This window comes from Caballeronia sp. BCC1704 (assembly GCF_902833455.1).
Taxonomy (GTDB): domain Bacteria; phylum Pseudomonadota; class Gammaproteobacteria; order Burkholderiales; family Burkholderiaceae; genus Caballeronia.
The window spans coordinates 168,463-226,133 of record NZ_CADFFT010000002.1; the positions used below are offsets into that span (position 1 = coordinate 168,463).

Annotated in this window: 49 protein-coding genes (2 of these 49 only partly in view); 35 read left to right on the forward strand and 14 right to left on the reverse strand. The window is 64.0% G+C overall.

What is annotated here, in order from left to right:
• Positions 1-909, forward strand: the 3' portion of a protein-coding gene (locus HWX53_RS10610) for a replication initiation protein (RefSeq protein ID WP_175940815.1). 456 nt of this gene lie to the left of the window's left edge; 909 of the gene's 1,365 nt are visible here — the last part of the coding sequence; its start codon lies beyond the left edge, outside the window; the stop codon is at positions 907-909.
• A gap of 31 nt (positions 910-940) precedes the next feature.
• Here the strand turns inward: HWX53_RS10610 and HWX53_RS10615 are convergent, their stop codons facing one another.
• Both HWX53_RS10615 and parA read right to left on the reverse strand, forming a co-directional pair.
• Positions 941-2,005 (reverse strand): ParB/RepB/Spo0J family partition protein, encoded by a 1,065-nt coding sequence (locus HWX53_RS10615; RefSeq protein ID WP_175940816.1) that lies wholly within the window; start codon positions 2,003-2,005, stop codon positions 941-943.
• Positions 2,006-2,029: 24 nt separating this feature from the next.
• Positions 2,030-2,692, reverse strand: a complete 663-nt coding sequence (gene parA, locus HWX53_RS10620; protein WP_175940817.1) for a ParA family partition ATPase — start codon at positions 2,690-2,692, stop codon at positions 2,030-2,032.
• A 241-nt stretch (positions 2,693-2,933) separates the two neighbouring features.
• Between parA and HWX53_RS10625 the strand changes: the two genes are divergently transcribed.
• A complete protein-coding gene (locus HWX53_RS10625) occupies positions 2,934-5,360 on the forward strand; it encodes a GNAT family N-acetyltransferase (RefSeq protein ID WP_175940818.1) in 2,427 nt (808 codons plus the stop codon).
• Here HWX53_RS10625 and HWX53_RS10630 read toward each other — a convergent pair.
• Together HWX53_RS10630 and HWX53_RS10635 are read right to left on the reverse strand one after the other, a co-directional pair.
• Complete coding sequence (locus tag HWX53_RS10630) at positions 5,357-5,902, reverse strand: hypothetical protein (protein ID WP_175940819.1); 546 nt, start codon at positions 5,900-5,902, stop codon at positions 5,357-5,359. The genes HWX53_RS10625 and HWX53_RS10630 overlap by 4 nt on opposite strands.
• Positions 5,903-5,969: 67 nt before the next feature.
• A complete protein-coding gene (locus HWX53_RS10635; RefSeq protein WP_244140067.1) occupies positions 5,970-6,791 on the reverse strand; it encodes an IclR family transcriptional regulator in 822 nt (273 codons plus the stop codon).
• Positions 6,792-6,985: 194 nt separating this feature from the next.
• Here HWX53_RS10635 and HWX53_RS10640 point away from each other — a divergent pair, with 194 nt between their 5' ends.
• Genes HWX53_RS10640 through HWX53_RS10655 form a run of 4 tightly spaced genes read left to right on the forward strand, consistent with a single transcriptional unit; the run spans position 6,986 to position 10,567 of the window.
• Positions 6,986-8,032 carry an aldo/keto reductase gene (locus HWX53_RS10640; RefSeq protein WP_175940820.1) on the forward strand — a complete coding sequence of 349 codons (1,047 nt, stop codon included), beginning with the start codon at positions 6,986-6,988 and terminating at the stop codon, positions 8,030-8,032.
• Positions 8,029-8,877 (forward strand): amidohydrolase family protein, encoded by an 849-nt coding sequence (locus HWX53_RS10645; protein ID WP_175940821.1) that lies wholly within the window; start codon positions 8,029-8,031, stop codon positions 8,875-8,877. Before HWX53_RS10640 ends, HWX53_RS10645 begins: the two co-directional genes overlap by 4 nt.
• Before the next feature lie 52 nt (positions 8,878-8,929).
• Positions 8,930-9,673, forward strand: a complete 744-nt coding sequence (locus HWX53_RS10650; protein WP_175940822.1) for an SDR family oxidoreductase — start codon at positions 8,930-8,932, stop codon at positions 9,671-9,673.
• Positions 9,674-9,718: 45 nt separating this feature from the next.
• Entirely contained in the window at positions 9,719-10,567 is an 849-nt protein-coding gene (locus HWX53_RS10655; RefSeq protein WP_175940823.1) for an ureidoglycolate lyase, read from the forward strand.
• A gap of 67 nt (positions 10,568-10,634) precedes the next feature.
• Here HWX53_RS10655 and HWX53_RS10660 read toward each other — a convergent pair whose 3' ends face one another.
• Positions 10,635-11,072, reverse strand: a complete 438-nt coding sequence (locus HWX53_RS10660) for a PaaI family thioesterase (RefSeq protein WP_175940824.1) — start codon at positions 11,070-11,072, stop codon at positions 10,635-10,637.
• Positions 11,073-11,319: 247 nt separating this feature from the next.
• Here HWX53_RS10660 and HWX53_RS10665 point away from each other — a divergent pair, with 247 nt between their 5' ends.
• Positions 11,320-12,861: a methyl-accepting chemotaxis protein gene (locus HWX53_RS10665; protein ID WP_175940825.1), complete on the forward strand. Its 1,542-nt coding sequence runs from the start codon at positions 11,320-11,322 to the stop codon at positions 12,859-12,861.
• Here HWX53_RS10665 and HWX53_RS10670 read toward each other — a convergent pair.
• On the reverse strand, positions 12,858-13,970 hold the full coding sequence (locus HWX53_RS10670; RefSeq protein ID WP_175940826.1) for an AGE family epimerase/isomerase: 1,113 nt from the start codon (positions 13,968-13,970) through the stop codon (positions 12,858-12,860). The two genes, HWX53_RS10665 and HWX53_RS10670, sit on opposite strands and share 4 nt — an antisense overlap.
• A gap of 105 nt (positions 13,971-14,075) precedes the next feature.
• Between HWX53_RS10670 and HWX53_RS10675 the strand changes: the two genes are divergently transcribed.
• From HWX53_RS10675 to HWX53_RS10705, 7 genes are all read left to right on the forward strand, one after another.
• Positions 14,076-14,759 carry an MgtC/SapB family protein gene (locus HWX53_RS10675; RefSeq protein ID WP_175940827.1) on the forward strand — a complete coding sequence of 228 codons (684 nt, stop codon included), beginning with the start codon at positions 14,076-14,078 and terminating at the stop codon, positions 14,757-14,759.
• Positions 14,760-14,879: 120 nt separating this feature from the next.
• Entirely contained in the window at positions 14,880-15,506 is a 627-nt protein-coding gene (locus tag HWX53_RS27595; RefSeq protein ID WP_244140068.1) for a hypothetical protein, read from the forward strand.
• A 214-nt stretch (positions 15,507-15,720) separates the two neighbouring features.
• Complete coding sequence (locus HWX53_RS10685) at positions 15,721-15,873, forward strand: hypothetical protein (protein WP_175940828.1); 153 nt, start codon at positions 15,721-15,723, stop codon at positions 15,871-15,873.
• A 234-nt stretch (positions 15,874-16,107) separates the two neighbouring features.
• Entirely contained in the window at positions 16,108-16,725 is a 618-nt protein-coding gene (locus tag HWX53_RS10690; RefSeq protein ID WP_175940829.1) for a flavin reductase family protein, read from the forward strand.
• A gap of 255 nt (positions 16,726-16,980) precedes the next feature.
• Complete coding sequence (locus tag HWX53_RS10695; RefSeq protein WP_175940830.1) at positions 16,981-18,159, forward strand: glycine betaine/L-proline ABC transporter ATP-binding protein; 1,179 nt, start codon at positions 16,981-16,983, stop codon at positions 18,157-18,159.
• Positions 18,152-19,054, forward strand: coding sequence for a choline ABC transporter permease subunit (gene choW, locus HWX53_RS10700; protein ID WP_175940831.1), 903 nt, complete (start codon positions 18,152-18,154; stop codon positions 19,052-19,054). Before HWX53_RS10695 ends, choW begins: the two co-directional genes overlap by 8 nt.
• A 7-nt stretch (positions 19,055-19,061) precedes the next feature.
• Positions 19,062-20,054: a GlxA family transcriptional regulator gene (locus tag HWX53_RS10705; RefSeq protein ID WP_175940832.1), complete on the forward strand. Its 993-nt coding sequence runs from the start codon at positions 19,062-19,064 to the stop codon at positions 20,052-20,054.
• A gap of 39 nt (positions 20,055-20,093) precedes the next feature.
• Here the strand turns inward: HWX53_RS10705 and HWX53_RS10710 are convergent, their stop codons facing one another.
• The 3 genes from HWX53_RS10710 to HWX53_RS10720 all read right to left on the reverse strand — a co-directional run bounded on the left by HWX53_RS10710 (position 20,094) and on the right by HWX53_RS10720 (position 22,401).
• Positions 20,094-20,858, reverse strand: a complete 765-nt coding sequence (locus HWX53_RS10710) for a class II aldolase/adducin family protein (RefSeq protein ID WP_175940833.1) — start codon at positions 20,856-20,858, stop codon at positions 20,094-20,096.
• 24 nt (positions 20,859-20,882) lie between these two features.
• Complete coding sequence (locus HWX53_RS10715; RefSeq protein ID WP_175940834.1) at positions 20,883-21,968, reverse strand: GlxA family transcriptional regulator; 1,086 nt, start codon at positions 21,966-21,968, stop codon at positions 20,883-20,885.
• 118 nt (positions 21,969-22,086) lie between these two features.
• The gene (locus HWX53_RS10720; protein WP_175940835.1) at positions 22,087-22,401 is read right to left on the reverse strand and encodes a hypothetical protein; all 315 of its coding nucleotides are present in this window, start codon (positions 22,399-22,401) and stop codon (positions 22,087-22,089) included.
• A gap of 308 nt (positions 22,402-22,709) precedes the next feature.
• Between HWX53_RS10720 and HWX53_RS10725 the strand changes: the two genes are divergently transcribed.
• The 11 genes from HWX53_RS10725 to fdhA all read left to right on the forward strand — a co-directional run bounded on the left by HWX53_RS10725 (position 22,710) and on the right by fdhA (position 34,993).
• Positions 22,710-24,104, forward strand: a complete 1,395-nt coding sequence (locus HWX53_RS10725; RefSeq protein WP_175940836.1) for an L-serine ammonia-lyase — start codon at positions 22,710-22,712, stop codon at positions 24,102-24,104.
• Between the two features lie 25 nt (positions 24,105-24,129).
• On the forward strand, positions 24,130-25,374 hold the full coding sequence (locus tag HWX53_RS10730; RefSeq protein ID WP_175940837.1) for a sarcosine oxidase subunit beta family protein: 1,245 nt from the start codon (positions 24,130-24,132) through the stop codon (positions 25,372-25,374).
• Positions 25,375-25,387: 13 nt separating this feature from the next.
• The gene (locus tag HWX53_RS10735; RefSeq protein ID WP_175940838.1) at positions 25,388-25,687 is read left to right on the forward strand and encodes a sarcosine oxidase subunit delta; all 300 of its coding nucleotides are present in this window, start codon (positions 25,388-25,390) and stop codon (positions 25,685-25,687) included.
• Entirely contained in the window at positions 25,684-28,686 is a 3,003-nt protein-coding gene (locus tag HWX53_RS10740; protein ID WP_175940839.1) for a sarcosine oxidase subunit alpha family protein, read from the forward strand. The genes HWX53_RS10735 and HWX53_RS10740 overlap by 4 nt, the downstream gene beginning before the upstream one ends.
• The gene (locus tag HWX53_RS10745; protein ID WP_175940840.1) at positions 28,676-29,341 is read left to right on the forward strand and encodes a sarcosine oxidase subunit gamma; all 666 of its coding nucleotides are present in this window, start codon (positions 28,676-28,678) and stop codon (positions 29,339-29,341) included. The genes HWX53_RS10740 and HWX53_RS10745 overlap by 11 nt, the downstream gene beginning before the upstream one ends.
• Entirely contained in the window at positions 29,338-29,766 is a 429-nt protein-coding gene (locus tag HWX53_RS10750; RefSeq protein WP_175940841.1) for a dihydroneopterin aldolase, read from the forward strand. The genes HWX53_RS10745 and HWX53_RS10750 overlap by 4 nt, the downstream gene beginning before the upstream one ends.
• The gene (locus HWX53_RS10755) at positions 29,763-30,026 is read left to right on the forward strand and encodes a hypothetical protein (protein WP_175940842.1); all 264 of its coding nucleotides are present in this window, start codon (positions 29,763-29,765) and stop codon (positions 30,024-30,026) included. The genes HWX53_RS10750 and HWX53_RS10755 overlap by 4 nt, the downstream gene beginning before the upstream one ends.
• Positions 30,027-30,044: 18 nt before the next feature.
• Positions 30,045-30,632 (forward strand): type I-E CRISPR-associated protein Cas6/Cse3/CasE, encoded by a 588-nt coding sequence (cas6e, locus tag HWX53_RS10760; protein WP_175940843.1) that lies wholly within the window; start codon positions 30,045-30,047, stop codon positions 30,630-30,632.
• A 15-nt stretch (positions 30,633-30,647) separates the two neighbouring features.
• Complete coding sequence (locus tag HWX53_RS10765; RefSeq protein ID WP_244140069.1) at positions 30,648-31,133, forward strand: CRISPR-associated endonuclease Cas1; 486 nt, start codon at positions 30,648-30,650, stop codon at positions 31,131-31,133.
• 1,103 nt (positions 31,134-32,236) lie between these two features.
• On the forward strand, positions 32,237-33,655 hold the full coding sequence (locus tag HWX53_RS10770; RefSeq protein ID WP_175940844.1) for an MFS transporter: 1,419 nt from the start codon (positions 32,237-32,239) through the stop codon (positions 33,653-33,655).
• 141 nt (positions 33,656-33,796) lie between these two features.
• Complete coding sequence (gene fdhA / locus HWX53_RS10775) at positions 33,797-34,993, forward strand: formaldehyde dehydrogenase, glutathione-independent (RefSeq protein ID WP_175940845.1); 1,197 nt, start codon at positions 33,797-33,799, stop codon at positions 34,991-34,993.
• Between the two features lie 57 nt (positions 34,994-35,050).
• Here fdhA and HWX53_RS10780 read toward each other — a convergent pair whose 3' ends face one another.
• Positions 35,051-36,046 carry a GlxA family transcriptional regulator gene (locus HWX53_RS10780; RefSeq protein ID WP_175940846.1) on the reverse strand — a complete coding sequence of 332 codons (996 nt, stop codon included), beginning with the start codon at positions 36,044-36,046 and terminating at the stop codon, positions 35,051-35,053.
• A gap of 450 nt (positions 36,047-36,496) precedes the next feature.
• Here HWX53_RS10780 and HWX53_RS10785 point away from each other — a divergent pair, with 450 nt between their 5' ends.
• From HWX53_RS10785 to HWX53_RS10830, 10 genes are all read left to right on the forward strand, one after another.
• Entirely contained in the window at positions 36,497-37,771 is a 1,275-nt protein-coding gene (locus HWX53_RS10785; protein WP_175940847.1) for a serine hydroxymethyltransferase, read from the forward strand.
• Positions 37,772-37,792: 21 nt separating this feature from the next.
• On the forward strand, positions 37,793-38,764 hold the full coding sequence (locus HWX53_RS10790) for a dipeptidase (protein ID WP_175940848.1): 972 nt from the start codon (positions 37,793-37,795) through the stop codon (positions 38,762-38,764).
• A gap of 29 nt (positions 38,765-38,793) precedes the next feature.
• Complete coding sequence (locus tag HWX53_RS10795; RefSeq protein ID WP_175940849.1) at positions 38,794-39,336, forward strand: DUF5943 domain-containing protein; 543 nt, start codon at positions 38,794-38,796, stop codon at positions 39,334-39,336.
• A 22-nt stretch (positions 39,337-39,358) separates the two neighbouring features.
• A complete protein-coding gene (locus HWX53_RS10800) occupies positions 39,359-41,422 on the forward strand; it encodes an NADH:flavin oxidoreductase (protein WP_175940850.1) in 2,064 nt (687 codons plus the stop codon).
• Between the two features lie 15 nt (positions 41,423-41,437).
• A complete protein-coding gene (locus HWX53_RS10805; protein WP_175940851.1) occupies positions 41,438-43,351 on the forward strand; it encodes a (Fe-S)-binding protein in 1,914 nt (637 codons plus the stop codon).
• A gap of 3 nt (positions 43,352-43,354) precedes the next feature.
• A complete protein-coding gene (locus HWX53_RS10810) occupies positions 43,355-44,521 on the forward strand; it encodes an electron transfer flavoprotein subunit alpha/FixB family protein (RefSeq protein WP_175940852.1) in 1,167 nt (388 codons plus the stop codon).
• Positions 44,518-45,276 (forward strand): electron transfer flavoprotein subunit beta/FixA family protein, encoded by a 759-nt coding sequence (locus HWX53_RS10815; protein WP_175940853.1) that lies wholly within the window; start codon positions 44,518-44,520, stop codon positions 45,274-45,276. Before HWX53_RS10810 ends, HWX53_RS10815 begins: the two co-directional genes overlap by 4 nt.
• Before the next feature lie 62 nt (positions 45,277-45,338).
• Positions 45,339-46,634, forward strand: coding sequence for an aromatic ring-hydroxylating dioxygenase subunit alpha (locus HWX53_RS10820; protein ID WP_175940854.1), 1,296 nt, complete (start codon positions 45,339-45,341; stop codon positions 46,632-46,634).
• Positions 46,635-46,657: 23 nt separating this feature from the next.
• Positions 46,658-47,848 (forward strand): hybrid-cluster NAD(P)-dependent oxidoreductase, encoded by a 1,191-nt coding sequence (locus tag HWX53_RS10825; protein ID WP_175942329.1) that lies wholly within the window; start codon positions 46,658-46,660, stop codon positions 47,846-47,848.
• A gap of 100 nt (positions 47,849-47,948) precedes the next feature.
• Entirely contained in the window at positions 47,949-48,803 is an 855-nt protein-coding gene (locus tag HWX53_RS10830; RefSeq protein WP_175940855.1) for a glycine betaine ABC transporter substrate-binding protein, read from the forward strand.
• Between the two features lie 75 nt (positions 48,804-48,878).
• Here HWX53_RS10830 and purU read toward each other — a convergent pair whose 3' ends face one another.
• The 4 genes from purU to HWX53_RS10850 all read right to left on the reverse strand — a co-directional run.
• On the reverse strand, positions 48,879-49,754 hold the full coding sequence (gene purU, locus HWX53_RS10835; RefSeq protein ID WP_175940856.1) for a formyltetrahydrofolate deformylase: 876 nt from the start codon (positions 49,752-49,754) through the stop codon (positions 48,879-48,881).
• Between the two features lie 117 nt (positions 49,755-49,871).
• Positions 49,872-51,191, reverse strand: coding sequence for a hypothetical protein (locus HWX53_RS10840; RefSeq protein ID WP_175940857.1), 1,320 nt, complete (start codon positions 51,189-51,191; stop codon positions 49,872-49,874).
• Positions 51,192-51,389: 198 nt separating this feature from the next.
• Positions 51,390-54,458: an acetoacetate--CoA ligase gene (locus tag HWX53_RS10845; protein ID WP_175940858.1), complete on the reverse strand. Its 3,069-nt coding sequence runs from the start codon at positions 54,456-54,458 to the stop codon at positions 51,390-51,392.
• A 1,229-nt stretch (positions 54,459-55,687) separates the two neighbouring features.
• Positions 55,688-57,671: the 3' portion of a heavy metal translocating P-type ATPase gene (locus tag HWX53_RS10850; protein WP_244140071.1), read on the reverse strand. Its footprint extends 311 nt past the window's final position; 1,984 of the gene's 2,295 nt are visible here — the last part of the coding sequence; its start codon lies beyond the right edge, outside the window; the stop codon is at positions 55,688-55,690.

Sequence of the window (57,671 nt, forward strand, 5' to 3'; positions counted from 1 at the left end):
CTCCAGTTCCAAAGCCAATTGCGCAGCAGCGCTGGCCTTGCGCTCTACGAGATCTGCGTCCGATATCTGACGAATCCCAGCCATCTGACCATGCGCGAAACGTGGGAATGGTGGCGGCCGATCCTGTCCGGCACGCCCGATACGGAAGCCGGCGATGAGGCAAAACGCGAGTACAAGTACTTCAAGCGTGACTACCTGCGCCCCGCGATTGCCGAAGTCAACGCTGTCACGAATATCTTTGTCGAACTGGTGGAGCATCGCGAGGGGCGTCGTGTCGCCGAGATTCAATTTCGCGTGACCGAGCGCAAGCAGCCGATGCTGGCGCTGGACGAGCATCCGAATGTTTTCGACAGCACGCTCGTCGACCGCATGGTGAAGATTGGCATCCCGCTGAAGGAGGCGCAGACACTCTACGCCGATAGCGAGGAGAATCGCATCCGCGCCGCTTTGCTGATGACGGAGCAGCGCATGCGCAGCACGACCCTACCGCCGGTTCGCAGCGCAGCCGCTTTGTTCAAAGATGCTCTAAAGAAGGGCTATGCGCCGCCGGTCGAAGCCTTGCCGTCCGCTGCGAACGGTGCATCACCGCGGGCCGGTGCGCCGAGCGCCTCGGCGGCGGACGATCTGAAAGCGCGGTTGTTAGGGGAATTCTCGGCCTTCCGACGAAAAGAAGCCCGCGCGATGTATGAAGAGCAAGGTGAGGAAGAACGGGAGCTGGCACGTCAGAGTTTCGAGCAAGAACTGTTGCCGGAGCTTGGAGCGCATATGCGCGACGATTGGCGAAAGCGCGGATTGGATTCCAAGCTCGCGGAAACATCGTTCTTTGACTGGCTCGCCCGGCGGACGTGGGGCGAGCCGACCGATGGCGACTTGCTCGCTTTTACGCTGAGCCAGTCGCGAGCGAGCTGACGAGGCGGCGCGCCCCGTCAGCTGCGCACCGTTAATTCTGCGTGTTGGCCCGTTCCAACATCGTCTCGATCTGATGCAGCAACTCGTCGCGTTTCTCCCGCGACAAGCCCCGCAGTCTCAATTCCAGCCGGTCTTCTCCATAAGATTTCAGATCCCCGACTGCAACGCCGTCCAGCTTAACCTCTAGGCGTTGCGCGTACCGTTGGCGACCGAGCGGCTTCGGTGCCTCTTGCGCACTCGCGCGCCCCTTCACGATATCGGCGACCTGGCGAGTGCTTAGGTCGTCCGAGGTAATCTTATTGATGAGCCTAAGCGTCGCGTCGCTACCACGCGCAGCGTGGTAGCGCGAGATCTGGTACGCCATATTCGAACCGAACCGGTCCGGCCGGGCCACCATCTCCTGCATCACGTTTTCGGGGAGCTTCGCGATAGACAGCGCGACCGCGATTGTCGATTCGTCGAGGCCGAGATGTTCGGCCAATTCGCGCTGGCTCTGGAAGTGTTGCTCGTCGAGGAACCGACGCCACACGACCGCGTTGTCGAAGACGGTCTGCGAATCGCGCTGCACGTTGAGGTCGTAGCCGAGCTTGTAACTCTCGATGCCGATCGGCAAGTCCACGACGACTGCCTTGACCGTGTCCTTGTTGGCCTCCTTGAGCGCCCGCACGCGCCGGCCGCCGTCGCTCACGAAGAACATGCCAGGTTCATCGTAGTCAGGAATGACGTGGATGGCTTGCTGTTGACCCTGTTTCGCCAGGTTCACTGCGAGTTCGGCGATCGAGGCCTTCAGATAGAAGTGCCGTGGGTTGAACGGGCTAGGCTTGATTGCCTTAAGCGGCAAATCAATGACCTGCCCTGCCGTGTATCGATTCGCTCGTCGCCAAGCTCGATACGGCTCGGATTCGTGTACTGCATCATTGTCGGATCGCTCCTCGGAGGCGAATGCGCTCGACCGGCCATTGGCTGCGGCTTGCGACACCTGCTGCAGGTCGACGATGCCGTCGATCGCGTTGAGTCGATCGAGCGCGGTTCTCTTCTCGCTGCTCGTGGTATCGGGACGGGCTTTGAAGCCCTTTGCGAACTGCGACGGTTTCATTCAGGGTCCTTTATGCGCATAAAGTCAGGCGACGATGGCCAGGATCTCGTCGGCACACGCGCGGATCTCGGCCGCTGCGAGCCGTGAGCCGCGATCTGTCATTTGCAGCACAGTCTGACCGAGCGCCATGGCTTGTTTGTAGCACTCACGCGTCGGGATCTGCGTCTTCAGCAGCGGAAAGCCGAGTTCCTCAAGCGCGACTTTTAATTCTCGCGTCAGCATGCGTTTTTCTTCGGTCTTGTTGAGCAGGAACACCGCGCGTAGGTCTTCGTTCATGACCTGCGCCTGCTGCACCAGCTTGACGAGTCCGATGCTCGACCAGTAATCAGCGGGCGAGGACGACGTCGGAATGACTGCGATGCTTGCGGCTAGGAGCACCACGCCCGACACCTTTTCCGTGATCGACGGCGGACAGTCCACGACGATGATGTCGTAGTCGTTGATGAACTTCCTGATCTCGCGGTGGATTTGGCCGCCCGCCTCGGAAAGATTCACTACCGGAAACGGAATGCCGGACGCGTCTTCCGAGGCGGCGCTTGACCAATGAATAAGCGTGTTCTGGCCATCAGCGTCGACGACGAGCACGCGCTTGTTCTTTTCATGGAAGGCCGCGCCTAGGTGCATCGCTATTGTGCTTTTGCCGACACCGCCCTTCTGTTGCGTGATCGCTATGATTTCCGCCGCCACGGTTCGCTCCGAGAATGTACGCTTGGAATTCTACATAGCGATAGAGTTTTTTCCAGCGATATTGGACGTAATACTACGCGTTAGCTAAACGGATAAGGCTTTATGCGCATAAAGCCCCTTTCGGCGCAGCGGCAGTGTGCTTTATGCGCATAAAGTCTTGCGCGCCCAATCATCCGCCTGGCGTTGGGCAGTATCGGAAAATCGCCTATGCTTACCGCTCACGTACTTGGCGAGGGTCGCCATGACAGTCCGTAACCTCGACACTCTTTTCGCCCCGCAGTCAATTGCGGTCATAGGCGCCTCCTCACGCGCGGGCAGCATCGGTGAGATGGTATGGAAACGGGCAACTTCGTCTGGATTCGCCGGCCCTGTCTGGCCCGTGAATCCGCGTTACACATTACTGGAGGGACAACGCGTCTTTCCAGACGTCTACAGTCTTCCTGATGCGCCGAGCGTCGCGGTATTGTGTACACGGCCCGAGACTTGGCCCTCGCTGATTGAAGCTCTCGGTCGGCGAGGAACGAAGGCGGCGGTCATCATCGGCGAGGCGCACGAGAGCCGCTCCGCTGCGTCGAATGAGCCATCGGTCGATTCATCGCAGCTCGACTGGACAACTCGCACGCTGGCTGCCGCCCGCCCGCATTTGCTCCGCGTCGTTGGGCCGGCGAGCCTTTGCGTCATGACGCCTTCAATCGGCGCCTGTCTCGGTGCGCCGGTGTGCGACGTGAAGTCGGGCGGAGTCGCATGGGTGTCTGCATCCAACGCGCTGACGAATGGGGTCTTGGGATGGGCCCGCGCTCGCGGCCTCGGCTTCTCGAGAATCGTGGCCCTTGGGGACGAAGCCGATGTTGACGCCGGGGACGTCGTCGACTTCCTGGCGAGCGACGCGTCCACGCGCGCAATTCTTCTCGCCATCGAAACGATAAGCGCAGCGCGAAAGTTCATGTCCGCTGCGCGTGCGGCCGCGCGGAACAAGCCCGTGCTCGTGCTGCGCACCGGTCACGACGACCCGTTCGATCGCCTGTACGGCGCTGCATTCAGGCGCGCGGGGCTCGTGCGCGTCGACTCACTCGACGACCTTCTCGACGAAATCGAGACCCTCGGCGTAGGCCGCGTCGCCGCTAGCGACGTGGCGACCGTCGTCACGAGTGATCGCGGCGTGGCGGCGCTCGCGAAAGACGCGTTCGGCGCGGCGGGAGGGGGGCTCGCCCCCTTTCCTGCGGCTGCCCGGGACGCCGTTGCGATCGCATTACCGAAAGCGGAAGGGAGCAATCCACTGCTGCTCGGCGACGACGCGGCAGCGAACGACTTCGGTGAAGCCCTCCGGGCGCTCATGCCGTATCGCGAGACCGGGACGGTGTTCGTCGTGCATGCGCCGACGCACAGCGCACCGGTCGCGGACGTTGCGCGCACGCTGATCGCGGAGCGTCAGCATAGCTATCGCGGTCTGCTTGCGTGCTTCTTCGGATGCATCGATGCGGCGACGCGCGATGATCTTCACGCAGCGGGGATTCCCGTGCATACGACGCCGCATCGACTAGCGCGCGGCTTCGCGCGACTGGTCGATTTCCGGCACGGCCGTGAACTGCTCATGCAGACGCCGGACGGCGTACCCGCAGACGTGCCGAAAGACATCGACGATGCGCAGCAGGAAGTCCGCGAGGCGCTGGCGAACGGCACGACCGAGTTGAGTGGGGCGCGCGCATCGCGCATTCTCGTTCGCTTTGGCATCGCCGTGACGCCGGGCCCTTGCGGTGCACAGTCCAGCGACGGAGTCGAAATACAAACGCGCCTTCTCAATCATCGCGTCTTTGGCCCTGTGTTCGAGTTCCGGGCAGAGGGCGCGCTCGGGCTCGCGGATGCGCTTCATGAATTCTCGCTGCCGCCGCTGAATCCGGTACTCGCTCGCGATCTGATCGCACGCTCGCAGCGCTCACGGGAGTTGCCGGGCGACATGCTGCTTCACGCGCTCACCGCGTTGTCGCAACTGGTCTGTTATGTCGAGGAAATCGTCGCACTCCGGCTGACGTTGAAGGTGACGCGCGACTCAGTTGCCGTGCACGAGCCGCAACTCACGTTGGGCGCGCACCGCAAGCCGCTTGCGATTGTCCCGTATCCGCGCGCGATGGAAGAGACGCTCGACTGGCGCGGCATGCGCATCACCGTGCGCCCCATTCGACCGGAAGACGAAGACGCGCATCGGGCATTCGTTGCTGCGAACACGGCGGAAGACTTGCGACTGCGCTTCTTCGGCGCAGTGCGCAGCTTCGATCATTCGCAACTCGCGCGAATGACGCAGATTGACTACGACCGCGAGATGGCGCTCATCGTGACCCGAACGAATGCAGACGGCGCGTCCGAGACGCTTGCTGTCGCGCGCGCCATCGCCGACCCGGACAATGAGACGGCCGAGTTCGCGCTCGCCGCGCGCTCCGACATGAAAGGGCAGGGCCTAGGCTCGCTGCTGCTCACGCGAATCATCGATTATGAGAGAAAGCGCGGCACGCGATGGATGATCGGCGAAGCCCTGCGGGAGAACGCGGGCATGATCGGGCTGGCGCGCAAGCTCGGTTTCGAACTGACGCGCACCGACGACCCGGGCGTCGTCGGTTTCAGGATGCGGCTCGGCGAGACACCGGCACAACCGCCGTCCGTCGCGCGCAGTTAGGCGCCGATCTTCGAGAGCGCGTCGTCAATTTGTTCGCGCGATAGCGACAGTTCGTTCAGCAATGCTTCGGCATACGAAGCGCCGGTTTCGCGCTCGAGCCGCGCGATAGTGAGTGCGCAGCGCGCGGCGTCCTTCGGCGTCGCGATGAACGCCTTCACGGAATGTCCCGCCGTGAACGCTTCGAAGAGCGGCGTGCGAATCTCGTCGGGCAACGCGCGCGACGTCCACTGGTACGGCTTGCCGTTGTACGTCAGTTGCGGCGGCAGCGTGCGCTCTTTCTTCGCAGCGGGGATCAGGCCGTAGGTGCGCGCCGCTTCGCCGATCTGCTCGGGCGAGAAGAGTTCGTCCGGGCTAATGTCGAACTGCGCGATGTGCGCTTCGATGGCCTGCATGGCGGCGGCGCGATCGTCGCGTTTTTTCTGCGCGCGGGCGACGATGTCACGCAGTTCATCGGCCTCGTCGGTCGTGATGGTGAAGCTCGCTTGTTTTTGTTGAAGCTCGGAAAAGCGCAGGAACTCGGAATCGGAGAGAAGTTTCGCCATGGATGATGCGTCGAGATAGGCACGGCGGCTCGCAATGGGCAGCCGCTAATTTGAGAGGGCCGCCATTCTAACGTGATCCGCGCGGGGTTCTGACGCGTGACATCGAAAGCGCGGCTGCGGCATCTCTCAGCAGCGAGGTGACTTCCTCGATGGACGGCGCCACGTACTCGTCGATCCGCCGCATATACGGACACGTTAGCGCCGCGATCGCTTGCCCGGACGGACCGAGCAGCGGGAACGTCACGTCCGTGATGCCGAAGGTTTGCTGACTCTCCTTCTTCGAGAAGCCTGCTTCCCGAATTCGTCGGTAATCGGCGTCGAGCACGCCGCGGTCAATCGGCAATTCCCCTTTGACTTTCGTATGCTCGGCCAACATGTGGTCGCGCTGTTCGTCGGTCTGAAAAGCCAATATCACGCGGCCCGACCCCGTGTCGATCAGTCCGACGCGCGAGCCGAGACGCACGGAAATGCCCCAGGCGCCCGGACCGTCCACCTGCGCGATGACGAGCAAGTTGCCGCGGTCATAGACGGCGAGATGCACCGATTGCTCCGCGGCGTCGGCGAAACGCTGCATGACGGGCAACGCCTCGGCGATCAGCCGGTTCATCGGCGGATGACGGTGCGCGAGCGCGTACAGCTTGAGGCTCAACGAGTAGCGGTCGCCTTCGGGCGAGCGCACGACGTACTGGCGCGCAACCAGCCGCTCGAGCATGCGATACATCTCGCTCGCGTTGCGCCCGAGCAGCTTCGTAATTTCCGCACGCGTGAGCCCCGACTTCTGCTCGGCCAGCAATTCGAGAATGTCCAGTCCCTTGTCGAGGGCAGGCGCGCGATATCGGTCGGCATCGTTGTCTTCCGCGTCCACGGAGGCTGGCGTCTGTCGGTTCATGTTTCGGCGTACGTCAGGGCGTCCGGCCACGGTGCTTAGGGAATACACCGACCGCTTGTTGCCGCACCATCCTTGACTTGGTTTTGTGCGTCTATGAATAATACGTTCATTAATGAATGTTTCGCCACCCCGAGCGCTAGATCCGCCAACCGCTCGATCCGCAGTCCATCGCATCAACTCTCCGAGGCTTGCAGATGACCGCTGAAACGCAGGACGTTTTGCCCCGACGCCGAATCGGATCGACTTCGCTTGAAGTGACGGCGCTGTCGCTCGGCACTGCGCCGCTCGGCGGCCTCTATCACGAACTGACGGAAGACGAAGCGCGCGCCACTGTGGATGCCGCGTGGCAAGCGGGCCTCCGCTTCTTCGACACCGCGCCGCACTACGGTCATACGAAGGCGGAGCATCGTTTGGGCGATGCGCTGCGCCGGTATCGGCGGCAAGACTTTGTTCTTTCCACGAAGGTCGGCCGCCGTTTCGTGCCGCGAACGACGCCCGATGACGGAAGCGAAGGCTGGGCGAATCCGCTGCTGTTTCAGGCGATCTACGACTACACCTACGACGGCATCCTCCGCTCGTTCGAAGACAGTCAACATCGGCTCGGCATGATCGATATCGACATCGTGCTCATTCACGATATCGGCCGATACACGCACGGCGACAAGAACGCGCACTATTGGCGGCAGTTGACGGACGAGGGCGGTTTTCGCGCGCTCGATGAGTTGAAGCAATCGCGCGGCGTCAAAGCCGTCGGGCTCGGCGTCAACGAAGGCGCAGCCGTCATGGAAGCGATGGCCGAATACGACATTGACTGCGCGCTTCTCGCCGGACGTTACACGCTACTCGAACAGAACACGCTCGACGATTTGCTGCCCGAATGCGAGAAGCGCGGCGTCAGCATCCTGCTGGGCGGAGCGTTCAACTCGGGCATCCTCGCACGTGGCCTGGATACGAACGCGCACGGCGATCTCAAGTTCAACTACGGCGACGCGCCCAAAGAAATCGTCGAACGCGTCGGCAAACTAGAGCGAGTCTGCCGCGACTTCGGCGTCGCGCTCTCCACCGCGGCGCTCCAGTTTCCTTATGCGCATAAAGTTGTAGCCACCGTGCTGATGGGCGCGCGCACGCCCGACGAAGTGCGCCAAAACGCCGCCTCGTTCGCGACGCCGATTCCGCCCGCGCTTTGGGATGCGCTGCGCGCCGAAGGATTGCTTCACCCGAACGCGCCGGTGCCGCGATGATGGCGGACGACTCGATCGACGCGCATCAGCATTATTGGGACCCTGCGCGCGGCGACTATGGCTGGCTCACGCCCGAGCTGGAGCCGCTCTATCGCGTGTTCGGACCGCCCGATCTCGCGCCGCTGCGCGAGGCGACGGGCGTCGCTCGCACCGTCGTCGTTCAGGCTGCGCCGACCGTCGATGAAACCCGCTATCTGCTTGCGCTGGCCCGCGACGATCAATCGGTGGCGGGCGTCGTCGGCTGGATTCCGCTCGATTCCGACGACGCGCTCGAGATCATCGACGAATTCGCACGCGATCCGAAGTTCAAAGGCGTGCGCCCGATGCTTCAGGACTTGCCCGACGATACGTGGATCGCTCACGCGCCCCGCGAAGCCGCGATACAGCGTCTCATCGAACTCGATCTCGCCTTCGACGCGCTCATCTTCGCGCGGCACGTGCCGTCGCTGATCGAGTTCGCGCGGCGGTATCCGTTGCTGCGCATCGTCGTCGATCATGGCGCGAAGCCGCCGATTCGCGACGGCATCGACGCGGGCTGGCAACCCTGGGCCGATGGCATCGCGCAACTGGCGGCGCTGCCGCAGCGGCTCTACTGCAAGCTGTCCGGCCTCGCCACCGAAGCCGCGCCGAATTGGACGGAGGCGACGCTGCAACCCTACGTCGTGCATCTGATCGAGCAATTCGGCGCAGAACGTCTGATGTGGGGCAGCGATTGGCCGGTGCTGAATCTCAACGGCGGCTACACTGAGTGGCACGCTGCCGCCACGCGCCTCACCGCGCATCTCGGAAAAGCCGGGCAAGCCGCGATTTTCGGCGCAAACGCCCGCGCGTTCTACCGTCTCTGAGACCTGCCATATACCCGGCATGTCTCATAATTAACCTGGACTGGAGCAGTGGATGGTACAAAGACTGGCAGGCAAGACCGCGCTGATCACGGCGGCCGGACAAGGCATCGGGCTCGCGACGGCCGAAATGTTCGCGGCTGAAGGCGCGCGCGTGATCGCGACGGATATCCGCATCGAATCGCTCGAAGGCAAGCCGTTCGAGGCGCGCAAGCTCGACGTCCTCGACGCGCAGTCGATCAGCGATCTCGCGAACGAGATCGGCGCAATCGACGTGCTATTCAACTGCGCGGGCTACGTTCACGCCGGCTCGATCCTGGAAGCGACCGAAGCCGACTGGGACTTCGCCTTCGACCTGAACGCGAAAGCCATGTACCGGACGATCCGCGCGTTCCTGCCCGCCATGCTGGAGAAGGGCGGCGGCTCGATCATCAACATGTCGTCGGCGGCGTCGAGCGTGAAGGGCGTGCCCAACCGCTTCGTGTATGGCGCGTCGAAGGCGGCGGTCATCGGCTTGACGAAGTCGGTCGCCGCGGATTTCGTCACGCGCGGCATCCGCTGCAACGCCATTTGCCCGGGCACCGTGGAGTCGCCGTCGCTGAAGGAGCGCATCGCGGAGCAGGCGCAGGCGCAAGGCGCGACGGTCGAGCAGGTGCAGGCCGCGTTCGTCGCGCGTCAGCCGATGGGGCGCGTCGGCCGCGCGAGCGAGATCGCGGCGCTCGCGCTGTATCTCGGCTCCGACGAGTCGTCGTTCACCACGGGTCAGATTCACGTTATCGATGGCGGCTGGTCCAACTGACCGTCCGTCGCTTTTCAACTTTCAGAACCACGAGGATCACATCAGATGAAGCTGCTTCGTTACGGCCCCAAGGGTCAGGAAAAGCCGGGCCTGCTCGACGCGGACGGCCAGATTCGCGACCTTTCGTCGGTCGTGGGCGACATCGCCGGCGACACGCTGACCGATGCGGGCCTGGCGAAACTGCGCGCCGTCGATCCGGCGTCGCTGCCCGTCGTCGAGGGCAATCCGCGCATCGGACCGTGCGTGGCGCGCGTCGGCAAGTTCGTGTGCATCGGCCTGAATTACGCGGACCACGCCGCGGAATCGAACTTGCCGGTGCCGACCGAGCCGGTCATCTTCGGCAAGTGGACGAGCGCCATTTGCGGCCCGAATGACGACGTCGAGATTCCGCGCGACTCGAAGAAGACGGACTGGGAAGTCGAACTGGGCGTCGTGATTGGCAAAGAAGCGAAATACGTCGACGAAGCCACCGCGCTCGATTACGTCGCGGGCTATTGCGTGATCAACGACGTGTCCGAGCGCGAATGGCAGCTTGAACACGGTACGCAGTGGGACAAGGGCAAGGGTTTCGACACGTTCGGCCCGATCGGTCCGTGGCTCGTCACGAAGGACGAAATCGACGATCCGCAGAAACTCGATCTGTGGCTCGAAGTGGACGGCCATCGCTACCAGAACGGCAACACGAAGACGATGGTGTTTACGGTCGCGCAACTGGTCGCGTACTTGTCGAAGACGATGAGCCTGCAGCCCGGCGACATCATTTCCACCGGCACGCCGCCGGGCGTCGGCATGGGCGTGAAGCCGAGCCCGGTGTTCCTGAAAGCCGGTCAGACGATGCGTCTCGGCATTCAGGGCCTCGGCGAGCAGCAGCAGAAGACCGTCGCGGCCAAGTAATACCCCGCGCGTTCCAAACAGAAAACCTCGCCGCGGCGAGGTTTTTTGCTTCTGCGCGATAAGAAACCTACGCGTCGTAGAGCGCTTCGGCGGCGCCGTCGCCGATGCGCGTGATCGTGCCCTGTGCTACCGCGACGAGCCGCTCGGTATTGCCGTCGGTGACGAAAACATCGCATTGGCAAGTCGCCTGCGCCATGCCCGCATGAATCACGCGCGCCCGCGCCATCAGCGTGCCCGTCACCGCGGGGCGCAGATGATTGATCTTGAATTCGCCCGTGACCACCTTCGGACCGAGCCGCAATGCGCCTGCGAAGGTGAGCGCGTTATCGACCAGATAGCTCACCACGCCGCCATGCACGAAGCCGTGTTGTTGCCTCAATTCGTCGCGGATCGGCAGACACAGCGTGAGACTCGCTGAATCGACCTGCATCAGCTTGGTTCCAAGCAAGGCGCTGAACGGCTGCGCGTTCAGTGCACCGCGTGCGATATCGACAATCTCGGCCATTCGGACACTCCTTCGTGGGTTCGGCGCCGTCCTGCAAAGACAATATATAGCGTTCGCGCGCTTCGCAAGGAAGTTCGGCAAAAATCGTGCAATGGTGCGTTTCGGCGTGCCACGGCGCCCGGCGCCACCGGCATCGATTCTGCATAGACACGCTTTCCGGCTAACGATTCAAGCTTGTCGCGATGCCTGCCGTAAACCCGCACTGTCGCCGTCATGGAACGGTCAATCGTCAGTACGGGTGGAAGTGATGTTTGGAAAAATCAAGGTTGCATCAGGCTTGCTTGCGGTACTCGTCGTGTTCTGCGTCTTTCAACTCGTGACCGAAGGGCTGGGCTTCTGGTCGCTTTCGAAGACGCACGACGACGTCAATAATCTCTCGAACATCGCGCTGAAACAGGTCAACGCCGTCAACAAGACCACGCAGCATCTGATGGATGCGCGCATCAACCTGTCGCGCGCCGGTACGCGCATGGTGCGCGGCGGCACGGAGCCGGTCGAGATCGTGCAGCACGCGCGCGAAGAACTCGCGAGCGCGGAGAAGTCGTTCGGCGCTTTCATGAACGCGCCCAAGACCGGCGATGAAAACGTCGCGCGCATGAACGCGCTCCAGGCGAAGTACGCCGAATACGCGAAGGCGCTGTCGGAACTCGTGCAGTATCTCGACGCCGGCAATATTCAGGCGTTTCTCGATCAGCCGACGCAAGGCTTTCAGGATCGCTATCTCGCGGAACAGCAGAAGTTCGTCGATTTCGGCAATGCGTCGAGTAACGCGTACCTCGAATCGATCGACACGCGCTACGCATGGTTCCGCGCGGTGGGCATGGCGATCGCCGTCGCGTTGATCGGCGGCGTCGTGCTCGTGCACATCGCGCTGCGTCGCGGCGTCATCGCGCCGCTGGAAGAAGCCGGCCGCCACTTTGAGCGCATCGCGCAAGGCCGCCTCGACGAGCGCATCGCGGATCGCGGCACCAACGAAATCGGCCGCCTGTTCGCCGGTCTGGCCGCCATGCAGGCGAGCGTCGCGAACACCGTGAAGACCGTGCGCGAGACGTCGGAATCCATCAACTTCGGCGCGGACGAAATTGCGAGCGGCAACGCAGACTTGTCGGCGCGCACCGAGAATCAGGCGGCTTCGCTGGAAGAGACCGCATCGAGCATGGAAGAGCTGACCGCCACCGTGCGCCAGAACGCCGAACACGCCCGCGAAGCGAACGCGCTCGCGGGCGAAGCACTCGAAGCGACGTCGCGCGGGTCGAGCGTCGTGGACGACGTGGTCGACAAGATGCGCGTGATTGCGCAAAGCTCGGACAAGATCGCCGAGATCATTTCCGTCATCGACGGCATCGCGTTCCAGACGAACATCCTCGCGTTGAATGCGGCCGTCGAAGCGGCGCGCGCAGGCGAGCAGGGCCGCGGCTTCGCGGTCGTGGCGGGCGAAGTGCGCGGCCTCGCGCAGCGTTCGGCGCAATCGGCGAAGGAGATCAAGGAGTTGATCGGCGAATCCGTCGCTCAGGTCAGCGACGGCTCGGAACTGGTCGAGCGCGCCGGCTCCGCGATGCGCGAAGTGTCCACGTCGATCTCGCGCGTCACGCAGATGATGGCGGAGATCAGCGCGTCGTCGCTGGAGCAGAGCGTCGGCATCGAGCAGGTGAATCAGGCGGTCACGCAGATGGACGAGATGACGCAGCAGAACGCGGCGCTCGTCGAGCAGGCCGCGGCTGCCGCGTCTTCGCTGCACGAGCAGACGCGCCAGTTGAAGGCGGCGGTTTCGGTGTTCCAGCTCGCCTAAGCAGGCAACGACGCGTACGCCGTGGCGAGGTGATACGGCGTCGTCGACGGCATTTCCGCCCGGCTGATGCTGCCATCGGCCGAGCGGCACTCCACCCATCCCCGCGCGTGCAAGAAGCGCGCGGCGTATCGGCCGATCTGCTCGCCGAGCGCCTCTCCGCGCGTGGCGAGCGCCCGCAGATATTCCGTCTGCGCCCAGATGCGCTGCGTGCCGTCGATCGCGCGGCCGGTTTCATCGAGCGCGGCGAACACCCCGCCCGTCTTCTCTTCGATGCCGTGCTTCTGCGCGAAGTCGAACGCGCGTTCCAGCCGCTCGTCCAGCGCGACGGCCTTGAATGCGGCATGTCCGCTGCCTATCACCAGGAAATACCATTCGAACTGATGCCCCGGCTCCAGCCGGTTGTCGGCCGCGCCAATAGGCAATTCGGCGATGCAGCCCGTCGGCTCGTGCACGAACATGCGCGCGATCCATTCGGCGAGCGTCGCGAGGCGTGCGTCGTAGGCGGCGTCGCCCGTTGCTTCGCGGGCCGCGAGCCACGCTTCCGCGAGGTGCATCAGTGGGTTTTGCAGCGGACCTTCCAACGTCGCGGAGAAATCTTCCGCCAAGACGGCGTTCAGTACTTCCCCGTCATGCGCAAACCGCGTCTCGATGAGCTTCGCCGTTTCGTCGAGGACGGCGAACGCGCGCGCCGATCCGCTCTTGCGCGCGTAATGCGCGCACGCAAAAACGACGAACGCGTGCGTGTACAAGTCCTTCTGCCGCTCGAGCGGCGCGCCGTTTGCATCCACGCTATAGAACCAACCGCCGTTGCGCCTGTCGTGAAAGTAGTGCTGCAACGACTCGAACAAGGTCGCGGCGTGATCGAGATCGCCGGCATCCGTGAAAACGAAAAGTTGCCGCGCGCACGCCATCGCGCGATAACGCTTGGGCGGCAGCGGCGCGTGGTCGTCGGGACCGACGGCTTCGAACGGCAGACGCAGCGTCGCGTGGAAGCCGGGGCCGCGCCACAGCGGAAGCACGACGTTCGCGTAATGCGCGCGCAGCGCCGCGCCGGTGTGAAGATGCGCGGACGGCGTCGATGGCGCGCCGGGCGTGGATGGATGTTGCATGCGACAGTCTTTAGAAGTGTTCCGAGAGGCGCTACGGCGTAGCCTGGCAAGCATAGCAAACGGCGCTCGCCGCGCGACAAGCCGGTATCACGAGGAGAGAAAAACATGTTGAACAACGTCGAACTTGTTTCCCGGCTCGTCATGGCCGCCCTGCTCGGCAGCGTGATTGGCTTCGAGCGCGAGCGGCTTTCGTGGGCCGCCGGGCTGCGCACGCATATGCTCGTGTGCGTCGGCTCGGCGTTGATCATGATCGTGTCCGCGTTCGGATTCGCGGATGCGCTCAAGGCGGAGCATGTGGTGCTGGACCCATCGCGCGTGGCGGCGCAGGTCGTGTCGGGCATCGGCTTTCTCGGCGCGGGCTCGATCCTTTTGCGCGGCGAGATCGTCCGCGGCCTGACGACGGCGGCGAGCCTGTGGTCCGTCGCGGCAATCGGGCTCGCGGTCGGTGGCGGCCTGTACACGGCGTCGATCGCGGCGACCGCGATCATCCTCGTCATTCTGGCGGGGCTGAAGCCGCTCGAGCGACGTTTCATCTCGGTGAGGCAGCGCCGACAACTGACGATGCTCGTCGATCGCGGCTCGCTCTCGTTTCATGCGCTGCACGAGGCGCTCGGGCCGGGCAGCGTGCGCGTGAAGCAGTTCGTCGTGCAGCAGAGCGAAGAGTCGCCCGATTCGGACGAAGTGCAAGTGGAGTTGTCGCGCGTATCCGAAGCGGAGTATCGGTCGATCTGCGCGCGCTTGCGGCAACTCGAGGTCGTCCGCGAGTTTCGCGAAGACGGCACCGTCTGAGCGGCGGCGCGCGAATGCATCGCACGCATGCGAAATTGAACGCCGAAACATCGCGCAAAGCCGCTGGATAAGGGCCGCAGCCGTGCGACAATGCGGCCTCGAAATTTATTGCCGGACCGCGTGGGCGCGCTGCGCGCCAGCAGTTACGGCCGCAGTCTTTCGATCCGCAGCTTCCGACCTATGCCAGATTCCGCTGTACCCCGAAATCCTGACGTCTCATCGGACGATACCGTTCCTTCCGCGAAAGCCAGCCGCCGGAGTCCGGCGCGCACCGCGCAGCGCGTCGCCCAACTGCGCGAAGCGATCCGCCCCGGCGAAACGCTCGACCTCTTCGCCGAGGACGCGGAACGCGCCACCCAGCAGGCGATGAACACCGATATCCGTCAGGGCACGTTCGAGGGCTTCGAGTTGCCGGAGGTGTTTCTGGCGGCGGTGGAATCGTCGGCAACGCGGCGCGCAGCGCGTGCAGCGGCGCCGGCCGAAGCGCCGGCAGAGACGCCGATGCAAGGCGATCTGATCACGGATTCACCTGATTCAGGCGACGAAGCCCCGACGCTCCTTGCTACCACGACCGCTTTTCCTTCGCCCGATACCGTCTCGCTCGATCGGCACGTCGCGGCGGTTGCCTCGCACTCGTTCCAGTCGTTCGCATGGCTCTTGTGCGCCATGCTCGCGACCTACGCCAGCGTCATCGCGCAGCCGGTGACCTGCCTCCCCACCGTTCCCGACCTTCTCAGCCCGCAATAGCGCGCTGCGGCAATGTGCCTCGGCGTGGCCCGCGATGTCCGTCACGCGGCCGCTTCCGTCCCGCCCCTAATTCGCAGCCGGTCAAAAAAACCGTGTCTGTAGAAAAACTACAACATTTTTGGGAAGTAAATGCTGCATTGCACTAGGAATCCGGCAGGGCAAACCCTATAATCATGCCTAAGGGAAAACCCTCAATCACCAACCGGAGTCTCACATGAGCTACCTCTTCGCACTGCTGCAAAAACTCGCTTCGTTCTTCGAATCGCCGCACCTGCCGATGGACAAAGACTACTCCTATCAAGCACGTTTCCGTGAATCCGAGCGTCAGCGCAAGGCACGCGGCACGGCTTTCGGCATCCGTCTGTAATGCGCGGCTAAAGGCGGCGCGGGACACACACTAGAAGCAATATGCGACGGCAAGCGCCGTACACCCGCCCGCCAGTTCTGTAGTTTTTCTAGCAGTTTTCTAGCATCTCACTTCCGCGCTCACAAGCGCGCGACACGGCATCATTTCCCCTGCAGTTTTTCCGCGCCCGTCGTCCGACGAGCCGCCGCGGTATCCTTTCGTTCTCACGAACCCTCGCGCATTGCGCGGCCCCTCATGACCGGCGACACCCACTTCTACGATCCGAGCGAAGGCCACGGCCTGCCGCATGACCCATTCAAGGCAATCGTCGCGCCGCGCGTCATCGGCTGGATCTCCAGCCGCACCGCCGAAGGCGGCGTGAACCTCGCACCGTACAGCTTCTTCGGCGCGTTCGCGACGTTCCCTTACGTGATCGGCTTCTCCAGCGAAGGCCGCAAGGACAGCATCAGCAACATCGAGGCGACCGGCGAATTCGTCTGGAATATGTCGACGCGCCCGCTCGCCGAGCGCATGAACCGCACGTCCGCGCCGGTGGCGCCAGAGATCGACGAATTCGAGCTCGCAGGCTTGACGAAAGCGCCCGGCCGCAATGTCGACGTGCCGCATGTGGCCGAGTCGCCGGCGGCGCTCGAATGCCGGCTGCTGCAAGTGGTGCGCATCCACGATCTCGCCGGCCAGCCGATGAACAACTGGCTCGCGCTCGGGCAGGTGGTGGGCGTGCATATCCGGAGCGAGTTTTTGAAGGACGGTCTCTTCGATACCGCCGCCGCGCGCCCGATCATGCGCGCGGGTTATCGCGCGGACTACGCCGAGATCGGCGAAATGTTCCAGATGATTCGCCCGAGCGCCTGACCCCAAAGGCGAAAACATCGGCTTCGCGCCGCGACTTGTCGTGGCGCGACACGCGTCCACCGTTGCGCGCTTCTCTCTCTTCTTCCGCAAAGCCTTGTCCTGCAAGGGCGTCCGGCTGTCCACCGCGAAACTGCGACAAATCGGTGTCGTATTTCCACATGTGATTGTCGCAAATAGTCGGCTCACGGCACTTTTTTCTGGCAACTATGTATGCAGAGCGCGGAAGCGCGTCCGCCACGGTTCTGGAGAATGTCGATGGATTCCCCCAAGGTAGTGGTCGAAGGGCTGTGCAAAGTGTTTGGCAGCAACCCCAAACAGGCGATCGACCTGTTGGCCGGCGGTGCGTCGAAGGAAGAGGTGTTTTCGCGTACCGGCCAGATTGTCGGCGTCCACAACGTCTCGTTCGATGTCAGGGAAGGCGAGATCTTCGTGCTGATGGGCCTGTCCGGCTCCGGCAAATCCACGCTGATTCGCCTCATCAACCGGCTTGTCGATCCGACCGCCGGCAAGGTGCTGATCGACGGGCGCGATGTGGCCGCCGTGCCGCGCTCGGAACTCACGGCGCTGCGCCGCCGCGACATGAGCATGGTGTTCCAGTCGTTCGCGCTGATGCCGCAACGCACGGTGCTGTCCAACGCCGCGTTCGGGCTGGAAGTGGCGGGCGTCGGACGCAAGGAACGCGAATCGCGCGCCATGACCGTGCTCGAACAAGTGGGCCTCGCGCCCTTCGCGCAAAAGCTGCCGTCGCAATTGTCGGGCGGCATGCAGCAGCGCGTGGGCCTTGCGCGGGCGCTCGCCGTCAATCCTTCGCTGATGATCATGGACGAAGCGTTTTCCGCGCTCGATCCGCTCAAGCGCAAGGAAATGCAGAACGTGCTGCTCGATCTTCAGCGCGAGCAGCGCCGCACGATTCTCTTCGTCTCGCACGATCTCGAAGAAGCCATGCGCATCGGCACGCGCATCGCGATCATGGAAGGCGGCCGCGTGGTGCAGATCGGCACGCCGCAGGAAATCATCAAGAATCCCGCCGACGACTACGTGCAAGCCTTCTTCGAAGGCATCGACACGAGCCGTTACCTCACGGCCGGCGATCTCATGCAGACCGATGCCGTGCCCGTCATGAAGCATTCGCCGCAGATCGACGCATCGAGCGTCGCGAAGACGCTCAACGGCAGCGCGGAATACGCGTTTGTGCTGGACGCCGAGCGCCGCATTCGCGGCTTCGTCGGGCGCGACGCCACGGGCAACGCCGTGCCGCAAATCCATCATGTCGAATGCATTCAGCGAACCATGACGCTCGACGACGTGGTGAATCGCGTGGTCGCGAGTCCCGCGCCGCTGCCCGTCGTCGATGCAGACGGTTCGTACTGTGGTTCGGTCAACAAGACGAACGTGCTCCAGGTCTTAACGCGCCATCGAGGTTCCCATGTCTGAAATCATTCCGCTCGGTAGCTGGGTCGATCACGGCGTCCACTATCTGCTCGATCACGACGCCAAAACGTTCGACTCCATCGGCAAAGTCATCGAGAGCTTCGCTGCGCTCATCGAACACGGCCTGCAGGCCATTCCGATGTGGGCGCTCATGGCGATCTTCGTCGGCATCGGCTTGTGGCGCGTCGGCTGGCGTTTCGCGGCGTTCACGCTGCTCTCGCTCTTGCTCGTCTACGCGACAGGCTTCTGGGATCAGATGGTCATCACGCTAGGTCTTACGTTGTCCTCAACGTTTATCAGCTTGTTGCTCGGCGTGCCGCTCGGCATCTGGACCGCCAAGAGCAAGATGGTCGAAATGGTCGTGCGCCCCGTGCTCGACCTCATGCAGACCATGCCTGCCTTCGTGTATCTGATTCCGGCCGCGATGCTGTTCGGCCTCGGCCGCGTGCCCGGCATTCTGTCGACCGTCATCTTCGCGATGCCGCCCGCAGTGCGTCTCACATCGCTCGGCATCAAGCATGTGAATCGCGAGATCGTGGAAGCGGGTCAGGCATTCGGCTGCACGCCGTGGCAACTGCTCTACAAGGTGCAGATTCCAAACGCGCTGCCGTCCATCATGACCGGCGTGAATCAGACCATCATGATGGCGCTGTCGATGGTCATCATCGCGTCGATGGTCGGCGCGGGCGGCCTCGGCAACGACGTGCTGGCGAGCATTCAGCGGCTGGATATCGGCCTGGGCTTCGAGAGCGGCTTGTCGGTGGTGTTGCTCGCGATCATTCTCGATCGCATCACGGAGAGCTTCGGACGTTCGCCGGGCATGGCTCGCGCGCCGCTTCTCTCGGGCTTCAAGTCCGTGATGCGCGTGCGCCGCGCGCCGGCCGCGCAACAAGGTTGATGCACCTATGAAGCGCGATGCGATCGCCCCCGCAGCCGCCGATTCGCCGCTCGCCCATCTCGCGCACTTCGGCTTTCTGACGCTGCCGAACTTCTCGATGATCGCGTTCACGAGCGCGGTCGAAGTGCTGCGCATGGCGAACTACATCGGCCGAGCGGAGCACTACAGATGGTCGGTCATCACGCCGGACGGCGAGCCGGCGCGCGCGAGCAACGGCATGACGGTCAAGCCCGCGACCACGCTCGACGAAGCGGGCATGCCGGACGTGCTGATCGTGTGTGGCGGCTGGCACGTCGCCGATTATGTCGACGACACGGTGATCGCGCTCTTGCAGCGCGCGCATGAGGCGGGCGTGCCGCTGGGCGGCATCTGCACCGGGCCGTATGCGCTCCTTGCGGCGAAGCTGCTGGACGGCTACCGCTGCACGCTGCACTGGGAAGACATGTCGCCGGTCAACAAGCGCTTCCCGCATGTGCGCTTCGCCGACGAGCTTTTCGTGATCGATCGTGACCGCGTGACCTGCACGGGCGGCACCGCGCCGCTCGATTTGATGCTCAATCTCGTGAGCCTGCGGCTCGGGCAGGCGCATGCGGCGCAAGTGTCGGAACAGTTCATCGTCGAGCGCATACGTGGCTCGACCGACTATCAGCATATTCCGGTGGATGCGCGCGTCGGCTTCTCGCGGGCCGAACTGGTGGAAGTCGTGCGGCTGATGGAAGCGAACATCGAAGAGCCGCTGTCGCTCGACGAACTCGCGCGGCTCGTGCATCTTTCGCAGCGGCATCTTCAGCGCATGTTCAAGATGTTCCTCAGCGTGTCGCCGACGCACTACTACCTGACCCTGCGCCTGCGCCGCGCCCGCGATCTGTTGCGCAACACGGATGCATCGATCGCGCGCGTGACGAGCGTCTGCGGTTTCCATTCGCCTTGCCATTTCAGCAAGGCGTATCGCGCGCAATTCGGCCATGCGCCGAGCGCGGAGCGGCGTCTTTCCGCTTGACGCCGCCGTTGCGCGTTGCGTCGCGAAGCTAGCTGACAGTCACGTTCGGTAATCCGTCTTGCCGCCTTCGATCATGCGCAGCGCGGCCTGCCATTGCAGCGCGGTAATGCTTTCCATGCTGTCGCTGCGATACTGCGCGGCGGTCGTTTCGCACACTTCGGGCGAAGGCAGATTGAGCTCGCCGCCGCCCGCGAGCGCGCGCAGCTGAATTTCGCAGGCCCGTTCCAGAAAATAGATTTCCTGAAACGCAGCGGGAATCGAACTGCCGCATGCAAGCAGGCCGTGATTGCGCAGGATCATCGCGTTATGCGGGCCGAGATCGTTGACGAGACGATCCCGCTCGGCGAGATCCAGCGCGATGCCTTCGTAGTCGTGATAGCTGATCTGCCCGTAGTACTTCAGCGCATGCTGGCTAATGGGCAAGAGCCCCTGCTTCTGCGCGGAGACCGCCGCGCCCGCCGGCGTATGCGTATGCACAACGCAAACCACATCCGGCCGCGCCATGTGAATGGCCGAGTGAATGGTGAAGCCCGCCGGATTCACGCGATACCGCTCGGGATGCTCGGCCGCGTTCGCATCGACCGGACGGCCTTCGCTGTCGATGCGCACGAGGTCCGACGCGCGCATTTCGTCGAAGAGCACGCCGTATCGGTTGATGAGGAAGTGATGCTCCGGCCCCGGCACGCGCGCGCTGATGTGCGTGAAGATCATGTCGGTCCAGCGAAAATGCGCGATGACGCGATACAGCGCCGCCAGGTCACAGCGTAGCGCCCACTCTTGCTCCGAATATCCGTGAGTCTCCATGCCAGTCTCCTTCGTTGGAATTGGTCAGATGGCCTGCGCGCGGCCGGGAAACGTCTCGTCGTAGTCCATTGCGTGATGCACTTCCTCGGTGTCTGCCCCGCGCTGCTCGCGATACATCATCGGCGGCAGACCGAACTGCTTGCGAAATTCGCGGCCGAGGTGCGATGCATCGGAGAAACCGCAGCTCGACGCGATATCGGCCACCGTCTTGTCCGAACTCGTCAGCAGCCACGCGGCCGTGCGCAGCCGCACCTGCTTGGCATACGCCTGCGGCGCCTTGCCCGTCTCGGCCTTGAAGAGGCGTTCGAGTTGCCGCGTCGACATGTCCAGCTTGTGCGCGAGTTCATCGAGCGTGAGCGAACGGCCGACGTGCTGCTCCATCAGAAGAATCGCGCGCTTGACCTTCGGATGCGTGGCGGGCGCGAGGCCCGGCGGATGCGGCTGCGGCGCGTTGCCTTTCTGCATGTCGTCGACGAGCAGAATGCGCAGCGCCTTTTGCACCGTCGCGGTCTCGAAGTGCCGCAGCAGAATGGCGGCCGCCACGTCGATGGAAGCACGCCCGCCCGAACATGTGATGCGCCGTCTGTCGATCACGAACAGCCGGTCCGCGACGAGCAGTTGCTCGTCCGCTTGAGGAAAACGCTCGACGAAATCCCAGTAGTGGAACCAGCTCACGCAGACGCGATGGCCGTCGAGCACGCCGGCGCGCATCAGCGTGAAAACGCCCGTGCACATGCCGACGATGGTCGCGTCGCGGGCGGCGGCGCGGCGAATGAATTGCAGCGTGGCATCGCTCGCGGAAGCCCCGGAATGCAGCAGGCCGCCGACGACGACCACATAGTCGAACGGTTCGGCCTGCTCGTAGGTTTCCCACGGCGTGATCTGGATGCCGCAGCTCGCGCGCACCGGCGAGAGCGTTTCGCCGATCACGCTCCACGAGCAGCGCACCGGGCGGCTGAAGTCGCCTTCGTCAGCGGAAAGACGCAGCAGATCGACGAAGCCGGAGAACGCGGTCAGCGTGAAGTTCGGCAACAGCACGATGCCGAAGCGGATGCGCGATTTCGATTGGCCGTCGATGGAAAGCGGCGGAAGAGATTCTGCGGGATTCATGCGCGTGCGGTGCGGCGGCTCTGGGGTATGCGGCGAGCATAACACCGGGCACGCGCAACGGGCGCATCGTCAGAAAGGAAGGAAACGCCGCGCAGAACGCGCGGCGTGAAGCGATGAATCAGGCGCCGAGAACCGCGAACGCCCAGGCGAACACGCCGCCGATCAGCGCGCCCGTCGAACGGCCGAGCAGGCTCGCGACGGTGTAATCGCCCCAGCGCTGCTCGACCTCGGCTTTCAACACGCCGAAGTAGCGCAAAACCGGATCGATGGAGCAGACGAGCATCAGCGCGACCCACAAAGGCGCTTCGCGGGTGAGCACGTGTTCGGGAGCCAGAACGCCTGTCGCCTGAAGCGCGCCGACGACGCCGGCGCCGACAAGAAACGCGAAGACCCAGGACTTGAAGAACTGATCGGGAAGAGCGTGACTTTCCATTGCTGCAAACGGGTTAAACGGGGGACTGGAAGACGAGAGACGCATTCGCGCGGGCTCTCACGGACCTAGGGAATATACCGAGACGTATTTGTTTAGCCGTTCGGAGCAATCTCAAAAATGCCCCGGTTTGCAACGAAACTGCGCAGGAACGCGCTGCGGCCTGCGCGCTCTGGTAAGCGCTGACGCCGCCATCCCATTTCCATGCCGTTTTTGTTCTATCTGCCGGAATTGCGGTTTGGTGCAATGAGGCCATGTCGAACGCGCTCGCTCATTCGAACGACGCGAACCGCCAACCTTGAGGCCACGCCATGAATGTCAGCGTTTTCGATCTGTTCAAGATCGGCATCGGACCTTCCAGCTCGCATACCGTCGGGCCGATGATCGCGGCGTGCCGCTTCGCGTCGCACATCGAGGACGCGAACCTGCTCGGCTTCGTCACCCGCGTGCGGGCCGAGTTGTTCGGCTCGCTCGGCGCGACGGGCAAGGGCCACGGCACCGACAAGGCCGTGCTGCTCGGCCTCGAAGGCAATCTCCCCGATCTGATCGATCCGGACGCGATCGCGCCGCGCCTCGCCGACATCCGCGCGACGAAGCGTCTGAATTTGCTCGGCAAGCGCGCCATCGTGTTCGACGAGCGCGAGCATATCGGCTTCTATCGCAAGCTGATGCCGGGCGCGGCGGGATCGAGCATGGTGCATCCGAACGGCATGCGCTTTCAGGCGTTCGATGAAAACGGTCAACTGCTCGTCGAGAAGGAGTATTACTCGGTCGGCGGCGGCTTCGTCACGAACCGCGAAGGCGAGCGCGTCAACGGTGTGCGGGCGGGCGCGAGCGTGCCGTATCCGTTTCGTACCGGCGACGATCTCATGCGCATCTGCCGGGAGACAGGTCTGTCTATCGCCGATGTCGCAATGAAGAACGAGTGCGCGAATCGCAGCGAACATGAAGTGCGCGAGGGCATGCTGGCCGTGTGGCGTGTGATGGCCGCGTGCGTCGAGCGCGGCTGCAAGGAGCGCGGCGATCTGCCGGGACCGATGCAGGTCAAGCGCCGCGCCGCGGATCTGTGCGCGCAACTGCGCTCGCGTTCCGAGGAATCGCTGCGCGATCCGCTCTCGATGCTCGACTGGGTGAACCTCTACGCGATGGCCGTCAACGAAGAAAACGCTTCGGGCGGGCGCGTGGTCACTGCGCCGACCAACGGCGCGGCCGGCGTGATTCCCGCCGTGCTGCACTACTACGTGAAGTTCATGCACGGCGCGAACGACGAAGGCATCGTGCGGTTCCTTCTGACGGCGGCAGCCATCGGCATCATCTACAAGGAAACGGCTTCGATCTCCGGCGCGGAAGTCGGCTGTCAGGGCGAGGTGGGCGTCGCGTGCTCGATGGCCGCCGCCGCGCTCGCAGCCGTGATGGGCGGCACGCCCGCGCAAGTGGAAAACGCCGCTGAAATAGGCATGGAACACAACCTCGGCATGACGTGCGATCCCGTCGGCGGCCTCGTGCAGATTCCGTGCATCGAGCGCAACGCGATGGGCGCGATCAAGGCGATCAACGCCGCGCGCATGGCGATGAAGGGCGACGGCCAGCATTACGTGTCGCTGGATTCGGTCATCAAGACCATGCGCGAAACGGGCGCGGACATGAAGACGAAATACAAGGAGACGTCGCGCGGCGGGCTGGCCGTGAACGTCATCGAGTGCTGAAACACCGCTACGAAGGAAGAGACACATGAGCCGCTATTCGATATTCAGCCTGCTGCGCAACGGCATGTCGTATCACGAGAACTGGGAGCGCCAATGGCGCAGCCCGGAGCCCAAGCGCGAATACGACGTGGTGATCGTCGGCGGCGGCGGGCACGGGCTCGCGACGGCCTACTATCTCGCGAAAGAGCACGGCATCACGAACGTTGCGATTCTGGAGAAGGGCTGGATCGGCGGCGGCAATACCGCGCGCAATACGACCATCGTGCGTTCCAACTATCTGTGGGACGAATCCGCCGCGCTGTACGAGAAGGCGATGAAGCTGTGGGAAGGCCTCTCGCAAGACCTCAACTACAACGTGATGTTCAGCCAGCGCGGCGTGATGAACCTCGCGCACACGCTGCAAGACGTGCGCGATACCGAGCGCCGCGTGAATGCGAACCGGCTCAATGGCGTCGATGCCGAGTTCCTCACGCCCGCGCAAATCAAGGAGATCGAGCCGACCATCAACCTCAACAGCCGTTATCCGGTGCTGGGCGCGTCGATCCAGCGGCGCGGCGGCGTCGCGCGTCACGATGCGGTGGCCTGGGGCTTCGCGCGCGGCGCGGATCAGGCGGGCGTGGACATCATCCAGAACTGTCAGGTGGTGGGCATTCGGCGTGAGGGCAACCGCGTGACCGGCGTCGATACTACCAAAGGCCATATCAAGGCGAAGAAGGTTGCGATCGTCGCGGCCGGCAACACGACGACGCTCGCCGACATGGCGGGCGTGCGGCTGCCGCTCGAAAGCCATCCGTTGCAGGCGCTCGTGTCCGAGCCGATCAAGCCGGTGGTCAACACAGTGGTCATGTCGAACGCGGTGCACGCGTACATCAGCCAGTCCGACAAGGGCGATCTCGTGATCGGCGCGGGCGTTGATCAATACACGGGCTTCGGGCAGCGCGGCAGCTTCCAGATCATCGAAGGCACGCTGGAAGCGATCGTCGAGATGTTCCCCGTGTTCTCGCGCGTGCGCATGAACCGCCAGTGGGGCGGCATCGTCGATGTCTCGCCGGACGCATGCCCGATCATCAGCAAGACCGACGTGAAGGGCCTCTACTTCAATTGCGGCTGGGGCACGGGCGGCTTCAAGGCAACGCCGGGTTCCGGCTGGGCGTACGCGCACACCATCGCGAAAGACGAGCCGCACCCGCTGAATGCGCCGTTCTCGCTCGACCGCTTCTATACCGGCCATCTGATTGACGAACACGGCGCGGCTGCTGTGGCGCACTAAAGGAGTACTGAACATGTTGCTGATCGAATGCCCCTGGTGCGGGCCGCGCGCCGAAAGCGAATTTTCCTGCGGCGGCGAAGCGGACATCGCGCGCCCGCTGGAAACGGAAAAGCTCACCGACAAGGAATGGGGCGATTACCTCTTCATGCGCAAGAACCCGCGCGGCGTGCATCGCGAGCAATGGATGCATGCGCAAGGCTGCCGCCGCTGGTTCAAGGCGCAGCGTGACACGGTGACCTACGAGATTCAGGGCTACGAGACGTTCGACCGTCCGCTGGCTGTGATGGACAACAAGGAGGGAGCGTCGAAATGAGCCAGAAAGACCGACTCGCCACGGGCGGGCGCATCAATCGCGCCATCGCGCTGACCTTCACGTTCAACGGCAAGACGTATCAAGGCTATCAGGGCGACACGCTCGCGTCTGCGTTGCTCGCTAACGGACAACACTTCGTCGCGCGAAGCTGGAAGTATCACCGGCCGCGCGGCATCGTGACGGCGGGCGTGGAAGAACCGAATGCGGTCGTGCAGCTCGAAAAGGGCGCTTATACGGTGCCGAACGCGCGCGCGACCGAAGTGGAGCTGTATCAGGGACTCGTCGCGGAGAGCGTGAACGCGAAGCCGAACATCGAGAACGATCGCATGGCGATCAATCAGAAGATCGCGCGTTTCATTCCGGCGGGCTTCTACTACAAGACGTTCATGTGGCCGCGCAAGCTGTGGCCCAAGTACGAAGAAGTCATTCGCGATGCAGCCGGTCTCGGCAAGGCGCCCGAAGAACGCGATGCGGACCGCTACGACAAGTGCTTCGCGCATTGCGACGTGCTCGTGGTCGGCGGCGGACCGTCGGGTCTCGCTGCGGCGTATGCGGCGGGCTTGTCCGGCGCGCGCGTGATTCTCGTCGACGATCAGCGCGAACTGGGCGGCTCGCTGCTCTCGTGCCGCGCGGAGATCGACGGCAAACCCGCGCTGCACTGGGTGCAGAAAATCGAGGCCGAACTGCGTACGATGCCCGACGTGAAGATACTTTCGCGCAGCACGGCGTTCGGGTATCAGGACCACAATCTCGTGACGGTGACGCAGCGCCTGACCGATCACTTGCCCGTGTCGATGCGCAAGGGCACGCGCGAACTGATGTGGAAAGTGCGGGCGAAGCGCGTGATTCTCGCGACGGGCGCGCACGAGCGTCCCATCGTGTTCGGCAACAACGATCTGCCCGGCGTGATGCTGGCGTCCGCGGTATCGACGTATCTGCATCGCTATGCGGTGCTGCCGGGCCGCAACGCCGTGGTGTTCGCCAACAACGACGACGCCTATCAATGCGCGCTCGATCTCAAGGCGGCAGGCGCGCAGGTCACGGTTGTCGATCCGCGTCCTGCCGAAACGAAGGGCGCATTGCCCGCCGCCGCGCGACGCTACGGCGTGCGCGTGATGAACAACGCCGTGGTGACGGCGGCGCACGGCAAGCTGCGCGTGTCGTCGGTGGAAGTGGCTTCGTATGCGAACGGCACGGTCGGCGCGAAGCAAGCGGACCTGCCTTGCGATCTCGTCGCGATGTCCGGCGGATGGAGCCCGGTGCTGCATCTCTTCGCACAATCCGGCGGCAAGGCGCATTGGCACGATGAGAAGGCATGCTTCGTCCCCGGCAAGGCGATGCAGGCGGAGACGAGCGTCGGCGCATGCGCGGGCGACTTCACGCTGGCACGCGGCATTCGGTTCGGTCTCGAAGCGGGCGCGGAAGCGGCGCGCGCAGCGGGACATATCGTGGCGCGGACGCAGCCGGTGAAGGTCGCGGAGATCGCGGAAGCGCCGATCATGCCGCTGTGGCTCGTCGGCGGACGCGAACTCGCGACGCGCGGACCGAAGCAGTTTGTCGATTTCCAGAACGACGTTTCCGCGGCCGACATCTATCTCGCCGCGCGCGAAGGCTTCGAATCGGTCGAGCACGTCAAGCGTTATACGGCGATGGGCTTCGGAACGGATCAGGGCAAGCTCGGCAACATCAACGGCATGGCGATTCTTGCGCAGGCGCTCGGCAAGACCATTCCGGAGACAGGCACCACCACGTTCCGCCCGAACTACACGCCTGTCACGTTCGGCACGTTCGCGGGCCGCGAACTGGGTGAATTTCTCGATCCCGTGCGCAAGACCGCCATTCACGAATGGCACGTGCAGAACGGCGCGATGTTCGAGGACGTCGGCAACTGGAAGCGCCCGTGGTACTACCCGAAGGCCGGCGAAGAAATGCACGCGGCGGTCGCGCGTGAATCGCTCGCGGTGCGTCAGAGCGTCGGCATTCTAGATGCATCGACGCTCGGCAAGATCGACATTCAAGGCCCCGATGCCGCGAAGCTGCTGAACTGGGTCTACACGAACCCGTGGAGCAAGCTGGAAGTCGGCAAATGCCGCTATGGCCTGATGCTCGACGAGAACGGCATGATCTTCGACGACGGCGTCACCGTGCGCCTCGCCGAACATCACTACATGATGACGACGACCACCGGCGGCGCGGCGCGCGTGCTCACGTGGCTCGAACGCTGGCTGCAAACCGAATGGCCCGACATGCGCGTGCGGCTCGCATCGGTGACGGACCATTGGGCAACGTTCGCCGTGGTCGGACCGAATAGCCGCAAGGTGCTGCAAAGGGTGTGTCAGGACATCGACTTCGCCAACGCCGCGTTCCCGTTCATGAGCTATCGCGATGGCACGGTGGCGGGTGCATCGGCGCGTGTCATGCGCATCAGCTTCTCGGGCGAACTGGCTTACGAAGTGAACGTGCCGGCGAACGTGGGCCGCGCGGTGTGGGAAGCCATCATGGAAGCGGGCGCGGAGTTCGACATCACGCCGTACGGCACCGAAACGATGCACGTGCTGCGCGCGGAGAAGGGCTACATCATCGTCGGGCAAGATACCGATGGCTCGATGACGCCGTTCGACCTCGGCATGGGCGGCCTCGTCGCGAAGTCGAAAGACTTCATCGGCAAGCGCTCGCTCACGCGCTCGGATACCGCGAAGGCGGGACGCAAGCAGTTCGTCGGCTTGCTCACGGACGATCCTTCGTTCGTGCTGCCGGAGGGATCGCAGATCGTCGCGGGTCCGTTCCAGGGCGATACCGCGCCGATGCTCGGCCATGTGACGTCCAGCTATTACAGCCCTGTTTTGAAGCGTTCGATTGCGTTGGCCGTCGTGAAGGGCGGGCTCGACAAGATCGGCGAAACCGTCACGATTCCGCTTGCGAGCGGCAAGCAGATCAACGCGAAAATCACCAGTTCGGTGTTCTACGACAGCGAAGGAGCACGTCAACATGTGGAATGAAACCAAAGGTTCCTCGACCGTTGTGGATCGCATGGCAGTCGGGCAGAGCAGCCTCGGCCCGACGTGGCAGGAGTCGCCGCTCGTGGGCGCGGATGCGCTGATGAAGGCGCATCATGCGGGCGCGTCGAAGGCGTTTCGCTTGACGGAGCGTCCGTTCCTGCAACTCGTGAACGTGCGCGGCGATACACGCGATGCCGCGTTCATGCACGCGGCGGAAAGCGTGATCGGCTGCGCGCCGCCTTCGATGCCGAACACCATCGCGAAGGGCAACGGCTACGACATGCTGTGGCTCGGGCCGGACGAATGGCTTGTGGTGTCCGAGGCGCAGCACGATGCATCGCGCGCGGCGCCGCTCGAAGCGCGATTGCGCGATGCCTTCGCGGGCGCGTTCGCATCGGCGGTGGATATCGGCAGCGGTTATACGGTGCTCGATATCGACGGTCCTCGCACGCGCGATGTGCTTTCGCGCGGCTGTCCGCTGGATTTGCATCCGAAGGTCTTCGGCGCGGGGCAGTGTGCGCAGAGCCACTACTTCAAGGCGTCGATCACGCTGGTGCCGCTGGGCGGCGATCGCTTCGAAATCATCGTGCGTCGCAGCTTCGCGGATTACTTCGTGAAGATCATGCTCGATGCGGCCGAGCCGCTGCTCGCATGAAGCCGTACGAGCCGTTGCATACGGGCGGACAAGGATGGCGCGTGATCGTCGATGAACTCGTCGTGATGACGCGCGTCGGGCTTTATGAGCACGAGCATCGCGCGCCACAGGCTATATCCATCGATGCGAGCCTGCGGTATCGCGGCATGCCTCGCGAAGACGAGCTGATCGATTACGAGGCCTGGTGCAATCGCGTGACGGTGTATCTGCAAGAGAAGACGCATACGCGCTTGCTCGAAACGCTTGCGGTGGAGATTGCCGCGTTATCGTTCGATGCATGGCCGGCGCTCGATGCGCTGACGCTTGCGCTCCACAAGCCGAAGATTCGCGAGGGCACGCGAAGGCTCGCGCTCGAACTCGACTGGCGGCGCGCGGATTACGATGCGTGGCGAGTGCAACAGGCGCTTGCTGTGTCGAGCGCATGAACGCATCGCGCGATGCGGCGGCGCGGCTTTCCGAACGCGCTTGTAAGGAGCACGATGCGCAGGCGGCGCTGGCGCTGCTCGATCGGAGCATCGCGTTGGGGCATCGGCGGATTGCGCTGATTCGGTATTTGCACGCGCAGTATCTCGGTGCGGCGCTTGAGGGGCGGCATCATGTGTACGTTAAGGAGGTCGCTTCGAGGTTGAGTGGGGAGGCGTTGGTGGGGGTGGTGAAGGCGGCGCGGGGGAGGTTGGGGGGTTAGGGGTTGAGTTGTCTCCGTATGGGCGGAGGAAGCGCGAGAGCGAGAGCGAGAAGAGAGAGCGTGTGCGGCCTATCTCCGTATTCGCGGAGGAACCCGACCGCTGCACTTCAGGCCACCGCCACCGCAGGACCTATCTCCGCATACGCGGAGGAACCGCGACCGCCATCTGCTTGTCGCCCCACTGCGTGGGCCTATCTCCGGTTACCCACGCGCCGCCGCAAGCGCGCCGACGAGAAAAGAGTCCGCGAACGCGATGCGTTTCTGGTCGCGTGTTCGCAAAGACCCGAAGACGACGATCTGCGACGCGAGGCCGTCTATGCCGAATGGCTGAACGAACAGTTCCGATCGACCGGAGCGGCCAGTGTGCTCGAAGCTCGTATGACGCGGTTCCAGCTCACGCCGGTGCTTCGTCGCACGCAAGCCGTTGCCGGCGACGGCACGCCTCGGCAGTCACGTTCCATCAACGGCCCGGATGCGGTGTTTACCGGACACTTGCGTGTAGAAGAGCCGGATGCTTTCGCTCGGCTGCTTGCGCGCGGCGTCGGACGGCATCGGGCATTTGGGTTCGGCATGTTGGTGCTGAAGCCTGCCTCTATCGACGGTTGATCGCGCAGGCGCGACATGCTGGAGGGGCGGCTGGGGCTCGACACGTCGCGCGTGCCGCATGGGGATCGTCACGGGCTCCTGTGGCTGGAGCGCGGTGAACTGAGCGTTATCGATGGATGCCTGCATTTCGCGAGGGGGCAATACGTTGATCAGATTCCGCATCAGTCGGTATCCATGGTTCTGCTCGGCCCCGGCGGCAGCGTAACGCATGACGCACTGCGGTTGCTTGCGCGCCACGGCACCCTGCTTGCCGCGGTTGGCGCGAGCGGCGTGCGCGGTTACACCGCGTTGCCGCTCATGCCGGATCGCTCGGATGTCGCGCGGCGGCAGGCCGAGCTGTGGGGCAGCGCGCGCCGACGCCTGGCCGTTGCGCGGCACATGTATGCGCTGCGGTTGGGCGAGGTGCTGACGCATCGCGATCTGGATACGCTGTGCGGCATCGAAGGGGCGCGCGTGAAGACGATCTATCGGTTGCGCGCGCAGCAATTCGGCATCGATTGAAACGGACGGCACTCAATCATCGGGTTATGTGGGAGAGGTTCCTCCGCGTACGCGGAGATAGACCACGCTTGCTGCCGAGCACGACGACGAGCGCCGCGGTTCCTCCGCGTACGCGGAGATAGGCCGGCGACCGGCGAATACGACGAAGCGAACTGGTAGGTTCCTCCGCGTACGTGGAGATAGGCCCGAATACGCGATCAGCCAGCAACAGCGGGACTGGGTTCCTCCGCGTAAGCGGAGATAGGCCCGGCGGAGTCAAGACGCAGACACAAGGGGCCAAGGTTCCTCCGCCTACGCGGAGATAGGCCCTCGAGCCAGGCCGGCTCGTCCAGTTGTTCGAGGGTTCCTCCGCATACGCGGAGATAGGCCCGACGCGCACGGTGCGATCGGCGCCGAAATGGCGGTTCCTCCGGCTACCCGGAGATAGGCCCACCGATGGAAGGGAAGACATCGGCCTGATGCAGGTTCCTCCGTGTACGCTGAGATAGGCCCGCATCGTGCGGACTAATCGGCATTACGCCGCAGGTTCCTCGCGTACGCGGAGATAGGCCCTGGACACCACCGCACCAGATCGTAGATGAGCCGGTGCCTCCGCGTACGCGGAGATAGGCTCGTGGCGGGCGGCATGCTGAGTGCCGGTTGGCCTGTTCCTCCGCGCACGCGGAGATAGACCCACCCTCTGGAATGCCTCCTCGTGCTGCCAGGGGGTTCCTCCGCACACGCGGAGATAGGCCCTACCAGTACACGATCACGAAACGCGGCTTGGAGGTTCCTCCGCGTACGCGGAGATAGGCCCCCGCAGAGCATGTTCGGCGACGGAACAGTAGCGGCTCCTCCGCATACACGGAGCTAGGCCGTTCTTGCCGCTTGCTTTATCGCGTTCCTGCTTGGCTCCTCCGCACACGCGGAGATAACCCCCATCCGGCCAACCGCGCGGCGGTAACGATCCAGGCCCCTCCGCACACTCGGAGCCCACCCCCCATGACGCCCTCATTCCACCCCCATGACGCATTCCTTCTATGTCGCGGCTTTATGTCGGCGTCTACTGAAAAGACCTGCAACGAACCCAAGCGGTCACACACCGCATCGAGAGGAACCAAAAAATGTCCACCGCCACACAGCCCCGCGCGAGCGCCGCGGCGCGGCTCGAACGCCTGCCGTTCTCGAGCTATCACCGCACCATCTTCATCATCATCGCGGTGGCCTTCTTCTTCGATTCCGTCGATCTCGGCACCATGACCTTCGTGCTCGGTTCGATCAAGACCGAGTTCGGCCTGTCGACGGCGACGGCGGGCCTCGTCGCCAGCGCGAGTTTCTTCGGCATGGTGCTGGGCGCGGCCGTCGCGGGGCTGCTTGCCGATCGCTTCGGCCGACGTCCCGTATTCCAGTGGAGCATGGTGCTCTGGGGCGTCGCGTCGTATCTCTGTTCGACGGCGCATTCCGTCGAATCGCTGATCTTCTATCGCGTGCTGCTCGGCATTGGCATGGGAATGGAATTCCCGATCGCGCAGACGCTGTTGTCCGAGTTCGTGCCGACCGCATCGCGCGGCAGAGTCATTGCCCTGATGGATGGCTTCTGGCCGCTCGGGTTCATCGCATCCGGCGTGGTGTCGTACTTCGTGTTGCCACACTTCGGCTGGCGTACCGAGTTCGCGTTGCTCGCCATTCCCGCTGTGTTCGTGCTGATCGTGCGGCGCGTGGTGCCCGAGTCGCCGCGCTGGCTCGAACATCGCGGACGCACGGCGGACGCTGACAGCGTGCTCGCGAATGTCGAAGCGAAGGTGATGAAGGCTACCGGCTTGCGCGAGTTGCCGGCGCCCTCGCTGCTCGCCGAGCCGCCGGTCGCGAAAGGCGTCGGCGCATTCCGTGAAATCTGGAGCGCGGCGTACAGGCGTCGGACGATCATGGTTTGGATGCTGTGGTTCTTCGCGCTGCTCGGCTTCTATGGGCTGACCTCATGGCTCGGCGCGCTGATGCAGCAAGCGGGCTTCGCGGTGACGAAGTCCGTGCTCTATACCGTGCTGATCTCGCTCGGCGGCGTGCCGGGTTTCTTGTGCGCGGCATGGCTCGTCGAGCGATGGGGACGCAAGCCGACGTGCATCGCATCGCTCGTCGGCAGCGGCGTGATGGCTTATCTGTATGGGCAGACCGCGCTGCACGCAGAGACGCCGACTTTGCTCATCTGCGCCGGACTCGCGATGCAGTTCTTCCTCTTCGCGATGTGGGCCGCGCTCTACACCTACACGCCCGAGTTGTACGGAACGGGCGCGCGTGCCACCGGGTCGGGCTTCGCGTCGGCGATCGGGCGCGTGGGGTCGTTGATCGGGCCTTATGTCGTGGGCGTCGTGTTGCCGGTGTTCGGGCAGGGCGGCGTGTTCTCGCTCGGCGCGATGTGCTTCGTGGTGGCGGCTTCCGCAGTGTGGGTGTTGGGCGTGGAGACGCGAGGCGTGGCGCTGGAGAAGCTCGTGTCGGAGGCCGAGCACGATGAAGGCGCGAAGGTCTGGGCTTCGGCCGAGAACTGAAGCGCTGTCGCTCCCAACCAAACCCACGTCGCATTCGACGCAAGTGATTTTCGCGGCCGAGCGTACTCTTCCCGCACGGCCGCGAGCATCGCAATGAACGAGCTCGCGCCCGCCGTCCACGAATCCAAGGAGACGAGTCACATGATCACGAATCGCGGCGTCGTATATCTCGGTCAGGGCAAGGTCGAAGTCCAGTCCATCGACTATCCGAAAATGGTCGATCCGCGTGGCCGCGACATCGGCCACGGCGTCATTCTCAAAGTCGTCAGCACCAATATCTGCGGTTCGGACCAGCACATGGTTCGCGGCCGCACCACCGCGCCCATCGGTCTCGTGCTCGGGCACGAGATCACAGGCGAAGTCATCGAGATCGGCCGCGACGTCGAAACGCTCGCCATCGGCGATCTCGTGTCCGTGCCGTTCAACGTCGCGTGCGGACGCTGTCCCACCTGCAAGGCGCAGCACACGGGCGTGTGCCTCAACGTGAATCCATCGCGGGCGGGCGGGGCGTACGGCTATGTCGACATGGGCGGCTGGATCGGCGGACAAGCCGAGTACGTGATGGTCCCGTACGCCGACTTCAACCTGCTCAAGTTCCCCGACAAGGCGCAGGCCATGTCGAAGATCCGCGACCTCACCTGTCTCTCCGACATTCTCCCGACCGGCTATCACGGCGCCGTCATGGCGGGCGTGAAGCCGGGCGCGACCGTGTATGTCGCGGGCGCGGGGCCGGTCGGCATGGCGGCGGCGGCATCGGCGCGTCTGTTGGGCGCGGCCTGCACGATCGTCGGCGACATGAACGAAGAGCGTCTCGCGCACGCGCGCAAGATGGGCTTCGAGACGGTGGATCTATCGAAAGACGCGACCCTCGCGCAACAGATCGAACAGATTCTCGGCAAGCCGGAAGTGGATAGCGCCGGCGATTGCGTCGGCTTCGAAGCGCACGGTCATGGCAGCGAGCACAACGCGGAAGCGCCGGCAACGGTCCTCAACTCGCTGATGGAAATCACGAAGGCAGCGGGCGCGATCGGCATTCCGGGCCTCTATGTCACCGACGATCCGGGCGCCGCCGATGCCGCCGCGAAGAAGGGCAGTCTCAGCATCCGCTTCGGCCTCGGCTGGGCGAAGTCGCATTCGTTCCACACGGGCCAAACGCCGGTGATGAAGTACAACCGCAACCTGATGCAAGCGATTCTGTGGGATCGTCTGCCGATTGCGGATATCGTGAACGTGTCGGTGGTATCGCTCGATCAGGCGCCGGACGGTTATCGTCAATTCGATGGCGGCGCGCCCCGCAAGTTCGTGCTTGATCCGCACGGCATGCTCAAAGCGGCTTAAACAAAAACAATGCGCCCCTAGAAGAAGGGGCGCATTTCCGTATACCGCCGAACGAACTTAAGCCACCATCACAGGCACTGCACTCAAAGGCGGCACCTGCTTCCTTCTCTCGCGCGTAGGCGCAGTGCCGAATGCATCGCGATAGCTCTTCGAAAAGTGGCACGCGGACTGAAATCCGCACGCCATCGTGATGTGCATGATCGACATATCCGTCTGCAACAGCAGCTCGCGCGCGCGTCGCAACCGCAGCGTCAGATAGTAATGCGTCGGCGTCATGCCGAGGTGCTCGCGAAAGAGCCGCTGCAATTGCCGTTGCGACATGCCGGCAAGCCGCGCGAGTTCTTCGCGCGACAACGGCTCTTCGATGTTGTTCTCCATCAGCGAGATCACTTCGAACAAGGATTTGTTCGCCGATCCGAGCCGCGCGACCAGCGGCATGCGCTGCTGGGCGCTCGTATCTCGCACGTGTTCGACGATGAACTGCTCGGCGATCTGCGTGACGCGCGCAGTGCCGACGCGCGAGGCGATCAGATTCAGCATCATGTCGAGCGGCGCGACGCCGCCGGTACACGTCACGCGATCGCGGTCGATCACGAAGAGTTCCTTCAGGAAGCGCGTGTCCGGAAACTCTTCTTTAAGCGCCGACATGTTCTCCCAGTGAATCGCGCAGGCATAGCCCGCCAACAGACCCGCACGCGCGAGCGCATACGTGCCGGTGCACAAGCTGCCGAGCACGCAGCCCGTGCGCGCGAAGCGGCGCAACGCGGAGAGATGCTCGAGCGCGGTCGAACGCTGCACGTCGATGCCGCCGACCACGAACACGATATCCGGCTGGCCCACGCATTCCACGGGTCCCGTATCGACGGAAAGCCCATTGCTCGCCGTGACCGGTCCGCCCGTGGGACTCACGATGGACCATCGATACAGCGGCTGTCCCGTCAGATAGTTCGCCATGCGCAGCACTTCGATCGCGTTGGTGAACGCCATCATCGTGAAGTTGGGCAGCGGCATAAAGGCGAAGTGCGACAGCGACGCTGTACGATCGGAGGACATGGGGGAGTTGATTCCTTGGAATCTGATGTTCGACGCCGTCACTCGCGGCGCTTGCTGCTTCTGTCATTGTTTGACACTTCTGCATTTTGATTTCTAGTGCAACTAGCATGCCATCAGGCTAAACCCTGAGCGCCTATAGCATGCGTGATTCGCCTTCTAAAGCCACGCACTAACGCGGCGCGAACACCCGTTCTAAAGCACTGATAAAGCGCACGATCGTTCCTCGGCAGTGCAGCGCGCGCGTGCCAAAGCGCCCTACACCCAAAGCCTTTCCGCCACTTGTCGAAAAAGGACGCGCATGTCGGAAAAGGCCAAGAACACGTCTGAATTCATAAATTGACCAGCAAGGCGAGGGTCAAGAATAGACGCAACGATGAAGACACGAGCGGCCTGAAACACGCGAAGCGCGCTTCATCCAACGACCGTTCTTTCTGACCCGGACTCAAGCCCATGTCGAACTCGAATCCCTTCTTCGAAGCGCCGCTCGCGGCCCGCGATGCCTCGGTGCGCAGCGCGATACTGAAAGAGCTGGAGCGCCAGCAATCGCAGGTGGAATTGATCGCGTCGGAAAACATCGTGTCGCGCGCCGTGCTGGAAGCGCAAGGCTCCGTTCTGACGAATAAGTATGCGGAAGGCTATCCGGGCAAGCGCTATTACGGCGGCTGCGAATTCGTCGATGAAGTGGAGGCGCTCGCGATCGATCGCATCAAGCAACTCTTCGGCGCGAAGTTCGCGAACGTGCAGCCGCATTCGGGCGCGCAGGCCAATGGCGCGGTGATGCTCGCGCTGGCGAAGCCGGGCGACACCGTGCTCGGCATGTCGCTCGATGCAGGCGGCCATCTCACGCATGGCGCGAAGCCGGCGCTCTCGGGCAAGTGGTTCAACGCGGTGCAGTACGGCGTGAGTCGCGACACCCTGCTCATCGACTACGAGCAGATCGAGGAGTTGGCGCAGCAGCACAAGCCCTCGCTCATCATCGCCGGCTTCTCGGCTTATCCGCGCAAGCTGGACTTCAAGCGGCTGCGCGCGATTGCGGACAACGCGGGCGCGAAGCTGATGGTCGATATGGCGCACATCGCGGGGATCATCGCGGCGGGGCGTCATGACAATCCGGTGGAGCACGCGCATGTCGTGACGTCCACCACGCACAAGACGCTGCGTGGTCCGCGCGGCGGCTTCGTGCTGACCAACGACGAAGACATCGCCAAGAAGATCAATTCCGCCGTGTTCCCGGGGCTGCAAGGCGGTCCGCTGATGCATGTGATCGCGGGCAAGGCGGTTGCCTTCGGCGAGGCGCTGCAGCCCGATTTCAAGACGTACATCGACAACGTGCTCGCCAACGCGCAGGCACTCGGCGAAGTGCTCAAGGCAGGCGGCGTCGATCTCGTGACGGGCGGCACCGACAACCATCTGCTGCTCGTCGATCTTCGTCCGAAGAACCTGAAGGGCAATCAGGTCGAGCAGGCGCTGGAACGCGCGGGCATCACGTGCAACAAGAACGGCATTCCGTTCGATACGGAAAAGCCCACCGTCACGTCGGGCGTTCGCCTCGGCACGCCCGCCGGCACGACGCGCGGCTTCGGCGTGAACGAGTTCCGCGACATCGGCCGCCTGATTCTCGAAGTCTTCGACTCGCTGCGCGCGCATCCCGAAGGCGATCCGCAAACCGAACAACGCGTGCGCCGCGAAATCTTCGCGCTGTGCGAACGCTTCCCCATCTACTGAGCACACACGGAGCAACAAGCGATGAGCACTCTGCACGATAACAGCATCATTATTGACGGCCTCAACATCTCGAAGTTCGAGCGCTCCGTGTTCGAGGACATGCGCAAGGGCGGCGTCACGGCGGTGAACTGCACCGTGTCCGTGTGGGAAGACTTTCAGAAGACCGTGGACAACATCGCGGAAATGAAGCAGCAGATCCGCGATTACAGCGAGATCCTCACGCTCGTACGCACGACCGACGACATCCTGCGCGCAAAGAAAGAGAACAAGACGGGCATCATCTTCGGCTTCCAGAACTCGTATGCGTTCGAGGACAACCTCGGCTATATCGAAGTGTTCAAGGAACTCGGCGTGAACGTGGTGCAGCTTTGCTACAACACGCAGAACCTCGTCGGCACCGGCTGCTATGAAGCCGACGGCGGTTTGTCCGGCTATGGCCGCGAAGTGATTCAGGAAATGAATCGCGTCGGCATCATGGTCGATCTCTCGCACGTGGGCGCGAAGACGTCATCGGATGCGATCGCCTGCTCGAAGAAGCCCGTCACGTACTCGCACTGCTGCCCGTCGGGCCTCAAGGAACATCCGCGCAACAAGACGGACGAGCAACTGAAGGAAATCGCCGATGCCAACGGCTTTGTCGGCGTGACGATGTTCGCGCCGTTTCTTAAGCGAGGCCCGGACGCGACTGTCGAGGACTATCTGGAAGCCATCGAATACGTGGTCGATCTCATCGGCGAAGACCGCGTGGGTATCGGCACGGACTTCACGCAAGGCTACAGCACCGAGTTCTTCGACTGGATCACGCACGACAAGGGCCGTTATCGCCAGCTCACGAACTTCGGCAAGGTCGTCAATCCGGAAGGAATCCGAACGATCGGCGAATTCCCCAACCTGACGGCGGCGATGGAGCGCGCGGGCTGGAGCGAATCGCGCATCAAGAAAGTGATGGGCGAGAACTGGCTGCGCGTATTCGGCGAAGTCTGGGACGTGTGAACGCAACGACACAAGAACAGGAACCTGAGATGCAACCGCAACTGCCTATCGACGTCGACGCGCAAACGGGCGTCTGGACCACCGACGCGCTGCCGATGCTTTACGTGCCGCGTCACTTCTTCACGAACAATCATGTGGCCGTGGAAGAAGCACTGGGACGCGAGACGTATGCCGAGATTCTGTACAAGGCCGGCTACAAGTCCGCGTATCACTGGTGCGACAAGGAAGCCGCGAAGCACGGCATCGCCGGCATGGACGTGTTCGAGCATTACCTGAAGCGCCTGTCGCAGCGCGGCTGGGGTCTCTTCGATATCGTCGAATCGGACCCGCAAAGCGCGATGGCGCGCATCCACTTGCGGCACTCGTCGTTCGTGCTCGCGCAGCCCGGCAAGCAAGGCAAGCTCTGCTACATGTTCGCGGGCTGGTTCGCCGGCGCGATGGACTGGGTAAACGACACCGTATCAGACAGCGCGAAGAAGGGCCCGCGCTCGCGGTCCATCGAAACGCAATGCGCGGCCGAAGGCCACGAGCATTGCGTGTTCGAAGTGTCGCCGTTGCAACTCCACGCGTAGCTTCAATCCGAGGTCGTCCGCCATGCGTTACCCGAACCTTTTCAAGCCGCTCACGCTGAACAAGCTGACTCTGCGTAACCGCATCGTCAGCACGGCGCATGCGGAGGTTTATGCCGAACCGGGCGGCCTGCCCGGCGATCGCTATATCCGCTATTACGAGGAGAAAGCGAAGGGTGGCGTGGGGCTCGCCGTGTGCGGCGGCTCGAGCCCGGTGTCGATCGACAGCCCGCAAGGCTGGTGGAAGTCGGTGAACCTGTCGACCGACAAGATCATCGATCCGCTCTCGCGTCTTGCCGAAGCCATGCACCGCCACGGCGCGAAGATCATGATCCAGGCCACGCACATGGGCCGCCGCTCCGCATGGCATGGCGAGAACTGGCCGCATCTGATGACGCCCTCGGGCGTGCGCGAGCCGGTGCATCGCGGTAACGCGAAGATCATCGAAGTGGAAGAGATTCGCCGCATCATCGAAGACTTCGCGGCCGCTGCGAAGCGCGTGAAAGATGCGGGCATGGACGGCATCGAAATCTCGGCGGCGCACCAGCATCTGATCGATCAGTTCTGGAGCCCGCGCACCAACTTTCGCACGGACGAATGGGGCGGCTCGCTCGAAAACCGCCTGCGTTTCGGCGTGGAAGTGCTGAAGGCCGTGCGCGAAGCCGTGGGCGCCGACTTCTGCGTGGGCCTGCGCATGTGCGGCGACGAGTTTCATGAAGACGGCCTGTCGCACGAGAACCTCAAGGAGATCGCGCAGGCCATGTCGGAGACGGGCCTTATCGATTACATCGGCGTGATCGGCTCGGGCGCGGATACGCATAACACGCTCGCCAACTGCATGCCGCCGATGGCGCTCCCGCCCGAGCCTTTCGTGCATCTCGCAGCGGGCATCAAGTCGGTGGTGAAGCTGCCGATCATGCATGCGCAGAGTATTCGCGATGCAGGGCAAGCGGAGCGTCTGCTCGCGAACGGCATGGTCGATCTGGTCGGCATGACGCGCGCGCAGATTGCGGACCCGCACATGGTCATCAAGATTCGCGATGGCCGCGAGGACGAGATCAAGCAATGTGTCGGCGCGAACTATTGCATCGACCGCCAGTACAACGGGCTCGACGTGCTGTGCGTGCAGAACGCGGCGACATCGCGCGAAGCGACCATGCCGCATGTCATCGAGAAGTCGCGTGGACCGAAGCGCAAGGTCGTGGTCGTCGGCGCGGGGCCTGCGGGACTGGAGGCGGCGCGCGTGGCGAAATCGCGCGGGCATGACGTCGTGCTGTTTGAAAAGAACGATTACGTCGGCGGTCAGATCATGCTTGCCGCAAAGGCGCCGCAACGCGAGCAGATGGCGGGCATCGTTCGCTGGTTCGACATGGAAACGAAGCGGCTCGGCGTGGATCGCCGTTTGGGCGTCGCGGCCGACGACAAGGCGATCATGGCGGAAAAGCCCGATATCGTCGTGCTCGCGACGGGCGGTTCGTCGTTCACGGATCAGGTGCCTGCGTGGGGCGTCGAGCAAGGGCTCGCCGTGAGCGCGTGGGACATTCTCTCGGGCAAGGTCGAGCCGGGCAAGAACGTGCTCGTCTACGACGGTGTGAGCACGCATGCGGGCGCGGGCGTGGCGGACTTCATCGCATCGCGCGGTGGAAACGTCGAGATCGTGACGCCCGATGTGAAAGTCGCCGATGACGTGGGCGGCACCACGTTCCCCATCTTCTATCGGCGTCTCTATGCGCAGGGCGTGATTCATACGCCGAATTACTGGCTCGACAAGGTGTACGAGGAAGACGGCAAGAAGATCGCCGTGCTGCGCAACGAGTACACGGAAGAGCAGGAAGAGCGCGCGGTCGATCAGGTGGTGATCGAAAACGGCAGCACGCCCAACGACGCGCTGTACTGGAAGCTCAAGCCCGAATCGCTCAATCGCGGCCAGGTGGACGTGCACACGCTCTTCGCGGCGCAAGCGCAGCCGTGCTTGTCCGAAGAGCTCGGCAACGGGCGCTTCCTGCTGTTCAGAGTCGGCGACTGCATCTCGATGCACAACATCCACGGCGCGATCTACGACGCGCTGCGGCTTTGCAAAGACTTTTGACGAGGGCATTGCACGATGAACCCCGTGTTTGTCATCACCGCCTTGCTGTGGCTCTCGGTGGCGGGTCTCGCCTTCGCCGTCATGAAGCGCGCGGCCTACTGGCGCGAAGGCCGCGCCACGGCGGCCGGCGCGTACGGATGGGCGAATCTGCTTAGTATCCCGAAGCGATATTTCGTCGACCTGCACCATGTCGTTGCGCGCGATCCGTACATCGCGAAGACGCACGTTGCGACAGCGGGCGGCGCGATTCTCGCGATGGCGCTCGTCTTCGTCAACTACGGTCTTGCGATCTATTCGCCGTGGATCGACAAGCTGATCTTCATCGCGGCGCTCGTCATGCTGGGCGGCACGTTCTTCGTGTGGAAGCGCAGGCACGGCGCCAAGCAAGTGCCGGCGCGTCTGTCGCGCGGACCGTGGGACGCGTTGCCGCTCTTGCTCGGCGCGTTCGCGTTCGGCCTCGCGTTGTTCACGCTGCTGCCTGCAACGTGGATGTCAGGCGCGCTTGCGATCATCGTCGCCTTGTCGATCGCAGCGGGCGCTTACACGATGACCTTCGGCGCGGCGCGCGGCGGACCGATGAAGCACGCGATGGCGGGTCTTCTGCATCTCGCGTTTCATCCGCGTCAGGAGCGTTTCAAGGCGCAGCATGAACACGATGTGGTGCCGCCCACGGCGCTCAAGAAGCCCGTGCTCGATGCCAAGGATTACGGCGTCGGCAAGCCGGTCGAGTTTCGCTGGAACCAGCTCCTGAGTTTCGATGCATGCGTGCAGTGCGGCAAGTGCGAAGCGGCGTGCCCCGCGTTCGCATCGGGCCAGCCGTTGAACCCGAAGAAGCTCATACAGGATCTCGTGACCGGCATGGTCGGCGGCACGGACGCGGCCTATGCCGGCAGCCCCACGCCGGGCATTCCCGTCGGCAAGCATGCGGGCGCGCCGGGCAAGCCGCTGATCTCCAGCATGGTCGAAGCAGACACGATCTGGTCCTGCACCACGTGCCGCGCGTGCGTGCAGGAGTGCCCGATGCTGATCGAACACGTCGATGCCATCGTCGATATGCGCCGCAACCAGACGCTCGTCGAAGGCGACGTGCCGGGCAAAGGTCCGATCACGCTCGCTAATCTGCGCGAGACCGGCAGCGCGAATGGCTACGACATCGGCGCGCGTTACGACTGGTCGGTGGATCTGCAAGTGCAGGTCGCGCAGCCGGGGCGGCCGGTGGACGTGTTGCTGATAGCAGGCGAAGGCGCGTTCGACATGCGCTATCAGCGCACGCTGCGCGCGTTCGTGAAGGTGCTGAACAAGGCGGGCGTCGATTATGCGGTGCTCGGTGGCGTCGAAACCGATACGGGCGATACCGCTCGCCGCCTGGGCGACGAAGCCACGTTCCAGCAATGCGCATCGAAGCTGATGGAGACGTTGTCGCGCTATACGTTCCGGCGCATCGTCACAGCGGACCCGCATGTGCTGCACAGCCTGCGCAACGAGTATCGCGCGCTCGGCGGCTTCTACGAAGTGCAGCATCACACCGCGTTCATGGCCGAACTCGTGGCAAGCGGCAAGCTCACGCCGAAGGCGGCAGCCGTGTTCGCGGACAAGAAGATCACGTATCACGATCCCTGCTATCTCGGCCGCTATAACGGCGAGACCGAAGCGCCGCGCAAGATGTTGAAGACCATCGGCATCAAGGTCGTCGAGATGGAGCGTCACGGCATGCGCGCGCGCTGTTGCGGTGGCGGTGGCGGCGCGCCGCTCACCGATATCCCCGGCAAGCAGCGCATTCCCGACATTCGCATCGCGGACGCGAAGGCGGTCGGTGCCGATGTGGTCGCAGTGGGCTGTCCGCAATGCACCGCGATGCTCGAAGGCGTGGTCGGTGCTCGTCCCGAAGTGCTCGACGTGGCGGAGCTGGTCGCCGCAGCACTGGAGTAACGCATGAACACGATCAAACGAATCGATCCGCGCCGGCCGTTCATCGTCACCACAGCGGGACTGCGGCGGATCACGCTGGGCGAAGTCGGTACCGGCGCACTGCAGGATTTCGCCTCGGCGCATGCCGCGCATCGCGATACGGCAAAGCCGCGTCGCACGACGAAGCCCGCGCGGCGCAGCGTGCTGGTGGCGGCGCATACGGATCGCGGCGCGTTCGATGACCACGCGCGCCAGGCGCTTGCCGCTGCCGCGCTGCTCGCGGACGACGAGACGGAGATCGTGCTGATCGCGTTTGGCGCGTTCGACGACGACGCGGCATCGCTCGGCGCGGATCGTATCATCGAACTCGATGCGTTCGATAGCCGGCGCTTCGCGCCCGACGAAGAACTGCGCGCGCTCGCCGCATGCGCCGCCGCTTTCGCGCCCGCGCATCTCTTCATGCCCGACAACGCAACAGGCGATGGCGATCTCGGCCGCCGTTACGCGGCGCTCGCGGGTGCGAGCATCGCGACGCATGTCGTCGAACTGGATGCCACGCACGCCGCGAGTTATGCGCAAGCGGGCCGTGCGTGGGCATCGCGCGCATTGCCCGAGGTCGTGATGCTCGCGCCGAATGCCGTCGATGCGAAGCTGCCTTTCGTCGGCGCGGGCGAACGCGTGGCGAGCGAGGGCATCGTGCCCGCAGCGACGGCGAGCGCGTATGTCGATCTCGGCATCGAGGAACTGGACGCCGCGCAGATCGCGCTGGAAGAGGCGGATTTCATCGTGTCGGCGGGCAATGGCGTCTCTGACGTTGCCGCGTTCGAAGCACTTGCCAGCACGCTCGGCGCCGCGATAGGCGCGAGCCGCGTCGCAGTGGATGACGGCAAGTTCACGCGCGACAAGCAGATCGGCGCAACGGGCAAGACCGTGCAGGCGAGCGTGTATATCGCGTTCGGCATCTCGGGCGCGGTGCAGCATCTGCAAGGCATCAAGGATTGCCGTCACGTCATCGCGGTGAATACCGATGCGAGCGCGCCCATCGCGAAGCGCGCGAATCTCACGGTCGTCGCGGATACGCACGAGACGATCAAGGCGCTTACCGATGCGGCTGCGGCCGCGCGCGCATCGCGTGGCAACGGAGCGTCCATCGTGCTCGACGCGCCGCTCGCGGAAGGAGTGTTCGCATGAAAGTCGCCGTACTCGTTTCCGTGGGTCGCCACCCTGTGAGCGGTGTCGCGCGCTATAGCCGCAACGACGCCGCCGCGCTGACCATCGCGCTCGATATCGCGAAGCATCAAGGCGCGCAACTCGACGTGCTGCACGCGGGCGATCCCTCGAATCCCGCGCTTGCGGAGTATCTCGCACTCGGCGCGCCGCGCGTCGAAGTGCTCAACACCGAAGGCGATGCGAGCGCCGCGCTCGCACAGCGCATCGCGGGCTATGACCTCGTGCTGACGGGCACGCGCGCAGAAGGCGCATTCGACAGCGGCACATTGCCGTACAAGCTGGCGAATGCGTTGAACATCGCGCTCGTCGGGTCGGCGGTGGATCTGAGCGTGACCAAGGAAGGCGTCGAGGTGCGCCAGTTCATGCCCAAGGGCCTACGCCGGCGCGTGCGCGTGCAACTGCCTGCGCTCATCGCCGTGCATCCGCTCGCCAATGCCGCGCCGCGTTATGCGTATGCGCGCATGCGCGAGGGACAGGTCGTGCCGGTGGCATCGAATGCGCCGGTAGACACCGAGCGCAAGGCGTGGACGCTCGGCCCTATCGCAGCGAAACCCAAGCGCCTCGCTGCGCCGGAGAAGCGCAGCGGTCACGCGCGCATGCTCTCTGCGACCACGACGGAGAGCCGTGGCGGCAGCGTCGTAATTGAAGGGAGTTCCGTCGAAAAAGCACAAGTGATTCTCGCGTATTTGCGGGAGCATCAACTGGTCGATTACTGATTTCGACGCGCAGCACACGATAAACGGGCCAAAGCGGGGCCAAAGCGATGCAGGAGCACACGATGAAAGTATCGGCAGACGTTCGCGCAATGATCGAACGCCGCAAGAAGGGCTACACGCTCGAAGCACCGTTCTATACGAGCGAGGAGATTCACGCGCTCGATATGGACGCCATCTTCAAGCGGCACTGGATTCAGGTCGCTGTAGAGCCGGACGTGCCCGAGCCCGGTGACTACACGACAGTCGAGATCGGCGCCGATTCGATCCTGATCGTGCGCGACGACGATATGCAGATTCGCGCGTTCCATAACGTGTGCCGCCATCGCGGCGCGCGGCTGTGCAACGAGGAGAAAGGCTCGCTCGGCAATATCGTGTGCCCGTATCACAGCTGGACGTATAGCCTCAACGGCGATCTCATGTTCGCGGAGCACATGGGCGATCAGTTCGACCGCTGCAAGCACAGCCTGAAGAAGGTGCATGTCGAGAATCTCGCAGGCTTGATCTTCATCTGTCTCGCCGATGAACCGCCCGCCGATTTCGCTGTGATGCGCGCGGCCATGGAGCCGTATCTGCTTCCGCATGGCCTGAAGGATTGCAAGATCGCGGCGAGCATCGATATCGTGGAGAAGGGCAACTGGAAGCTCACGATGGAGAACAATCGCGAGTGCTATCACTGCGTCGCGAATCATCCCGAGCTGACCATTTCGCTCTATGAATACGGCTTCGGCTATCAACGCTCGCCCGCGAACGAAGAAGGCATGGCGGCGTTCGAGCGCACGGTCGTCGAACGCACGAAGCAGTGGGAAGCGATGAATCTGCCGTCCGCGGAGATCGATCGTCTCTCCGATCTCGTCACGGGCTTTCGCACGCAGCGCCTGCCGCTCGATCGCGACGGCGAATCGCAGACGCTCGATGCGAAGGTCGCATCGAAGAAACTGTTGGGCGGCTTCGCGCGCGCGGACCTGGGCGGCTTGTCGTTCTGGACGCAGCCGAACTCGTGGCATCACTTCATGAGCGATCACATCGTGACGTTCTGCGTGATTCCGCTGTCCGCGGGCGAAACGCTCGTGCGCACGAAGTGGCTCGTGCACAAGGATGCGCAGGAAGGCATCGACTACGACGTCGATAACCTCACGGCCGTGTGGCGCGCGACGAACGATCAGGACCGCACGCTCGTCGAGTACTCGCAACTCGGCGCGGTGAGCAGCGCCTACGAGCCGGGCCCGTATTCGCCCTATACCGAAGGGCTCGTCGAGAAGTTCTCCGAGTGGTACATCGGGCGGCTCGGCGACTATGCGAACGCGCCCGACGAGAAGCTCGCGTCGCATGGCGAAAAAGTCGTTTCCTTCATGCGCTAGGCGCGTTAAAGAGGCACATCATGATGCGCGATCAGGCGACGTTCGAGCCGACTCCCAGCCGCGTGACTCAACCGAGGTTCTGGGGCGCGCTGCCCGCGCGCTGGAACAGCGACACCGACGATACGCTCGTCTGCTGTCACGTCCGGCAGGAAACGCACGACGTGAAGAGCTTTTTCTTCCGTGCACCCGATGAACGCTCATTCGTGTTCGAGCCGGGGCAGTTCATCACGCTGGAACTCGATATCGACGGCGAGCCCGTGAACCGCTGCTATACGATCTCGTCCGCGCCCACGCGCCCGCACACCATTTCGATCACGGTGAAGCGCGTGCCGGGCGGCAAGGTGTCGAACTGGCTGCATGACAACGTCGTCGCGGGATCGCGCGTGCGCGTGCTCGGGCCGTCGGGCGAGTTCACCTGCGCGCGGCATCCGGCGCGCAAGTTCCTGTTTCTCTCGGCGGGATCGGGCATTACGCCGCTCATGTCGATGAGCCGCGCGCATCACGAACTGGGCGACGACGCCGATATCGTCTTCGTGCATAGCGCGCGCACGCCGGACGACATCATCTTCGCGCGCGAGCTGGATCTCATCGCGTCGAATCATGCGAACTTCCGCACGGCGTTCGTGTGCGAGCGCGTGGGCGCCCGCACGAATTGGCCTGGAATCACGGGCTTTTTGAGCTTGCCGCTGTTGAAGCTGATTGCGCCGGATTTCCTCGAACGCGAAATCTTCACGTGCGGTCCTGCGCCGTACATGAAAGCGGTGCGCGATCTGCTCGACGAAGGCGGCTTCGATCGCACGCACTATCACGAGGAGAGCTTCTCGTTCGAGACCATCGCGGATGTCGCCTCGCAACTGGCGAGCGCGCATGTCGGCGATGCGATCGCTGCGCACGCCGAGACCATCGAAGCACGCGATGATTCGAGCGGCTTCGCGCCCGCGCCCGTCGACACCACGTTCAAGGTGAGCTTTGCCAAGAGCCGGCGCGAAATCGAATGCGGAAGCACGCAGCATGTGCTCGACGCCGCGAAGAAAGCAGGCGTGCGCCTGCCGTCGTCGTGCACGCAGGGCATGTGCGGCACGTGCAAGGTGAAGCTCGTTTCCGGCGAAGTATCGATGAAACATGCGGGCGGCATCCGTCAGCGCGAGATCGATCAGGGCATGGTGCTGCTGTGTTGCAGCACGCCGCTCACTGATCTCGTCGTCGATAAATAACGCGTCGCTTCTGGACAACTGCGTGTCGTAAAAGTGCGTTACGTGGAAATTCTGGCTGGCGATTCTGCATACACGGCGTGGGGCCGCAAAGGGGAAAGCAATGAAAGCGATGAGAAGACTGTTCGTGCTGGGCGCGATGAGCGCGGCCCTTGCCGCGAGCATGGGTGCGGGCGCCGATGAGAAACCGACCATCAAGATCGGCTACGTCGAAGGATGGGACGATAGCGTGGCGACGTCGAACGTGGCGGCGCGCATCATCGAAAAGCGGCTCGGCTATCAGGTGCAACTGGTGCCGGTCGCGGCCGGCGTGATGTGGCAAGGCGTGGCGCGCGGCGACCTCGACGCGACGCTGTCCGCCTGGCTGCCGGTCACGCACGGCGCGTACTGGAACAACTTCAAGTCGAAGGTCGTGAATCTCGGACCGAACTTCAATGACGCGAAGATCGGCCTGATCGTGCCGGAAAACGCGGACGTATCGAGCCTGTCCGACCTCGAAGCGAAGAAGGCGGAGTTCGATTCGCGCATCGTCGGCATCGACGCGGGCGCGGGCGTCATGCAAAAGACGAGCGAAGCGATCAAGGCATACAACCTCGACTACCGGCTCATGCCGAGTTCCGGCAGCGCGATGACGGCCGAGCTTGCGCGCTCGGAAGCCGCCAACAAGCCGATCATCGTGACCGGCTGGAAGCCGCACTGGATGTTCGCGAAGTACAAGCTCAAGTTCCTCGAAGATCCGAAGAAGGTCTTCGGCGAGGCCGAGCATGTCGATAACGTCGTCAATCCCGAGCTGGAAAAGAAGGCGCCGCCTGTCGTCGCGTTCCTGAAGAAGTTCCAGTGGAAGCCGGGCGAAATCGACAGCGTGATGCTCGCGACGCAAAACGGCGAGAAGCCGGCCGCCGCCGCGGACGCATGGATCAGCGCGCATGGCGATCGCGTGGATAGCTGGGTGAAGTAAGCGTTAGGCATGGCCCAACAAAAGCGCCGCTCTTGAGCGGCGCTTTTGCATTTCAGGCGCGTTTTGCCCAGGCCGCTAGCGCAGCACGACGGTCCGCTCGCCGTTGATGAACACGCGCCGCTCGACGAACGCCTTCACGGCGCGCGCGAGCGTGATGCATTCGACATCGCGCCCGGTCGCGAGCAGACGCTCCGGGCTATACGCATGATCGACGCGCTCCACTTCCTGCTCGATGATCGGGCCTTCGTCGAGATCGTCGGTGACGAAATGCGCGGTCGCGCCGATGAGTTTCACGCCGCGCGCATGCGCTTGATGGTACGGCTTCGCGCCCTTGAAGCCGGGCAGAAACGAGTGATGGATGTTGATCGCGCGGCCCGCGAGCTTGCGGCTGGTGTCGGCCGAGAGAATCTGCATGTAGCGCGCGAGAATCAGCAACTCGGCGCCCGATGTGTCGAAGAGATCGAGCACGCGTGCTTCCTGCTGCGGCTTGGTGTCGGCCGTGATCGGCAGATGATGAAACGGCAGGCCGTGCTGCGCAGCGAGCGGCGCGAGATCCGTGTGATTCGATGCGATGCCCACGATATCCATCTTGAGCTCGCCCATGCGCCAGCGGAACAGCAGGTCCGCGAGGCAGTGTTCGAGCTTCGACACCATGATGAGCACTTTCGGCCGCACGGCGAGATCGTGCATGGCCCACGTCATCGAAAAGCGCGTGGCGATGGGCGCGAATTCGCGTTGCAGCATGGCGAGGTCCAGCGTGTCGTCGCGGCGCGCGGCATGAAAGACGCAGCGCACGAAGAAGCGTTCGCTCAGGTCGTCGTCGAAGACGCTGAGTTCGTCGATATAGCCGTGATGGTGCTCCAGAAAGCCGACGATCGCGGCTACCTGACCCGCCGCGCTTGGGCACGCGACGGTGAGCACCAGTTGATTGAGGCGAGGTTGCGCTGACATGCGTGCTCCACGTTCGAGAGAAGGCGTCGCCCGGAATGGGGCGAGCGTCTCGCTAGTAGAGCAAAAGGGACGGCGCGCGCGATAGAAGCGTTACGCCGTCGCGCTGGTATGAAAGCGTCAGCCCGCTTGCAGGCTCACGCGTTCTTGCGCGGACATGAGCATGGCGCGCATTGGCGGTTGAATGGCGACGAAGTGAACCATCAAGCTCGACGCCTGTTGGAAATACCACGGCGTATTGAGGCTCACGCAGTCGTGACCGGTATGGAGCGTCCAGCCGAGGCGCTCGCGCAGCAGATTCGCAATGATCGTCTGATCGCCGCCGTTCGCGTACGTGCTCGATTTATCGGGCGCGGCGCTCACGTGGCGATAGATTTCCTCGACGAAAGCCGCATTCTGCGCCGTGCGCCTGAAGCCCAGCACGCCCGCGTTGATGACCCACGGACCGATGTCGTGCGCGGCGAGAACGTCGCGATCAGCGAGCAGCGGTTCGAGCGGCTTCTTCTGGTTGACGAAGAGAATGTCGGCATCGATCCAGATCATCCATTCGTGATGCGGCAGGTGCTTGCGCAGGAACCACGGCTTGAGCCAGGTGCCGGTGCTGCCGGGATCGGCGTCGGCGGGCGTGTCGCGATACACGTAGAGCGTGTAGCCGTGGCGCTCGCAATAGCGCCGCATGTTCTGCTCCGCGACTGCGCCGTAGTTGCGCACGTTCCCCGTGTAATAGGTGACGAGGGCGATCGGCCGGCCGGGATTGAAGACGCTGAAGGGCTCGGCGGGCACGTGCGCCACATGTCGCGAGAAGTCGAAAAGCCGCGCGCCTTTCTGCTGACAATCGTTGATATGCTCGGCGAGCGCGTTGCGAAACGACGGATGGATGAACCCGTACATCTCCTGTTCGGACATGACGATAGTCCACAGATTCGCGCGGTTCGCCCAGACCGGTTCGAAGCGCGGATTGCAGAACATGGCGCACATGATGCCGCCGCGCTCGCCGTGCGGCTCGATGTAGTCGAGCGGGGAGAGAAGCCGGACCTCGTCGTCGGTCGTGCCGCAGATCTTGCATTGCTCGATGCAATGAACGATGAAATCGCGGATGGGCTGCGTATTGCGCCAGACTTGCAGCGCCGTCTGTTCCTTGCCGGTGTTGCCGCCGAGCGCGGGCAGCAGATGCTGACGGCCATCGGCCATGGGTTCGACCGGATGCATGTTCAACACGAGGCAGTCTTCGCTCAGGCAGATGAGCAGCGCATGTTCTGGCATCTGCCGGAGGTGATGCAGCACCGTTTCGTACTTCAGCAGAAGACGTTGTGCTCTGGATTCGATGCCGACGAGCGATATGGTTTCGTGCTCGTAGCCCAGTTGCGCGCAATAGTGCTTGTGATTGACGAGAACTGCGGGTGCGTCGACTCGGAGAAAACTCAGGCAGCGGGTAGTCATAGGTCGTACTGAAAACAACGGGGACGTTGCGTGATTGCGATTTTTTACAGTTTTCGCAGTATGCGCAGCCCGCGCGCCGAGTGGTATCGGGCATGTCTGAAATCGAAGAAATTCGATGGACGCGCCGCGTAGGCAAAGAGGGGGAGTCCCGGCCGATATTCCATGCCGCGTGGAGAGCCACGCGCCGCCGTCGACGGCTCACATATTCGACAACACCTGCGCGAGCGCCATCGCGACGGTTGCCAGATGCGGCTCCACGACGAGATCGTGATGCCGTCCTTCCACCTGCATGATGCGCAGGCCCTGCTTCGCGACGCGCTGCCACACCGGCAGCGGATCACCGCGATCATCCTGCATGATCGACGCGCGCACGTAGACGATCGGGCCGCCGAGATAACGGCGCGGCTTGTAGGTCGTCATCGCGACGCGCATGGATTCGCGCACGAGCATCAGCGGCGGCGGCAGGCTGCGCGTTTCAGGGCCGGGCCGCTGCGCCGTCTTGCCGAGCCGCATGCGGACGTGGTCGGTCAGCGCGAGCGCCTTGCCGCGCACGTAGCGCACGCGCGAGCGCGCATCGAGCGAGCGGAACTCCCGCATGCGATACGCGAGCATGGCGGCCTGATAGCGCGCCCACGCCGAAAGCGGCAGACAACGTTCGTGCACGTAGGTATCGAGCAGACAGAGCATTTCGATCTGCTCGCCCGCCTTTACGAGTTGCTGCGCGATCTCCAGCGCGACCAGTCCGCCGAACGAATAGCCGACGAGCGCATACGGCCCGCTCGGCTGTACGCCGCGCATGCGCAGCACGTAAGCGCGCGCCATGTCCTCGACGCTGCGCTGCGGCGTTTCATCGCCGTCCAGTCCTTGCGCCTGCAGCCCGTAAATGGGCCGCTCGCTTTGGAGCGTAGCCGCGAGCGTCAGGCACTCCATGACCGATCCCGTGATGCTATGGACCATGAAGAGCGGGCGGCCGCGGCCCGCGCGCATCTGCACGAGCGTCGAGTTGGCGGCGCTTGTGCCCTGGTCGGAAACGATTGCGCCGGCGAGCCGCGCAATCGTTGGCGCGACGATCAACGTTGCAATCGGCAGGGTGCGACCGGTCGTCCGCCGAATGTCGGCGAGCATGCGGGCCGCCAGCAGCGAGTGTCCGCCGAGCTCGAAGAAGTTGTCTTCCCGGCCGATCGGCGCGAAGTTGAAGTACCGCTCCCACAGCGCGCACAGATAGGCTTCGACACTCTGCGCCGATTGCCCCGGCGCGGGCAGTTCGCCCGTCTGCCGCGCGAGCAGCGGGTGCGCGCGGATGCCATCGAGACAGCCGGGATTCGCGAGCGACGACACGTTGCGCGCCGGCAAGCCGTTGACGGCATCGCGGGCGGCGGCCTCCGACGGCTTGCCGTTGTGCGTGACCGGCAGGCCGTCGACCTGCACGATCACGTCGGGCACGAGCGCGGCGGAGCCTTGTCGCATGATCTCGCGTCGCATGCGCACGGCGAGCGTCGCATTCAGATGCGCGCCGGGCCGCAGCACGAGCAGCAGCACGATCCGCTGGCCGCTCTCGCCCGCGCGATCGCCGGTTTGCGCCACGGCCATCGCCTGACAAACCTCGGGAATGTCGCTGAGGATGCGATAGATCTCCCCGGGACTCACGTTGATGCCGCGAACATTGAGCACGCCGTCGCTTCGGCCATGTAGACGCGCGGAGCCTTCGGGCGAGAATTCGATGACATCGCCGTGCGTCCAGACACCTTCGTTCTGCGAGAAATACGCGCTGTGAAAGCGCAAGCCGTCGTCGTCGCCGAAGAAACCGAGCGGCCGCGACGGAAACGGATTCGTGCAGACGAGCTCGCCGGGCAGCGCCGTCGGCGCGCCATGATCGAACGCCTGCACGTCGAGGCCGAGGCTCTTGCACTGAGCCTCGCCCGCGAACACGGGCAGATTCGGATTGCCTAGCACGAAGCAGCCGAGGATATCGGTGCCGCCCGAGATCGACTGAAGCTGCAACGGCTTCACATGCCGATGCACCCAGTGGAACTGCGAATCGAAAAGCACGGCGCCGGTCGACATCATCGCGCGCAGCGCAGACAGGTCGAACTGCTCGCCCGGTTCGAGGCCCGCGTCCTCGCTCATTTTCAGATAAGCGGGACTGGTGCCGAACACCGTGACGCGCTCGTTCGCCACGATGCGCCAGAGCGTGTCCACCGCCGCGACGGGGCCGTCGTAGGTCACGATCTGCACGCCCGACGCGAGCGCCGACAACTGCCAGTTCCACATCATCCACGAGCAGCTCGTGAAGAAGAACAGCTTGTCGCCGGGGCCGAGGTCGCTATGCAAGCGGTGCTCCTTCACATGCTCGATGAGCGTCCCGCCCGCGCCGTGCACGATGCATTTCGGCTTGCCCGTCGTGCCCGACGAAAACATGATGAAGAGCGGATGCGCGAACGCGAACCGCTGCCACGCGAATTGCGCGGCGTCGCCTTGCAGGATCAGGTCGTGCAATACGTGCTGACGCGTGCCGATGCCGGTCGGCAGCGGCATGTCGTCGAGACACACGATGTCCGTGAGCGACGGCAGTTCGGCCGCGACCGCCGCGACGTGCGCGCTGAGCGAACCGGCCGTATCGAACGAACGCGGCATGGTATGCGCGAACAACATGCGCGGCGCGAGCGGCGCGAAGCGGTCGACGATGGACTGCACGCCGTTTTCCGGCGCGGCGGTGGAAAGCGTCGCGCCGAGCGCGGTGACGGCGAGCGCGGCGGTGATCGCGTCCGCGTCGTTGCGCATGATCGCGACGACGCGATCGCCCGGTGCAAGCCCCAGTTCGCGCAACGCGTGCGCAAGCCGCATGACGCGTTCGCGCAGTTCGCCGCGCGTATAGGCGACGCGGCCGCCATCGGCATAACAGGAAGCGAGCGCGGGGGCGTCGTCGGCCGCGATGCCCGCGTTCAGCAGATTCTCGGCATAGTTCAACTGCACATGCGGGAAGAAATGCGCGGTCTCGCAGCGATCGCCGATGCAAACCGGGTCAGCGTTGCCCGACCATTCCAGCCCTTGCGCAGATTGCAGAAAGTATTGCCAGAAGCGGCGGAATTCGCGGGCGCTGTAGGCGTGCAATGACGGGTAATCGGAGAAATGCTGGCCCGTCAGTGCTTCGAAGCCCTTGGTAAAGCGCGTCATGCCGGAGCGCGCGATGCGCTCCGCGTCTGGCTGAAACAGGGACGGGCGCGAGCCCATACGCGCACGCTCGCGCATAGCGTTATGACGTTGCATGGTGCGACGGACCTGTAATCTGCGCTGCGTGATTGAATGCTTATGTGTTCAGCGTCGGGCTCCGAAAATCTCTCAGTTTCCGGTACAGCGCCTCGCCGCCGGTCAGGTGTGTGAAGCCAGAGTACCGCGAGCGAAAACGCCGCAATGTGCGACCACGCACAAACGGGCATCCGTGTTTTTCCGTCTATCGAGCGGTCCGTGGCGGTGCATCTGTCGTGGCGATGTTGCTTCGTGCAGGATGAGTAACATTTCGGATTTCAAAATGCTTGTAACGGTGCGCGCTGATCACTGCCATGTGGCAGCGTGGTGAATTCGCGCACCGGGTTGAGCGCTGCGTATCGTCGCGCGGGGCAAGAAGCGCATGCGCTGCCCTGAAAGCCGCTGCTCGCGGCGGCGGCATTGTCGCCATCCGGCGGCCGCGAACTACTTGGGCACGAAGACGGGCGACATCGGCATGGCGTTAGCGCGGCGAGCAATATCGCGAGCGCGGAGCGCCATGCGCGTGGCAAGTAGAGCATGCAAGCGCGTTGCGGGCGCGGCCGCTGAAAGCCGCCTCTCGCGACGCGTGCATCGTCGCCATCCGGCGGCCGCGAAGTACTCGGGCACGCAGGCCGGCGATATAGGCATGGCGTTCCCGGCGGGCCATACCGCGAGCGGAGCGCCATGCGCGTGGCAAGTAGAGCATGCAGGCGCATTGCGGGCGCGTTGCGGGCGCGGCCGCTGAAAGCCGCCTGTCGCGACGCGTGCATCGTCGCCATCCGGCGGCCGGGAACGACTCGGGCACGCAGACCTGCGACATCGGCTTGGCGTTTGCGGCGGGCAATACCGCGAGCGCAGAGCGCCATGCGCGTTGCAAGTAAAGCATGCAAGCGCGTTGCGGGCGCGGCCGCTGAAAGCCGCCTCTCGCGACGCGTGCATCGTCGCCATTCGGCGGCCGCGAACTACTCGCGGCACGCAGACTGGCGATATAGGCATGGCGTTCCCGGCGGGCAATACCGCGAGCGCGGAGCGCCATGCGCGTTGCAAGTAGAGCACGCAGGCGCGTTGCGGGTGCGGCCGCTGAAAGCCGCCTCTCGCGACGCGTGCATCGTTGCCATCCGGCGGCCGGGAACGACTCGGGCACGCAGACCCGCGACATCGGCTTGGCGTTCGCGGCGGGCAATACCGCGAGCGGAGAGCGCCATGCGCGTTGCAAGGATCGCATGCAAGTGCGGCCCGCGAACAACGCGCTATGCGGGCCGCGTGACTGGCTTGCCTTCGCGCGCGGCATCGGCCGCCTCGGGCCCCGCGTGTCCGGCCCGCGCGCGCCACGTCCTGAGCAGCAACGCGTTGGTCACGACGCTCACGCTCGAAAACGCCATCGCCGCGCCGGCGTACATCGGATCGAGCATGCCGAGGGCCGCGAGCGGAATGCCGATCAGGTTATAGACGAACGCCCAGAACAGGTTCTGCCGGATCTTGCGATAGGTGCGCCGCGAGATGTCGATGGCATCGGCGACGAGCGCGGGATCGCCGCGCATGAGCGTGATGCCCGCCGCTTCGATCGCGACGTCCGTGCCGCTCGCCATCGCAATGCCGATGTCGGCGGCGGCGAGCGCGGGCGCGTCGTTGATGCCGTCGCCCGCCATCGCTACGACGCCTTTCGTCGACGCCTTCAGTTGCGCGACGACCTGCGCCTTGTCGGCCGGCAGCGTCTGCGCGAACACCCGCTCTTGCGCGATGCCGAGCGCCCGCGCGACGGCATGCGCGCTGCCCGCGTTGTCGCCGGTCACAAGCGCGCTCGTCACGCCCATCTGCGAGAGCCGTTCGATGGCGGCGCGCGCGGCGGGCTTCACGGTGTCGCCGAACGCGAGCAGCGCGAGCACCGCGCGGCGCTCCGGCTCGAACAGCCACGAGACGGTGTTGCCCTGCGCTTCGAGTTGGCGGGCACGCTCGGCGAGCGCGTCGGGCACCGCCGCGTTCGATTCTTGCAGCCAGCGCCCGCTGCCGATCGCGATGCGTCGCGGCGCGGCAGCGTTCTCGGCCATGGCGACGTCTGCTTCCACGCCGCGCCCCGCGACTGCGCGCGCGGCGCTCGCTTCGAAGCGCCGCGTCGCGTTGGCATCGCCTGCGGCAGCGGACACTGCCTTCGCCAGCGGATGCTCGCTCATGCGCTGCACGGCCGCCGCGAGCGCGAGCGCTTCGTCGCGATCCTGCCCCGGCGCGGCGTCGAACGCGACGAGCGCCGGCCGCCCAACCGTGAGCGTGCCGGTCTTGTCGAACGCGACGATTTCGATGGCATGCGCGCGCTCCAGCGCCTCGGCGTCTTTGATGAGGATGCCCTGACGCGCCGCGACGCCCGTGCCCGCCATGATCGCGGTCGGCGTCGCGAGGCCGAGCGCGCACGGGCACGCGATCACCAGCACCGCAACCGCATTGAGCAACGCCGTCTCGCCGCTCGCGCCGTGCAGCAGCCAGCCGGCGAGCGTCACGAGCGCGATGCCGAGAATCGCCGGCACGAACACGGCCGACACGCGGTCGACGAGCCGCTGGATCGGCGCCTTCTCCGCCTGCGCGGACTCGACGAGCCGGATGATGCGCGCGAGCGTCGTCTCCGCGCCGACGGCGGTCGTTTCGATGGCGATCACGCCTTCACCGTTGATCGACCCGCCTGTCGCGCGCGCGCCCGGTTCCTTGGCAACCGGCAGGCTTTCGCCGGTAATCAGCGATTCGTCGATATGCGTGCGGCCCTCGCGCACGATGCCGTCCACCGGCACGCGCTCGCCCGGCCGCACGATGGCGATATCGCCGATCCGCACGTCCGCAAGCGCGATTTCGCGTTCCCGCGCGGGATCGCTGGCATCGCGAATGCGCGCCTTGTCCGGGCGAAGCGCGTTGAGCGCGCGGATCGCGTCGGTCGTCTGGCGCTTCGCGCGGGCCTCGAGCCACTTGCCGAAGCGCACCAGCGTGATGACCACCGCCGACGCCTCGAAGTACAGATGCGCGTGGCCATGCGCGAACATCTGATAGACGGACACGCCCCATGCCGCCGACGTCCCGAGCGCGACGAGCAGATCCATGTTGCCCGAGAGCGCCCGCACGGCGCGATAGCCGCCGACGTAGAAACGCCATCCGAAGCCGAACTGCACGACGCTCGCGAGCGCCAGTTGCAGCCACGGCGAGAGATCGAGGCCGAGCATCGGCGAAAGCATCGGCGAAAGAAGCGGCACGGAG

What these genes read in the sequence shown, in the direction of transcription:
- HWX53_RS10615 (WP_175940816.1), bottom strand. Translation starts at nt 2,005, where the DNA reads ATGAAACCGTCGCAGTTCGCAAAGGGCTTCAAAGCCCGTCCCGATACC.
- HWX53_RS10625 (WP_175940818.1), top strand. Translation starts at nt 2,934, where the DNA reads ATGACAGTCCGTAACCTCGACACTCTTTTCGCCCCGCAGTCAATTGCG.
- HWX53_RS10630 (WP_175940819.1), bottom strand. Translation starts at nt 5,902, where the DNA reads ATGGCGAAACTTCTCTCCGATTCCGAGTTCCTGCGCTTTTCCGAGCTT.
- HWX53_RS10635 (WP_244140067.1), bottom strand. Translation starts at nt 6,791, where the DNA reads ATGAACCGACAGACGCCAGCCTCCGTGGACGCGGAAGACAACGATGCC.
- HWX53_RS10640 (WP_175940820.1), top strand. Translation starts at nt 6,986, where the DNA reads ATGACCGCTGAAACGCAGGACGTTTTGCCCCGACGCCGAATCGGATCG.
- HWX53_RS10645 (WP_175940821.1), top strand. Translation starts at nt 8,029, where the DNA reads ATGATGGCGGACGACTCGATCGACGCGCATCAGCATTATTGGGACCCT.
- HWX53_RS10650 (WP_175940822.1), top strand. Translation starts at nt 8,930, where the DNA reads ATGGTACAAAGACTGGCAGGCAAGACCGCGCTGATCACGGCGGCCGGA.
- HWX53_RS10655 (WP_175940823.1), top strand. Translation starts at nt 9,719, where the DNA reads ATGAAGCTGCTTCGTTACGGCCCCAAGGGTCAGGAAAAGCCGGGCCTG.
- HWX53_RS10660 (WP_175940824.1), bottom strand. Translation starts at nt 11,072, where the DNA reads ATGGCCGAGATTGTCGATATCGCACGCGGTGCACTGAACGCGCAGCCG.
- HWX53_RS10665 (WP_175940825.1), top strand. Translation starts at nt 11,320, where the DNA reads ATGTTTGGAAAAATCAAGGTTGCATCAGGCTTGCTTGCGGTACTCGTC.
- HWX53_RS10670 (WP_175940826.1), bottom strand. Translation starts at nt 13,970, where the DNA reads ATGCAACATCCATCCACGCCCGGCGCGCCATCGACGCCGTCCGCGCAT.
- HWX53_RS10675 (WP_175940827.1), top strand. Translation starts at nt 14,076, where the DNA reads ATGTTGAACAACGTCGAACTTGTTTCCCGGCTCGTCATGGCCGCCCTG.
- HWX53_RS10685 (WP_175940828.1), top strand. Translation starts at nt 15,721, where the DNA reads ATGAGCTACCTCTTCGCACTGCTGCAAAAACTCGCTTCGTTCTTCGAA.
- HWX53_RS10690 (WP_175940829.1), top strand. Translation starts at nt 16,108, where the DNA reads ATGACCGGCGACACCCACTTCTACGATCCGAGCGAAGGCCACGGCCTG.
- HWX53_RS10695 (WP_175940830.1), top strand. Translation starts at nt 16,981, where the DNA reads ATGGATTCCCCCAAGGTAGTGGTCGAAGGGCTGTGCAAAGTGTTTGGC.
- choW (WP_175940831.1), top strand. Translation starts at nt 18,152, where the DNA reads ATGTCTGAAATCATTCCGCTCGGTAGCTGGGTCGATCACGGCGTCCAC.
- HWX53_RS10705 (WP_175940832.1), top strand. Translation starts at nt 19,062, where the DNA reads ATGAAGCGCGATGCGATCGCCCCCGCAGCCGCCGATTCGCCGCTCGCC.
- HWX53_RS10710 (WP_175940833.1), bottom strand. Translation starts at nt 20,858, where the DNA reads ATGGAGACTCACGGATATTCGGAGCAAGAGTGGGCGCTACGCTGTGAC.
- HWX53_RS10715 (WP_175940834.1), bottom strand. Translation starts at nt 21,968, where the DNA reads ATGAATCCCGCAGAATCTCTTCCGCCGCTTTCCATCGACGGCCAATCG.
- HWX53_RS10720 (WP_175940835.1), bottom strand. Translation starts at nt 22,401, where the DNA reads ATGGAAAGTCACGCTCTTCCCGATCAGTTCTTCAAGTCCTGGGTCTTC.
- HWX53_RS10725 (WP_175940836.1), top strand. Translation starts at nt 22,710, where the DNA reads ATGAATGTCAGCGTTTTCGATCTGTTCAAGATCGGCATCGGACCTTCC.
- HWX53_RS10730 (WP_175940837.1), top strand. Translation starts at nt 24,130, where the DNA reads ATGAGCCGCTATTCGATATTCAGCCTGCTGCGCAACGGCATGTCGTAT.
- HWX53_RS10735 (WP_175940838.1), top strand. Translation starts at nt 25,388, where the DNA reads ATGTTGCTGATCGAATGCCCCTGGTGCGGGCCGCGCGCCGAAAGCGAA.
- HWX53_RS10740 (WP_175940839.1), top strand. Translation starts at nt 25,684, where the DNA reads ATGAGCCAGAAAGACCGACTCGCCACGGGCGGGCGCATCAATCGCGCC.
- HWX53_RS10745 (WP_175940840.1), top strand. Translation starts at nt 28,676, where the DNA reads ATGTGGAATGAAACCAAAGGTTCCTCGACCGTTGTGGATCGCATGGCA.
- HWX53_RS10750 (WP_175940841.1), top strand. Translation starts at nt 29,338, where the DNA reads ATGAAGCCGTACGAGCCGTTGCATACGGGCGGACAAGGATGGCGCGTG.
- HWX53_RS10755 (WP_175940842.1), top strand. Translation starts at nt 29,763, where the DNA reads ATGAACGCATCGCGCGATGCGGCGGCGCGGCTTTCCGAACGCGCTTGT.
- cas6e (WP_175940843.1), top strand. Translation starts at nt 30,045, where the DNA reads ATGGGCGGAGGAAGCGCGAGAGCGAGAGCGAGAAGAGAGAGCGTGTGC.
- HWX53_RS10765 (WP_244140069.1), top strand. Translation starts at nt 30,648, where the DNA reads ATGCTGGAGGGGCGGCTGGGGCTCGACACGTCGCGCGTGCCGCATGGG.
- HWX53_RS10770 (WP_175940844.1), top strand. Translation starts at nt 32,237, where the DNA reads ATGTCCACCGCCACACAGCCCCGCGCGAGCGCCGCGGCGCGGCTCGAA.
- fdhA (WP_175940845.1), top strand. Translation starts at nt 33,797, where the DNA reads ATGATCACGAATCGCGGCGTCGTATATCTCGGTCAGGGCAAGGTCGAA.
- HWX53_RS10780 (WP_175940846.1), bottom strand. Translation starts at nt 36,046, where the DNA reads ATGTCCTCCGATCGTACAGCGTCGCTGTCGCACTTCGCCTTTATGCCG.
- HWX53_RS10785 (WP_175940847.1), top strand. Translation starts at nt 36,497, where the DNA reads ATGTCGAACTCGAATCCCTTCTTCGAAGCGCCGCTCGCGGCCCGCGAT.
- HWX53_RS10790 (WP_175940848.1), top strand. Translation starts at nt 37,793, where the DNA reads ATGAGCACTCTGCACGATAACAGCATCATTATTGACGGCCTCAACATC.
- HWX53_RS10795 (WP_175940849.1), top strand. Translation starts at nt 38,794, where the DNA reads ATGCAACCGCAACTGCCTATCGACGTCGACGCGCAAACGGGCGTCTGG.
- HWX53_RS10800 (WP_175940850.1), top strand. Translation starts at nt 39,359, where the DNA reads ATGCGTTACCCGAACCTTTTCAAGCCGCTCACGCTGAACAAGCTGACT.
- HWX53_RS10805 (WP_175940851.1), top strand. Translation starts at nt 41,438, where the DNA reads ATGAACCCCGTGTTTGTCATCACCGCCTTGCTGTGGCTCTCGGTGGCG.
- HWX53_RS10810 (WP_175940852.1), top strand. Translation starts at nt 43,355, where the DNA reads ATGAACACGATCAAACGAATCGATCCGCGCCGGCCGTTCATCGTCACC.
- HWX53_RS10815 (WP_175940853.1), top strand. Translation starts at nt 44,518, where the DNA reads ATGAAAGTCGCCGTACTCGTTTCCGTGGGTCGCCACCCTGTGAGCGGT.
- HWX53_RS10820 (WP_175940854.1), top strand. Translation starts at nt 45,339, where the DNA reads ATGAAAGTATCGGCAGACGTTCGCGCAATGATCGAACGCCGCAAGAAG.
- HWX53_RS10825 (WP_175942329.1), top strand. Translation starts at nt 46,658, where the DNA reads ATGCGCGATCAGGCGACGTTCGAGCCGACTCCCAGCCGCGTGACTCAA.
- HWX53_RS10830 (WP_175940855.1), top strand. Translation starts at nt 47,949, where the DNA reads ATGAAAGCGATGAGAAGACTGTTCGTGCTGGGCGCGATGAGCGCGGCC.
- purU (WP_175940856.1), bottom strand. Translation starts at nt 49,754, where the DNA reads ATGTCAGCGCAACCTCGCCTCAATCAACTGGTGCTCACCGTCGCGTGC.
- HWX53_RS10840 (WP_175940857.1), bottom strand. Translation starts at nt 51,191, where the DNA reads ATGACTACCCGCTGCCTGAGTTTTCTCCGAGTCGACGCACCCGCAGTT.
- HWX53_RS10845 (WP_175940858.1), bottom strand. Translation starts at nt 54,458, where the DNA reads ATGCAACGTCATAACGCTATGCGCGAGCGTGCGCGTATGGGCTCGCGC.